General features: G+C 61.1%; 50 protein-coding genes and 1 tRNA gene (1 of these 51 only partly in view). 22 read left to right on the top strand and 29 right to left on the bottom strand.

The window, feature by feature from the left end; genetic code table 11:
* Positions 1-1,172 precede the first annotated feature (1,172 nt).
* From HCZ23_RS04485 to HCZ23_RS04460, 6 genes are all read right to left on the bottom strand, one after another.
* On the bottom strand, positions 1,173-2,009 hold the full coding sequence (locus tag HCZ23_RS04485; RefSeq protein ID WP_167600513.1) for a hypothetical protein: 837 nt from the start codon (positions 2,007-2,009) through the stop codon (positions 1,173-1,175).
* Between the two features lie 415 nt (positions 2,010-2,424).
* Positions 2,425-2,820, bottom strand: coding sequence for a hypothetical protein (locus HCZ23_RS04480; protein ID WP_254869925.1), 396 nt, complete (start codon positions 2,818-2,820; stop codon positions 2,425-2,427).
* 313 nt (positions 2,821-3,133) lie between these two features.
* Positions 3,134-5,773 carry a polymorphic toxin type 4 domain-containing protein gene (locus tag HCZ23_RS04475; RefSeq protein WP_167600512.1) on the bottom strand — a complete coding sequence of 880 codons (2,640 nt, stop codon included), beginning with the start codon at positions 5,771-5,773 and terminating at the stop codon, positions 3,134-3,136.
* Positions 5,727-8,591 carry a hypothetical protein gene (locus tag HCZ23_RS04470; RefSeq protein ID WP_167600511.1) on the bottom strand — a complete coding sequence of 955 codons (2,865 nt, stop codon included), beginning with the start codon at positions 8,589-8,591 and terminating at the stop codon, positions 5,727-5,729. The genes HCZ23_RS04475 and HCZ23_RS04470 overlap by 47 nt, the downstream gene beginning before the upstream one ends.
* The gene (locus HCZ23_RS04465; RefSeq protein ID WP_167600510.1) at positions 8,588-9,466 is read right to left on the bottom strand and encodes a toprim domain-containing protein; all 879 of its coding nucleotides are present in this window, start codon (positions 9,464-9,466) and stop codon (positions 8,588-8,590) included. The genes HCZ23_RS04470 and HCZ23_RS04465 overlap by 4 nt, the downstream gene beginning before the upstream one ends.
* Positions 9,467-9,843: 377 nt before the next feature.
* Positions 9,844-10,206, bottom strand: coding sequence for a hypothetical protein (locus tag HCZ23_RS04460; protein ID WP_254869924.1), 363 nt, complete (start codon positions 10,204-10,206; stop codon positions 9,844-9,846).
* Here HCZ23_RS04460 and HCZ23_RS18285 point away from each other — a divergent pair.
* Together HCZ23_RS18285 and HCZ23_RS18280 are read left to right on the top strand one after the other, a co-directional pair.
* Positions 10,124-10,516 carry a hypothetical protein gene (locus tag HCZ23_RS18285; RefSeq protein ID WP_368487304.1) on the top strand — a complete coding sequence of 131 codons (393 nt, stop codon included), beginning with the start codon at positions 10,124-10,126 and terminating at the stop codon, positions 10,514-10,516. The two genes, HCZ23_RS04460 and HCZ23_RS18285, sit on opposite strands and share 83 nt — an antisense overlap.
* Before the next feature lie 5 nt (positions 10,517-10,521).
* Positions 10,522-10,746, top strand: coding sequence for a hypothetical protein (locus HCZ23_RS18280; RefSeq protein WP_167600507.1), 225 nt, complete (start codon positions 10,522-10,524; stop codon positions 10,744-10,746).
* Positions 10,747-10,758: 12 nt separating this feature from the next.
* On the opposite strand, the gene HCZ23_RS04445 is transcribed toward HCZ23_RS18280, so the two are convergent.
* The 7 genes from HCZ23_RS04445 to choX form a co-directional block, all read right to left on the bottom strand.
* Positions 10,759-11,607, bottom strand: coding sequence for an ABC transporter permease (locus tag HCZ23_RS04445; RefSeq protein WP_167600506.1), 849 nt, complete (start codon positions 11,605-11,607; stop codon positions 10,759-10,761).
* Between the two features lie 5 nt (positions 11,608-11,612).
* The gene (locus HCZ23_RS04440) at positions 11,613-12,899 is read right to left on the bottom strand and encodes an ABC transporter permease (protein ID WP_167600505.1); all 1,287 of its coding nucleotides are present in this window, start codon (positions 12,897-12,899) and stop codon (positions 11,613-11,615) included.
* An 87-nt stretch (positions 12,900-12,986) separates the two neighbouring features.
* Positions 12,987-14,084 (bottom strand): extracellular solute-binding protein, encoded by a 1,098-nt coding sequence (locus HCZ23_RS04435; protein WP_167600504.1) that lies wholly within the window; start codon positions 14,082-14,084, stop codon positions 12,987-12,989.
* 67 nt (positions 14,085-14,151) lie between these two features.
* The gene (locus HCZ23_RS04430; RefSeq protein WP_167600503.1) at positions 14,152-15,249 is read right to left on the bottom strand and encodes an ABC transporter ATP-binding protein; all 1,098 of its coding nucleotides are present in this window, start codon (positions 15,247-15,249) and stop codon (positions 14,152-14,154) included.
* A gap of 313 nt (positions 15,250-15,562) precedes the next feature.
* Positions 15,563-16,585: a choline ABC transporter ATP-binding protein gene (gene choV / locus HCZ23_RS04425; RefSeq protein ID WP_167600502.1), complete on the bottom strand. Its 1,023-nt coding sequence runs from the start codon at positions 16,583-16,585 to the stop codon at positions 15,563-15,565.
* Complete coding sequence (choW, locus tag HCZ23_RS04420; protein ID WP_167600501.1) at positions 16,582-17,415, bottom strand: choline ABC transporter permease subunit; 834 nt, start codon at positions 17,413-17,415, stop codon at positions 16,582-16,584. The genes choV and choW overlap by 4 nt, the downstream gene beginning before the upstream one ends.
* Before the next feature lie 83 nt (positions 17,416-17,498).
* On the bottom strand, positions 17,499-18,428 hold the full coding sequence (gene choX / locus HCZ23_RS04415; RefSeq protein WP_167600500.1) for a choline ABC transporter substrate-binding protein: 930 nt from the start codon (positions 18,426-18,428) through the stop codon (positions 17,499-17,501).
* An 82-nt stretch (positions 18,429-18,510) separates the two neighbouring features.
* Here choX and betI point away from each other — a divergent pair, with 82 nt between their 5' ends.
* From betI to dusA, 6 genes are all read left to right on the top strand, one after another.
* Positions 18,511-19,098, top strand: coding sequence for a transcriptional regulator BetI (betI, locus tag HCZ23_RS04410; RefSeq protein WP_167600499.1), 588 nt, complete (start codon positions 18,511-18,513; stop codon positions 19,096-19,098).
* A 23-nt stretch (positions 19,099-19,121) separates the two neighbouring features.
* Complete coding sequence (gene betC, locus HCZ23_RS04405) at positions 19,122-20,636, top strand: choline-sulfatase (protein WP_167600498.1); 1,515 nt, start codon at positions 19,122-19,124, stop codon at positions 20,634-20,636.
* 23 nt (positions 20,637-20,659) lie between these two features.
* Positions 20,660-22,135, top strand: a complete 1,476-nt coding sequence (gene betB / locus HCZ23_RS04400) for a betaine-aldehyde dehydrogenase (RefSeq protein ID WP_167600497.1) — start codon at positions 20,660-20,662, stop codon at positions 22,133-22,135.
* 12 nt (positions 22,136-22,147) lie between these two features.
* Positions 22,148-23,797, top strand: a complete 1,650-nt coding sequence (gene betA, locus HCZ23_RS04395) for a choline dehydrogenase (RefSeq protein ID WP_167600496.1) — start codon at positions 22,148-22,150, stop codon at positions 23,795-23,797.
* Positions 23,798-23,944: 147 nt separating this feature from the next.
* Positions 23,945-24,469, top strand: a complete 525-nt coding sequence (locus tag HCZ23_RS04390) for a flavin reductase (RefSeq protein ID WP_167600495.1) — start codon at positions 23,945-23,947, stop codon at positions 24,467-24,469.
* 98 nt (positions 24,470-24,567) lie between these two features.
* The gene (gene dusA, locus HCZ23_RS04385; RefSeq protein ID WP_167600494.1) at positions 24,568-25,554 is read left to right on the top strand and encodes a tRNA dihydrouridine(20/20a) synthase DusA; all 987 of its coding nucleotides are present in this window, start codon (positions 24,568-24,570) and stop codon (positions 25,552-25,554) included.
* A 61-nt stretch (positions 25,555-25,615) separates the two neighbouring features.
* On the opposite strand, the gene HCZ23_RS04380 is transcribed toward dusA, so the two are convergent.
* From HCZ23_RS04380 to HCZ23_RS04370, 3 genes are all read right to left on the bottom strand, one after another.
* Positions 25,616-26,017 carry a DsrE family protein gene (locus tag HCZ23_RS04380; RefSeq protein ID WP_368487293.1) on the bottom strand — a complete coding sequence of 134 codons (402 nt, stop codon included), beginning with the start codon at positions 26,015-26,017 and terminating at the stop codon, positions 25,616-25,618.
* A gap of 144 nt (positions 26,018-26,161) precedes the next feature.
* A complete protein-coding gene (locus tag HCZ23_RS04375; RefSeq protein ID WP_167600493.1) occupies positions 26,162-30,172 on the bottom strand; it encodes an efflux RND transporter permease subunit in 4,011 nt (1,336 codons plus the stop codon).
* Complete coding sequence (locus tag HCZ23_RS04370) at positions 30,169-31,323, bottom strand: efflux RND transporter periplasmic adaptor subunit (RefSeq protein WP_167600492.1); 1,155 nt, start codon at positions 31,321-31,323, stop codon at positions 30,169-30,171. The genes HCZ23_RS04375 and HCZ23_RS04370 overlap by 4 nt, the downstream gene beginning before the upstream one ends.
* Here HCZ23_RS04370 and HCZ23_RS04365 point away from each other — a divergent pair.
* The 4 genes from HCZ23_RS04365 to der all read left to right on the top strand — a co-directional run bounded on the left by HCZ23_RS04365 (position 31,307) and on the right by der (position 35,386).
* On the top strand, positions 31,307-31,660 hold the full coding sequence (locus HCZ23_RS04365; protein WP_167600491.1) for a hypothetical protein: 354 nt from the start codon (positions 31,307-31,309) through the stop codon (positions 31,658-31,660). The genes HCZ23_RS04370 and HCZ23_RS04365 overlap by 17 nt on opposite strands.
* A gap of 75 nt (positions 31,661-31,735) precedes the next feature.
* Positions 31,736-32,389, top strand: coding sequence for a hypothetical protein (locus HCZ23_RS04360; protein ID WP_167600490.1), 654 nt, complete (start codon positions 31,736-31,738; stop codon positions 32,387-32,389).
* Between the two features lie 56 nt (positions 32,390-32,445).
* Positions 32,446-33,777, top strand: coding sequence for a PQQ-like beta-propeller repeat protein (locus tag HCZ23_RS04355; RefSeq protein ID WP_167600489.1), 1,332 nt, complete (start codon positions 32,446-32,448; stop codon positions 33,775-33,777).
* Between the two features lie 91 nt (positions 33,778-33,868).
* Positions 33,869-35,386 (top strand): ribosome biogenesis GTPase Der, encoded by a 1,518-nt coding sequence (der, locus tag HCZ23_RS04350; RefSeq protein WP_167600488.1) that lies wholly within the window; start codon positions 33,869-33,871, stop codon positions 35,384-35,386.
* A 90-nt stretch (positions 35,387-35,476) separates the two neighbouring features.
* Here the strand turns inward: der and HCZ23_RS04345 are convergent, their stop codons facing one another.
* The 3 genes from HCZ23_RS04345 to HCZ23_RS04335 all read right to left on the bottom strand — a co-directional run bounded on the left by HCZ23_RS04345 (position 35,477) and on the right by HCZ23_RS04335 (position 38,023).
* Positions 35,477-35,836, bottom strand: coding sequence for a hypothetical protein (locus HCZ23_RS04345; protein WP_167600487.1), 360 nt, complete (start codon positions 35,834-35,836; stop codon positions 35,477-35,479).
* A 66-nt stretch (positions 35,837-35,902) separates the two neighbouring features.
* On the bottom strand, positions 35,903-36,733 hold the full coding sequence (xth, locus tag HCZ23_RS04340; protein ID WP_167600486.1) for an exodeoxyribonuclease III: 831 nt from the start codon (positions 36,731-36,733) through the stop codon (positions 35,903-35,905).
* 93 nt (positions 36,734-36,826) lie between these two features.
* Entirely contained in the window at positions 36,827-38,023 is a 1,197-nt protein-coding gene (locus HCZ23_RS04335; RefSeq protein WP_167600485.1) for an NAD(P)/FAD-dependent oxidoreductase, read from the bottom strand.
* A 206-nt stretch (positions 38,024-38,229) separates the two neighbouring features.
* Between HCZ23_RS04335 and HCZ23_RS04330 the strand changes: the two genes are divergently transcribed.
* Positions 38,230-39,309, top strand: a complete 1,080-nt coding sequence (locus HCZ23_RS04330) for a Hint domain-containing protein (protein WP_167600484.1) — start codon at positions 38,230-38,232, stop codon at positions 39,307-39,309.
* Between the two features lie 63 nt (positions 39,310-39,372).
* Here the strand turns inward: HCZ23_RS04330 and HCZ23_RS04325 are convergent, their stop codons facing one another.
* A complete protein-coding gene (locus HCZ23_RS04325) occupies positions 39,373-39,717 on the bottom strand; it encodes a hypothetical protein (protein ID WP_167600483.1) in 345 nt (114 codons plus the stop codon).
* A gap of 215 nt (positions 39,718-39,932) precedes the next feature.
* Positions 39,933-40,265, bottom strand: a complete 333-nt coding sequence (locus tag HCZ23_RS04320; RefSeq protein WP_167600482.1) for an iron-sulfur cluster assembly accessory protein — start codon at positions 40,263-40,265, stop codon at positions 39,933-39,935.
* 155 nt (positions 40,266-40,420) lie between these two features.
* Between HCZ23_RS04320 and HCZ23_RS04315 the strand changes: the two genes are divergently transcribed.
* The 9 genes from HCZ23_RS04315 (at position 40,421) to HCZ23_RS04275 (ending at position 51,379) form a co-directional block, all read left to right on the top strand.
* The gene (locus HCZ23_RS04315) at positions 40,421-41,593 is read left to right on the top strand and encodes a deoxyguanosinetriphosphate triphosphohydrolase (protein WP_167600481.1); all 1,173 of its coding nucleotides are present in this window, start codon (positions 40,421-40,423) and stop codon (positions 41,591-41,593) included.
* Positions 41,594-41,639: 46 nt separating this feature from the next.
* A complete protein-coding gene (locus tag HCZ23_RS04310) occupies positions 41,640-43,580 on the top strand; it encodes a sodium:proton antiporter (RefSeq protein WP_167600480.1) in 1,941 nt (646 codons plus the stop codon).
* A 73-nt stretch (positions 43,581-43,653) separates the two neighbouring features.
* Positions 43,654-45,372 carry an arginine--tRNA ligase gene (gene argS, locus HCZ23_RS04305; RefSeq protein WP_167600479.1) on the top strand — a complete coding sequence of 573 codons (1,719 nt, stop codon included), beginning with the start codon at positions 43,654-43,656 and terminating at the stop codon, positions 45,370-45,372.
* 141 nt (positions 45,373-45,513) lie between these two features.
* Positions 45,514-46,761 carry an SPOR domain-containing protein gene (locus tag HCZ23_RS04300; protein WP_167600478.1) on the top strand — a complete coding sequence of 416 codons (1,248 nt, stop codon included), beginning with the start codon at positions 45,514-45,516 and terminating at the stop codon, positions 46,759-46,761.
* A 4-nt stretch (positions 46,762-46,765) separates the two neighbouring features.
* Complete coding sequence (locus HCZ23_RS04295) at positions 46,766-47,755, top strand: glycoside hydrolase family 3 protein (RefSeq protein WP_167600477.1); 990 nt, start codon at positions 46,766-46,768, stop codon at positions 47,753-47,755.
* A 22-nt stretch (positions 47,756-47,777) separates the two neighbouring features.
* Positions 47,778-48,569 carry a ScpA family protein gene (locus HCZ23_RS04290; protein WP_167600476.1) on the top strand — a complete coding sequence of 264 codons (792 nt, stop codon included), beginning with the start codon at positions 47,778-47,780 and terminating at the stop codon, positions 48,567-48,569.
* Position 48,570: 1 nt separating this feature from the next.
* The gene (gene scpB, locus HCZ23_RS04285; RefSeq protein WP_167600475.1) at positions 48,571-49,215 is read left to right on the top strand and encodes an SMC-Scp complex subunit ScpB; all 645 of its coding nucleotides are present in this window, start codon (positions 48,571-48,573) and stop codon (positions 49,213-49,215) included.
* A gap of 127 nt (positions 49,216-49,342) precedes the next feature.
* Positions 49,343-49,600: a hypothetical protein gene (locus HCZ23_RS04280; RefSeq protein WP_167600474.1), complete on the top strand. Its 258-nt coding sequence runs from the start codon at positions 49,343-49,345 to the stop codon at positions 49,598-49,600.
* Positions 49,601-49,951: 351 nt separating this feature from the next.
* Positions 49,952-51,379, top strand: a complete 1,428-nt coding sequence (locus HCZ23_RS04275; protein WP_167600473.1) for a GGDEF domain-containing protein — start codon at positions 49,952-49,954, stop codon at positions 51,377-51,379.
* A 25-nt stretch (positions 51,380-51,404) separates the two neighbouring features.
* Here HCZ23_RS04275 and HCZ23_RS04270 read toward each other — a convergent pair whose 3' ends face one another.
* The 8 genes from HCZ23_RS04270 to HCZ23_RS04235 all read right to left on the bottom strand — a co-directional run.
* A complete protein-coding gene (locus HCZ23_RS04270) occupies positions 51,405-52,487 on the bottom strand; it encodes a 2'-deoxycytidine 5'-triphosphate deaminase (protein WP_167600472.1) in 1,083 nt (360 codons plus the stop codon).
* Between the two features lie 114 nt (positions 52,488-52,601).
* Positions 52,602-52,678, bottom strand: a tRNA-Pro gene (locus tag HCZ23_RS04265).
* 108 nt (positions 52,679-52,786) lie between these two features.
* Positions 52,787-54,094, bottom strand: a complete 1,308-nt coding sequence (locus tag HCZ23_RS18045) for a MerR family transcriptional regulator (RefSeq protein ID WP_254869922.1) — start codon at positions 54,092-54,094, stop codon at positions 52,787-52,789.
* A gap of 27 nt (positions 54,095-54,121) precedes the next feature.
* The gene (gene ihfA / locus HCZ23_RS04255; RefSeq protein ID WP_167600471.1) at positions 54,122-54,421 is read right to left on the bottom strand and encodes an integration host factor subunit alpha; all 300 of its coding nucleotides are present in this window, start codon (positions 54,419-54,421) and stop codon (positions 54,122-54,124) included.
* Between the two features lie 139 nt (positions 54,422-54,560).
* Positions 54,561-55,535 (bottom strand): beta-ketoacyl-ACP synthase III, encoded by a 975-nt coding sequence (locus HCZ23_RS04250; protein ID WP_167600470.1) that lies wholly within the window; start codon positions 55,533-55,535, stop codon positions 54,561-54,563.
* A gap of 22 nt (positions 55,536-55,557) precedes the next feature.
* Positions 55,558-56,664, bottom strand: coding sequence for a phosphate acyltransferase PlsX (gene plsX / locus HCZ23_RS04245; RefSeq protein ID WP_167600469.1), 1,107 nt, complete (start codon positions 56,662-56,664; stop codon positions 55,558-55,560).
* 56 nt (positions 56,665-56,720) lie between these two features.
* Positions 56,721-56,927 carry a 50S ribosomal protein L32 gene (gene rpmF / locus HCZ23_RS04240; protein WP_066599808.1) on the bottom strand — a complete coding sequence of 69 codons (207 nt, stop codon included), beginning with the start codon at positions 56,925-56,927 and terminating at the stop codon, positions 56,721-56,723.
* A gap of 332 nt (positions 56,928-57,259) precedes the next feature.
* A protein-coding gene (locus HCZ23_RS04235; RefSeq protein WP_167600468.1) for a YceD family protein crosses the window boundary here: on the bottom strand, positions 57,260-57,671 show its 3' portion. The gene runs 152 nt beyond the window's last position; the window shows 412 of its 564 coding nt (coding positions 153-564); its start codon lies off the right edge, out of view — the gene reads right to left on this strand; it ends in the stop codon at positions 57,260-57,262.

Below are 57,671 nucleotides of genomic sequence, written 5' to 3'. Positions count from 1 at the left end.
CGTGTTTGGGATAGGTCTATTGCGCGCCGAGTCCATTAACAAAAAGTTAATCGCAAAGTAGAGACGGTTTAGTGCGCGATTTCTCGCTCTTTGTCAGGCTTCATTCGGCGGAAAAACAACCATTTACAGGAGCTTCCGCTGGCATGGGACTGAGAGCTATTCGGGGAAATGACGTTTAGTCTGAGGCGCGATACAGGGCTGTCAATGCAATGTCGCGGATATTGATCGGCGTTGGTTCAGTGCCAAGGCATTTAATTGGGGGGAGGCCTTCAAAATCACTCTGAGTCACTGAGCTAACCGCATCAGCACCTTGCAGCATCTTAAACATACATCCTCCACAGATAACTTCTGCGTAAGGCTTCGTTTAAATTGGTTACCAGTTGATTAACAAAACGCTTGGGAACCCGAATTGCATGTGGATTATCTTGTGGAAATCATTTGTGGAAAAGAACCCGATCTAGAGCCGTGGAGCAGCTCCTTTGATCGGAAGCCGACTTTTCAGTCAAACGATCTTCACCAACTTCCATTCGAATTGCCAAGACAAGCCTTAAAGCGGCTCGGCGCATATTGAGAGATTGCGTCTCGTCCCGGCTAAGGACCAAAGCATCTGCATAGACGCTCTTCAAATTTGGATGCTCCGAGATCGTCATTCGTTTCCCTCCCAAAAGTACCTGTTGTAAATGAACACAGCTAAACCAGTACCAATTAACAGCGTGAAATATGTCGCGATGCTAGCGAAGGGCTGAACAGCTATCAGTCTGTCGACCAAAAAGGAGGAACCGACCAGCCCGCATATCAAAACGAGTATAAGAAAAACTTTTTGCCTGATCATTGTCTTTCTTTCCCCGCTTCCTCTCAGCATGAACAGATGTTGGTTAACAAGTCGTTACTCAACCTAAAGGAGACACGTTTTCCTCGCCGAAAAACTTCGACGCGGATGCAATCGAAGTTTTTTCAGTTTTCTAAATCTTAGAGCTTTAGGATTGGTAAGTTGATAAGTTTAGTGGGCACTGCTTGAGCCACATTCAGCTTTAGCGCGAGTTGGTTAATAAAAGGTGACTGCGTTGCAAATCATAGAAACGACATCGGCCCAAAGCTGCCGCTCCTCGAGCTTGCTATTTTTGCGGCGCAGCTTGGCGAAGTCGCGCTTTGGGTCTTTGATCAATCCACCATTATATTCGACGGCCCAAACGGCCCCTTGAGCTTTCCAGCGTTTCAGGTGGGCGAGAAGTTGGCGAGGGATGGGGGCAGGGGTTCTGCGCTTCTTTGTCGACCGCTCCGACGCGCTCATGCGATACATGATGCCCATGATCTAGATCGAACCAACCCCCTATGGTGTTCTTCTCAAAGCCCATTCTGATGATCGCGTCTTTCCGCGTACCGGTATAGAGGCCGATGAGAATGAACCGTGCGATGTGTTTGGCCTTGTGGCCTCGATACGCCGTCCAAATCAGACGTGCGGCCTCATCTCGCGTCAGCCATCGTTCCTTCGCTTCTGGCTTCTCAGGCAGAGTGACAAGCGGCGCGCTCGTGAGGAATCCTTCACTTTGGCAATAGTTCAGCGCGGCCTGTAACGTCCCGAGTTCCCTTCGCACGGTGCCTGCAGAAACTGGCGCCCACTCGATGGGCTCGCCTTCTGCATCGCGTTTAATGACCTTCTTCCGAAACTTCGCATAGCGCCTGCAAGTCTCGCCCTTGACGTGCGAAACTTTGAGTTCAGCCCAGAATGGTATGAGCGCATCAAGCGCATATCCGATCCGTTCTGGCGCGGCGACGGTTGGCGCATATTCTTCGGCGTAGATTGTCAGAACCTCACCGCAGGTTATGTTTCCCGGCTCATTGGCAGAACCTTTCCGGCCTTTGGTGGCGATATACGCAGCGAGGGCTTTTTCAGCTTGCTCGCGGCTTGTGTGGCCCGTGCTGCGGTCTGGTTGCGCGGTGTCTCGGATGTACCAGTGCGGTCGGTGCTTGAATTTGTGGAGCCTGGCTCCTTTGGCTGGTCTCGGCATTTTTTCGCCAAATCAGGAAGTCGCTCGCTTTCGAGCAATACGGCCCGTCCCATGCGGACGATGAAGCCGTGAGTTTCTGCGACGGAGCGCAGGGATGCTTTCGGAACGCCAAGCGTTTTGGCGGCGTCTTGAATGGAGCAAAGCGGAGGAAGCGCCTCTAAGCGTTCATCTGTGTGTGTGTCTACCCATGGCTGAACTCATCATTTGTCTTCACAGGTTCACATGGCGGTGTGTCTATGGTGGCCGCGATGATAACAATGCTGGCGATCATTGGGTGTCCTCCTTGCTTGCTTGAGTTTTGGTTTGAAATCTTCGACAGTCTCAGGAAAACAGCGCGGGCATGGGAATCCGAATATCGGAGAGCCGTCATAGCCTTCGCCGTGGCAGACGGGGCAATTAGGGTTTGCTTTGCTGTTCATGCTGCGATCCTTCGGCTTGCGGTTTGGCCCCATTGGTCGGCCATTGCCGAGGCGAGGCCGGGATAGAATTTAGAGCGGATTTTCCAGCGGTCGGGACTGGGGCGCGCCTTGTGAACACTGTCGCGGGCTGTTGTTCTGTCTAGTGTGCCGGTGGGGGTGAGATGCGGCAGGTTGTGCAGCCAAAAACAGGTTCGCTTGCGCTCATTATCCGGCCCGCTTTCATCTGTCCCGAATTGCCAAGGCTGGACCGTCTGTGAGGGCGGTTTGTAATTCTCGATGCGCTCCTTCGCGTGGCGCTGCATCACCGGGTTCTCGATGGCTCGGCAAGGGATGTGTTTAGCATTCCAGACGGCGGAGAAAAGTGCCGTGCCATCATCGAGCTCGCGCCACATATCATCCAGACTACGGCCCTTCGGTGCGCGTGTAAGCCAGCGCACGCCGGAGTTGCAAAGCCGGGTAGACGCATTGAAAACGGAGTTCGAATACTCATGGTCGAGGCCCCCGTAAAATGGTCGTATCCTCATGTTTGAGGATAGATTCCCATCGTTCCAACTCTTTGCTTACAGCATTGAAATCAATGGAATTATCGTCGGATTTTTGAGGGTCGAGAAAGTTTGCAGCAATTCCCCCTGTGTGCGCCATTTTCCTCATTTCCCCAAAGCCATTCGGACCGCTCCGGTATTTGCGGACGTTTCCTTGCCCTCTCTAGAGATACCCCTCTGAGACCACCGCACGGGGCAGACGTGTTCCTGCGCGGATGGCGCCAATGACGTCGCCGGGGTCGGGGCAGGTGATGTTCACGAGAAACGCCGCCTCACGTGTGCCATTGGGGGTCACGATCCAGAACCGATATTCCGCGCTGTGCAGGAATTCCGCGCCGCTTGGCGTGGTGAACCCGGCGGGCGTGGTCCGGCCCCAGGCCTCGGCCGTGGCCACAAGTTCCAAACGCCCGCCGGCGGCACGGGCGCGTGTGGCCAGCCCGCGAATGGTGTCCTCAATGCCAAGGTTCTGAAGCTGAAGATTGACCGATCTGAGCCCGATCATCATGCCCGCAGCGGCCTCGTCGCCAAAGCCCGGCCCCCAGAGATGCAACCATTGCCAGCGCCCGCCCAAACGGGTGGGGGTGCCCCTAAGGGTTGCGGCAAGCTGGCGGATCGGGCCCAGCATGTTCGTGCCCCGGATCAGATTGTTGAAATTCGGAGCGCGCGTTTGACCGGGCAACAAGCGCCCGGCTCTGCGGCGCAACCGACCGGGCAGGATTTCTCCGGAGATCCGAAAGGCACTGCGTCCATCCGGAGTCCGTCCTGCAATGATTTTGCGAATGCCGCCCGTTCCGGCGATGGCGCGATCGAAGTCGCTCAGAAACCCGGCGGTGCGGGGCGACATGATCGGGGCGTTGCCATAGGAGGCCGCTGCCGCATCGATATATCTCTGGCCGCTGCCGGGCGGGTTGGGGACATGCGCGGGCGCAGGGCCGGTGAAGCCGCGTCTTGAGCCGCTGCCAGTCCCGCGTTGCGTGCGACCGCGTCCTGTTCCCGCTCCTGTGCCACGCGTTGTCCCGCGCGTCGTGCGTTGTGACGCGCTCGGGGCTGCGGTCGATTGTCTGGCGGTCGGTTGTGTGGCGGACGGCGAGGTGGTTTGCGTCGGTGTCGCTTGTGTCGCTGTGGTCTGTTCGGGCGTCGCCGATGCGCCGCGGCGTGGTCGCGGGGGGGCGGCCCGTCCGGTGCCGCGCTCGCTGGCCTGACGTGCGGCATTGGTGGTGCCGCGTGCCTCCGCGGTGACCGCTTGACCGGTCCGCGTGACGGCAGGTGGAGGGGGCGGCACGGGCGTGGCGTTTGCGGCGCGGGCCACCGCGGGAGGCAAATCGCCCCGTGGAATGCGGCGCAGTGCCCGGCTCAATAGACTGCCACGGACCGCGCTGATGGCGCGGGGCAGCGCATAGGGGATCAGCAGCGACAGCGCGCCGATGGCCGCTCGTGCCTTGAGGCTTTCGGGATGCGCCGCGACGTTCAGCGCGGTGTCCAGCGCCGCGAAACGGTTGATCGTGGCGCGTTGCTGGTTCTGTTGATCCGCGACGATGAGATCGACTGCCACGCCCCCAATGTCCACCGCAAAAGCCGTCGCCCGGATCGCCGTGGCCGCCACGATCGAGGAGGTTCCCATCGACATGAAGGCCAGGGCAACAGAGGCGACGATGGTCACCGCCAGGATCGTGTCGGAGATGGTCCAGCCCTCGAGATCGTCGATGATCTCGTCACAGATGAACTGCAAAGGCGCATCCGCACCGCGATAGCGCAGAAGGCCGCCGGAGGTCTGGGCATTGGGAAACAGCGACCATTTCGCCGCCTCGAGCAAGGGCCGCAGGGTTTGCCAGTCCCGCGCCCGAAACGCCGCGCGAAACTCTCTTTGCCCCTCCGCGAGATAGAGATCGATGCGTTCGGCCAGACCACGCAGCTCGTGGTTGCGGGCCGTCGGGGAGGATCTGAGCGTGAGATAGAGCTGGCGTGGGGTCATGAACCGCCCGGCGAGCAGGGTGATGGCGTGACCGTCGTAGGTTTCGGTGCTGGGCGGGCGTCGCATGTCCTGCGTCAGCGTGGCGAGGCGCAGATCTTCGTCGGTGGTGACGACATAGACATAGGCCTCCTTGGCGAATTGGACCTGCGGATTGCGCCCGCTGTCCCAGCCCCGCCAACGATCCGGCAGTTGCACCGCCCAGCCGCTTTCGGGTTCGGGGACGCCCGCGTCGCGCATCTCCGAAACGGTGCTGGGCGGCGGCGCTTCGGGAACGCCGGCGGGCAGGGTGTTGCGCACCTCGGGGCCGGGGGGCGTGGCGGACAGCCGGGACAGGTCTTCTTCGAGATAGGGGTAGGGCGCGTCGCTACAGGCGACCGTATAGGCCGCGAGGCTGCGCGCGAGGCTGGTGAGCGGCGGCGTCCGGCCAGAGGGATCGAAATCATTGACCGGGCCATGCAGAAAGCTCTCTGAGAGGCGACCGCGCACGTCCTCCATCATCGCGTCCGACCGCTCGCCGATCTCTTTGGCGGTATGGGTCAGCACGTCGCGCAGAAACTCGATGTCGCGTCGGTATTGCCGGCGGGCCTGCATGGTTTCCATATTGTAGACACGGGCGAGATGCGCCCAGGCCCGAAGGCGCTGATCGTCTTCCAGGCCGGAACTGCCGTAGGGGTTTGTGGAGACACGATCCACGGTTTCCACCGCCCATCGCGCCGCGCGCAACCGGGCAAAGATCGCTTCTGCTTCGCGCTCGGCCCCCATGACAGTCCTTTCGCGCCCCCGCTCAGTCGTCGTCGAGCGGATCGGGCGCGACGGGGCCGGTGGGTCCATCCGGCCCGTCCGGCGTGAGGCCGTCGAGCGCGGCGAGGCCCGCGAAACCGGGATCGGCGGCCACAACCGTGAGCTTGTCGATGTCCGGGTCCCCCAAGTGTCCCGCGTCCAGCCGGTCGGAGAGACGATCCGCCTCAAGCGTTTCGGCCCGCACGGCGGCATTGGCCGAGAGCACATCGATCACGCGGTGCAGGCCTTTGAAGGGCTCAAGCGTGGTGGCATCATCCACCTCGCGGGTCAGCATCAGGTTGTTGGTGTCAAGGACGATCCGCCGGGTGTGCTGGCGGCGCAGTAAAAGCTCGAAATAGCGGGCACGCAACACAGCGCGCTGGGTCTCGTCGAGATCGGCCCAGGCGACGTCCACGGCCATATCCTTGAGCGCGCGGTAAACATCGGCAAAGTTTTCCCGCGCCTCGGCGATGGCCTCAAGGGTGAAAAACGCGGCAGCGCCCGCGTCGTCCAGCGGCGGCTCCGACCATTTGATCGCTTTGAGTTCCGGGTCCTCGAGCATCTGACGGCTGCGCAGGAGAATCTCGAACTGATCGCCGAGATTGAAGGCCGCCACATTGGTGGCGATCAGTTTGAGCCCAAGAAACACCAAGGCCCGGTTCTCGCGCAGCGGCAACACACGGACATCTGTCCAAACCCCGTCCTCGTCCAGTCCCTGCACGTTCAGGACCCTGCCGCCGTCATCGCCTGCCGCGACCGTAAACCGATACTGTGCGGGTCCGGTCAGGCTGTCGGAAACGGCGGCGCGCAGGCCGACGGCGGGGTCGAGACCGGCGCGCGCAATCTCGATGTCAAAGCGCAGATAAGGTGCTTGCATCATCTGCAACATCCGGGTGATCGAGGCCCACCGCGTCGAGTGTCGCAGGTAGAACACCGCGTAATTCCCGGCAAATCCAATGGGTCCGGCGGGATTGACCAGATCGGAAAGCGGCGCGGTGTCGCGACTGCGATCGGTGACGGCGGGGGCGAAATAGCCCTCGACCGACTGCGGCCCGCTGCCGGTGGCGACGAATTCCCAACGGATCGGCACGCGGGTGCGGGCATAGCGCAGCGCGCGTTGATCGGGGTCTTCCGACGACCAGATCGCGCGGCAGTAATGCAGGATATTGTCGTAGATATGGCCGCGCAGGCGTCGCACGCTGCGGCGGTATTGCGCGCGGTCGGCGGCCCGGGCGCGTTCACGTTCGACCTCGCGCTCATAGGCCTCCTGTTGCTGGCGGTGGATGTCGGGGATCTGGCCGGGCAAACCGCTATAATCCGGCACGCCGGGGCCGGGGGTGCTGCCGTCGCCGGAGAGGCTGCCCATCAGCGCGGCGATGCGCGGGTCAACGCCCGCCTCGCTGTCACCTTCGTCCTCATAACGACGCACGGCATCGAGATCGGAACGAAAGCTTTCATCCAGCAAGGCGCGCGAAATGATCCAGTCGTAGCGCCGCACCCAGGGGCCGGTGATCTCGCTGGGCGAAGGGATCGCTTCGGCGACATAGATCACCTGATTGACCTCGGATAGATAGGTGCGGATCTCGTATTGGCGCTGCAGGCGGCTGTAGATGTAGGTCACCGCGATTTCGTCGTTGGGGTTCGAGATTTCAGAGACTTGCGAGAATTCCGAGGTCTCTTCGACCTCCGTGGAGACGATGATTTTCGTGTCCTTGCGAATTTTGCTCGCGGTCTTTTCCATGGTTTCGTTGAGCTGGCTTTTGGTGTCGCGTGATGACGATGCGTTTTCGCCGCCCGCACCCGCGGTCACCGAGGCGCTGCCAAAGCCGAAACTGGCGCTCGCCGTGGCCTCGACATGCCAATTGAAGCTTTCGGAGGCCTCCTGCACCACTTCGGAGCTGTCTTTCGTGGCGGCCGAGCTTTCGGTCGCGGTTTCGATGCTGGAACTGATCTCGGCTTGACGTGTGGCCTTGGTGCGGCGCACCGCCTTGACCGAGATTTTCTCGGTCTGTTTCGGGCCCAGGGGCAGGGTGCGGACGATTTCGCCCGGCTGTGTGCCAAGAGGTGTCCAGCCTTGCCGGTAAACGGTTTGCAGGCCGAAATTCACCGTGGCGGGCATGAAAGGTTCAAAGGCGAAGGTTTCGGGCAGGGCCTCGCCGAACTCTTCTTCGCCCGCATCGGGGTCCGCGTCGTCCTCCGAGGGCAGAAAATCGGCGAGCGCGGGCAGGATGTCGGGCTGCGCAGCCTGCCAGAAGGGCGCCGTGTTGACGCGTCGGATGTCGGTGTAGCGATAGGTGCCATCGGGGCGGCGCAGCGCGCGCAGGGCGGCGACCAGCCAATCGGAGACCAAAGACTGCGCGGCCATCAGAAAGCCGGCGGGGCGCGGCGTCATGGTGTAGATCGCGAAGAGATCGGGGGCGAGGCCCAAAGAGAACCCCTCGCGGGCTTCCTGAAACACCTGCCGGTTGCGCTGTTCGCGTTCGTGATCCTCCCGCCACCATTCGACCTCGCCCATGTAGTCAAAGCTCTCGCGCGTGATGACGCTGCCGACCTCGTGCCAGACCCAATCGGCGACAACGGCCTGCACATCCGTGTCAAAGCGCGACACAAAGGCGTCGAAGGCCATCCATGTGGCGACACTCACGTCGCTGCCATCAAGCTCGGTGGCGCCCGCCGGTCCCGCCCCGCGGTGACGCAGATAGGCGGGCGGCAGAAGAAAGCGATAGGAGGAAAAGTCGTGAAACACCGCTTCGCGGATGCGCGTCACCTGATTGGCGAGATAGCCGGAGGGGGCGTTGCGCTCGGCAAGGTGCGCCAGCTGCGTGTCGAGGCGATGGTCCAGATCGTCGCTGCCGGTCTGAAAAATCATGTCTCCGCCTCCGGGCTCTTGGGGGCAAGTGCGGCGCGTGTCAGGGCCGGTTGTGGCGGTTGTGCATCCGGATCGAGGCGCAGCTGTCCGGGGGCTTTCGGCGCAGTGACCCGCAGGATTTGCCCATCGGCCAGACGCATGTTCGGGCGCCAGGGCGTGGCCCCCTTGATCAAGGCCAGAAGGTCCTTGTCACTGCCGTCGAAATCATAGGCGTCGCCCTTGCGCGGACCGCCCCGCCAGAAGATCAGTGACATCTGGTCGGGAGGGTAGCCCATGGCGATGAAGCGGCGCGCGACCTTGTCCATCAGGCTTGCGCCCGCGCCGTCATTGTCGGGCCAGAGGATCAGCCGCCCGGCCCGCATCACCGGATCGAGCGCACGCTCGGAGGGCACATCGAAGGTGCCGCTGATGATGCCGACCGCCGCAATGCCCCGGGCGCGGAGCGCCTCGGCGGCGGGGTAGCCCTCGACCAGGATCAACTCGCTCTGGCCGGTGATATTGACGGCATCCAGTCCCTCAAGCGGCATCAGGTGTTTTGGCACGGCGTTATAGGCGATGCGCTGGCCTTCGGGGGTGATCGCGGAAAGCTCCTTGAAATGCCGACGCGTGGCTTTGTCGTAGAAAACCTGCCGCATGGTGGTAAAGATGCGCCCGTCGAGCAGCCGGATTTTGCGGCTCTCCTCGCGCAAAAGATAGGTTTCGCTGTCGCCGACGCGTTTGTCTTCGGTCAGCTCATCTGCGGCGGGGATGCGGGTGACTTCGTCGCTGCGCCACCAGGGGTCCTGCTGGGTCGTGCGGCCCTGAACCAGGCCACTGGCCAGCCGCGCTGTGACGAGATGCGCCCCCGCATAGCCCAGCCCGCTTTTGTGCCGCATGCGCAGGGGACTTTTGTCTTCGGGCTGGGGTTGAAGCCGGGCGATGGAGGTGACGATCTGCTTGAGGCGCAGGGCCTCAAGGTCACGCAGGTTTTCTCTCGGCGGGGCTTTTCGCGGCGGTGTCACGGCGGCTACAGGCGCCGCGGCGGCTGCATGGGGTGTGGGCTCGGGGTCTCGGGTCGTGTCAGGCGCGATGGCCCGCATAAGGCGGCGAAACACAGGGTGCAAATCACATCCTCCAAATCATTAACGATCACAAAACAAATAGACTTGAGGCTTTTGGACTGTGGGGAGGGTACCACGGTTTGTCGTCTGGGCAAAAAGCTTTCGGTCCTCATGAGCGAAGGTCCGCGGGTCAGACGCGTCAGGTATCAGCATCAGGCAGTGGGCCCGAGATGTGCGGCCAAGAGCGCCAGCCCCTGTTTCAACCTGCGCCGGTCGGGTGGGGCGCCGAGGCAGAGACGCGCACCTTCGGGGATCGGATGACCCTCGCCATGCGGGGCCGCGAATTGGCGCAGGGGCGCGACGATGACCCCCACCTCGAACAGCGTGGAGACCAATGTGCTGCTGCGCTGCCCCGGCGGCAGATGCACCAGAGCATGCATGCTCTGCGGCGCGGTGCTGGATCTCATCGCGATTTCCGAGGCCACGCGCGCGGTGGGGGCGGCCTTGGTGGTGGAGGTGACGCAATCCTTGGGCGCGATGCCGCTCGATCTCGCGCGGGTGCAGCCGGATTTCATGATCGCATCGGGCTATAAATGGCTGTTGTTTCCCTACGGGCTAAGCCAGTTTTACGCCGCCCCCAATGGCATGACGCGCGGCCTCTGGAGGAAAGCTGGCTCATCCGGACAGGCGCGGAGGTGTTCGAAACACTGTCTGATTATGCCGAGGCCTATCAACTCGGCGCGCGGCGGTTCGATATGGGGCAAAAGAGCATGCCGGCGCTTCTGCCCGGCGCTTTGGTGGCGCTGCGGCAGATCGGGGATTGGGGGGGTGAAAACATCGCGCCGCAGCTTCAGGCGATCAATGATCGGCTGGCCACATCCCTGATCGAGATGGGGCTACCCCCCGTGCCGAAATCCCAGCGCAGCCCGCATATTCTGGGTGTGGCCGCCGGGGGCGCTTTGCCCGAGGGCCTGATTCCGGCGCTGGCGGAGCGGCAGGTCTACGTCAGCCGTCGCGGCAATGCGCTTCGGATCGCGCCGCATCTGCATGTAACGGAGGCCGATGAAGCGCGGCTTTTGTCGGCTTTGTCGGCGTGCTTGGGGCGGGGGGCGTAACCTCCCGACCGCTTAGCTTGTGATCCCGCGCAGCCGTTCGGAGCGACGGCGGAGCAGCTCGACGGTGGTCAAAAGCGCAATGGAGATCACCACGAGGATGGTCGCCACGGCGAGGATCGTCGGGCTGATCTGTTCGCGCAGACCGATGAACATCTGCCAGGGCAGGGTCTTTTGACTGGCCGAGCCGACAAACAAGATGACGATCACCTCATCGAAAGAGGTGATAAAGGCAAAAAGCGCGCCGGAGATCACGCCGGGGAGGATCAGAGGCATCTGGACCCGGAAAAACGTCGTGACCGGATCGGCTCCCATATTGGCGGCGGCGCGGGTCAGCGAATTGTCAAACCCCACGAGCGTGGCGGTCACCGTGATGATCACGAAGGGGATGCCGAGCGCGGCATGGGCCAGAACGACGCCTGCATAGGTGCCCTGCAAGCCGATGCGGCTGAAAAAGAAATACATGCCGGCGGCGGAGATGATCAGCGGCACAATCATGGGCGAGATCAACAGCGCCATGATCGCCCGGCGAAACGGCACATGCGGTTGGCTCAACCCGATGGCGGCCAAGGTGCCGAGGCTCACGGAGAGGATCGTCGCCAGAGGCGCGATCTTGAGCGAGTTCCAAAGCGCCAGCTGCCAATCGCTGTTGCTGAAGAAATCGCGGTAGTGCTTGAGCGAATAGCCCTCGGGATCGAGGCGCAGCATCTCCGGCGTGAAGGTGAAGAAATCCTGCGCGTTAAAACTGAGCGGGATGACGACGACGATCGGCGCGATCAGGAAGAAAAAGATCAGCCCGCAGATCACCCGGAAACTGTAGTGCCAGATGCGCTGACCGGTGGTGGCGTAGGATGGCAAGCTCATGTCAATTACCCCAGCTTCACGTTGTCGATGCCGACAAATTTGTCATAGGCCCAGTAGAACACGAGAACGACCGCGAGGAGGATGCCGCCAAGCGCGGCCGCCAGCCCCCAGTTGAGCGAGGTCGAAATGTGAAAGGCGATGCGGTTCGAGATGAAGGTTCCGGTGGTGCCACCGACCAAAGCGGGCGTGATGTAATAGCCGATGGCGAGGATGAAGACGAGGATCGAGCCTGCGCCAATGCCCGGCACGGTCTGCGGGAAATAGACCCGCCAAAACGCCGTCCAATCGGTGGCGCCAAGGCTTTTGGCGGCGCGCAGATAGGAGGGGTTGATGGACTGCATCACGGAATACATCGGCAGGATCATGAAGGGCAAAAGGATATGCGTCATCGCAATGATCGTGCCCAATTGGTTGTTGATCATCACCAGCCGCGCGTCATCGGACACAAGTCCGATCCAGACCAGGATGTCGTTGATCACGCCTTGCTGTTGCAGCAGGATTTTCCACGCCGACGTGCGCACCAAAAGCGATGTCCAGAAAGGCAAAAGGACAAGGATCATCAAGAGGTTGGAGGTTCGCATCGGCAGGTTGGCCAAAAGCCAGGCGACCGGATAGCCCAAGGCGATACAGCTCAAGGTGATCGCCAGCGACATCATCAGCGTGCGACCGAAGAGTTTGAGGTAGATGCGTTCGTTTTCGGGTCGCATTTCGGGGCCGTCGGCGCCGAGTTGCATGTCCACGGCGGCGAGATAATAGCCGGAGGTCGTCGCGGGCGAATAGGTCTGGATCGTGCGCCAGACGTCGATGTCGCCCCAGTCCTCGTCGATGTCGAGGAATTTCTCCATAAACGGCCCGTCGGTTTCCAGATCCCAGCGTTTGACCTGACGCCCGGATTTGCGGAACAGCGAGGACATGCCCGGGTTTTCGTAATTGAGGCGCGAGCCGAGTTTGGTGTGGGTCTTTTCCTCGGCGGCGATCTGGATATCGGCGGCCAGCGCCGCGAAGACGGCCTCATCGGGCGGGGTGTCGCCACTGGCGTCCCAATCGGCGAGCGCGACCACCGTGCGCGGCAGGGTCTCAGAAACGATACCATTCTCGACCGAGCGGTAGAGCATATCCGCCACGGGCAAAATAAAGGTCACTATGATGAAAATCAGAAGCGGCGCAATCAGCATCAGCGCCCGCAATTTCTGGCGGCGCAGCGCGCGTGCAAGGCTGCGGTGCAGGGGCGTGCCGTCTGCGGCCAGAACTGGACCGGTTTGGGGGCTGTCGTCTGTGGTCGTGTCGCTCATGATCCGTCCATCGAGGTGTGTGAAGCGCAAAGGGGCAGGGCGCCCCTTTGCTTTTTCATTTTGTATTCAAGCGTTTCGCTCAGATACTTATTGCGCCAGCCAGGCCTGGAACTTGGCTTCGGCATCGTCCTGATTGTCGGCCCACCAGTCGAGGTTGTTCACGAGGAAGCGCTGAGCGTTCTCCGGGTTGGTCGGCATATGCGGCGCCATCTCGATACCAAGCTCGGCGTGTTTGCCAACGAGCGGCTGGGACGATGCACGCGCCGGACCGTAGGAGATGTACTTCGCCTGATCCGCCAGACGCTGCGTGTCGGTGGCGTATTTCACGAATTCCTTCACCGCCGCTTCGCGCTCTTCCGTCAGACCGGCCGGGATCACCCAACCGTCGAAGTCGAACACCTGGTAGTCCCAAAGCATCGCCACCGGCTGATCCTGTTCTTCGATTACGGAGAAGAGGCGGCCATTATAGGTGGAGCCGATCACGACCTCGCCATCGGCCAGAAGCTGCGGGGTTTCCGCACCTGCGGACCACCAGACGACCTCGTCCTTGATGGTGTCGAGCTTGGCCAGCGCGCGTTCCACGCCGCCGTCCTCGTCGAGCACGTCATAGAGAGCGTCCTTTTCCACGCCGTCACAGAGCAAAGCCCATTCGAGGTTCTTCTTCGGGCTTTTTTGCAGCGCACGTTTGCCGGGGAAGGTTTCCAGATCGAAGACGGCGCAGAGATCTTCGGGTTTCTTGTCGCCCCAGGCTTCGACATCGGTGCGATAGCCGAAGGTGGTGGAGAAGACGATCTGCGGGATGAAACATTCGCTGATCAAAGAGGGGCCGAAATCGTCGGTCGGCGAGGAGCCGTCGTCGCCCGGTGCCAGCACCTCATCGACATCGACCTCGATTGCGAGGCCTTCGTCACAGAGACGCACGGCGTCCGGGCCTTCGACGTCGACGAGATCCCAGGTCACATTGCCCGCCTCATCCATGGCACGCAGTTTCGCCACGGCCTCGCCGGAGCTTTCGTCCCAGATCGCGTTGAAGTCGGGCTTCATCTCGGCATAGGGCTCGGTATAGGCCTTTTGCTGGCTGGATTGATAGGCGCCGCCCCAGGACACGATGGTCATGTCTTCGGCAACGGCCGGCAGGGTGAGTGCAGTCGCGGACAAGGCGGCGGCAAGGGTCGTAAGTTTCATGTAACTCTCCAAGTTGGTGGTTTTGTTTTATGAACCCCGCCTATCTGACGGGTGTTTATGGCCACGCTCAGGCGTCCAGCGCGCGGCAATCTTCGGGCATCCAGCCGATGTTGACCGTTTCACCGGGTTTCAAACGGATTTGATCCGGCGCGTTGCGGCATTTCATGATGAAATCGTCCCGCCCCGCGACCCGCAGACGGGTGCGGAACACATCGCCCATGTAGATGAATTCCAGAACCTCGGCTTTGAGCAGATGCGCGCCCTCTTGGAACCGTTCGGAGCGGTATTCGACACGCTCGGGGCGGATCGACACTTTGGTGCGGTCGCCCACCTGTTTGACGTTCACAGGCTTGCAATCGATCAACCCGCCATCGTCGAGCTGGACCAGGGCCGTGTCGCTGTTCAGCTCTTTCACCGTGCCTTCCAAGGAATTGTTCTCACCGATGAATTGCGCAACAAAGCTGTTCTTCGGCTCTTCATAAAGCGTGTCCGGCGGATCGAGTTGCTGGATGCGGCCATCGTTGAAGACGGCAACCCGGTCGGACATGGTGAGCGCCTCGGTCTGATCGTGGGTGACGTAGACCGTGGTGATGCCCAGATTGTGCGCCAGCCGGGTGATCTCGAACTGCATATGTTCGCGCAGTTGCTTGTCGAGCGCGCCCAGCGGTTCGTCCATCAAAACGAGTTCCGGCTCGAACACCAGCGCGCGGGCCAGAGCGATCCGCTGTTGCTGACCGCCGGACAATTGCGCCGGGCGGCGACTGGCGAAATCGCCCATCTGCACCATATCGAGCGCGCGTTTGACCTTGGCCTCGCGGTCGGATTTTCCAAGCTTGCGCACTTCGAGCGGGAAGGCGAGGTTTTCGGCCACCGTCATATGCGGGAAAAGCGCGTAGTTTTGAAACACCATGCCGATGCCGCGTTTGTGCGGCGGGATGTTGTTGATGCCCTGACCGTCCAAAAGGATGTCGCCATGGGTGGCGGTCTCGAACCCCGCGAGCATCATGAGGCAGGTGGTTTTGCCGGAGCCAGACGGCCCGAGCATGGTCAGAAATTCACCTTTTCCAATTGAGAGATTGAGGTCTTTGACAACAAGTGTCTGACCGTCATAACTTTTTTGCACCTTGTCGAACACGACAAAGGCGTCTGAGCCTTGATCAAGCACAGTGTTTACGTCCCTGTTTTTCTGGCCTCTGCATCTTTGCGACGTCTGGGCCGTCCCCGTTGTTTGGTAAGAAAAGCAGCCTTCGCGAGAATGTCCACCGCACTCTCTTAAGTTTCAGGCCACCCTTCCGGGGTTGATTGATTTTTGATCATACTTGCGTGTTTTGACGCCGCTGTCCAAAGAAAATTTTGATCATCCTTTCCGAAAGTTGCGAAAAACCTCTTGGAAACGTAGCGAAAATGTTTGCCGCAAGCGGTGCCGCGGATGCGGGTCGTTGCCCCTCGCGGTTTTGATCCCCGCGAGGGGCGAAGGTTCAGTTCGATTTTTTCGCCAGTTCCCGGAGCAGCGAGGCGCGCGAGGTCTGGCCGATCAACGCCCCGTCTTGCGTCACGCCGAGAGGTGTGTCGAGTTCTGCCAGACGGGCCATGAGGTCGATCACGGGCACAGAGGCTTCGACGGTGTCGAGATGATCGCCCTTGGCCTCTTCCATCACATCGCCCGCCGTCAACACGCCCAAAGGGTTCATATGGTTGACGAATTCCTCGACGTAATCGTCGGCGGGGTTCTCGAAGATGTCCTTGGGCGTGCCGCATTGTACGATGCGCCCGCCTTTCATGATCGCGATCCGGTCGCCCAGTTTGAACGCTTCATCCAAGTCGTGGCTCACGAAAATGATCGTGCGTTTGAGTTTGCGTTGCAGCTCGAGCAATTCGTCCTGCAAGTGGTTGCGGATCAGCGGATCGAGCGCGGAAAACGGCTCGTCCATCAACAGGATCGGCGCATCGGCGGCAAAGGCGCGAGCAAGGCCCACACGTTGCTGCATGCCGCCCGAAAGCTCCGACACCTTGTTCTCGGCCCAGTCGGTCAGGTTCACGAGGCTCAGTTGCGCATCGACCTTTTTCGCGCGCACATCCGGCGGCACATGGGCCAGCTCAAGGCCAAGCCCGACGTTCTCGCGCACCGTGCGCCAGGGTAGGAGGCCGAATTGCTGGAACACCATGGCGACCCGGCTTTGGCGCAGATCGCGCAGGCCCTTGGCGTCGGCATGGGTCACGCTGACCATCTCGCTGCCGTCGCTGATCTTCACCTCGCCGCGCACCACCGGGTTGAGCCCGTTGACCGCCCGCAGAAGCGTCGATTTGCCCGACCCCGAGAGGCCCATGAGGACGAGGATTTCGCCCTCTTGGACTTCGAGCGAACAGTTGTGCACGCCCAGAACCTGTCCGGTCTGTTCCTGAACCTCAGAGCGGTCCTTGGCCTCGTCCATGAGCGGCAGGGCGGTCTCAGGTTTGTCTCCGAAGACGATGGAAACATTGTCAAAAATTACTGCGGTCATTTGCGTTCAATCCTCAGGACACGGTCCAGCATGATGGCCAGCACGACGATGACAAAGCCACTTTCAAAGCCCAAAGCGGTGTTCACCTGGTTGAGCGCCCGCACCACCGGCACGCCGAGGCCATCGGCCCCCACAAGAGCGGCGACCACGACCATGGAGAGCGACAGCATGATGGTCTGGTTCAGACCGGCCATGATCTGCGGGAGCGCAAAGGGCAGCTCGACCTTCCACAGGAGTTGCCGCGAGGTGCCGCCAAAGGCTTGGACGGCTTCGAGCAACGCGGGCGGGGTGGAGCTGATCCCGAGATGCGTCAGACGGATCGGCGCGGGCAACACGAAGACCACGGTGGCCAGAAGGCCCGGCACCATGCCGATGCCGAAAAACACGATGGCGGGGATCAGGTAGACAAAGGTCGGCAGCGTCTGCATCAGATCGAGGATCGGGCGCAGCACGCGGTAAAATCCGGGACGTCGCGCGGCATAAATGCCGATGGGCACGCCAATGGCCATACAGACGACACAGGAGGCGACGACGAGGGTGAGGCTTTCGGTGGCCTCTTCCCAATAGTCCTGATTGAGGATGAAGAGAAACCCGAGGCCGACGAGCAGACAGGCTTTCCAATTGCGTTGCAGCGCCCAGGTGCCCGCCACGAAAACGGCGATGACCACCAGCGGCGGCGGGGTTTGCAGCACCCAAAGGACGGCCTCGATCATCCATTCGAGCGCAGCAGCGAGGGCGTCGAAGAACCAGCCTCCGTGGTGTTGCATCCAGTCGAAAAAGTCGGCGGCGACCTCTCCGACCGGGATTTTAGTGTCAGTGATCCAGCTCATTGCGTTTCCGATCTTCTGGGAGTCTTGGCGGTAGGTCTCAAAACGAAAAGGCCCGAGGGTGCGCGCCCCCGGGCCGTGTTTGATCAGAGGCCGAAAGCCGCTTTGACAGCGGGAAGACCCGGCTCGCCCGCCGTGGTGGTCACGCCGTCGAGCCAAGGATCGAGGATCTCGGGGTGGGCGGTGACATAGGCTTTGACCGCATCGTCGGCGTCTTCGCCGTCGTTGAGGATCGCGCCCATGATTTCGCTTTCCATCGAAACGGTGAAGTCGAGGTTGGTCAGAAGCTTGCCGACATTGGGGCATTCCTCGGAAAAGCCCGTACGGGTCAGCGTGTTGACGACACCCACGCCGCCAAAGAATTCTTCGCCGCCGGTGAGGTATTTCAGATCGAAGTTGACATTCATCGGGTGCGGTGCCCAGCCGAGGAAGACCACGTCTTCGCCCTTGTCATAGGCGCGGCGCACCTGGCTCAGCATGCCTTGTTCGGAGCTTTCCTTGACCTTGAACTCGCCCAAGCCATGGGTGTTCGCTTCGGTCAGGCCGATCAGGTAGTCGTTGCCTTCGTTGCCCGGCTCGATGCCGTAGATGGTCTCGTCCAGCTCGTCGGCGAATTTTGCGATGTCGGCGAAATCCTTCAGGCCTTTCTCATAGGTGTAGGCGGGCACGGCGAGGGTGTAGACGGTGCCTTGCAGGTTTTCGTGGGCGATGACGATGGAGCCGTCATCGAGGTAGGGCTGAACGGCGCCGGCCTGTGCGGGCATCCAGTTGCCGAGGAAAATGTCGGTGTCGCCGCCGGAGAGCGAGGCGAAGGTCACCGGCACGGAGAGCACGGAGACGTCCACGTCATAGCCCAGCGGTTCGAGGATCTGCTTGGCGATGGAGGTGGTGGTGGTGATGTCGGTCCAGCCCACATCCGAAAACGACACAGCGTCGCAGGGTGTTTCGGCAGTGGCCGCAAGTGCGCTGAATTGGGTGGCTGCAAGAATGGTCGCGAGAGCGGTTGTTCTGAGCATTCGAGATGGTCCCTGTTTTATTTTGATTGATGAGTTAATCAAAACGTGTTGAGTCTGGTTTGACAACCGGAAGAGGACAGAAATGCCAAAAGTAGGAATGGAACCGATCCGCACGACGGCCCTGATCGAGGCGGTGATCTCGGAGATCGGACAGACCGGCTCCATGGAGGTCACCGTCAGCCAGATCGCCAAGCGGGCCGGGATGTCGAGTGCGCTGGCGCATCACTATTTTGGTAGCAAAACCAATATGTTCATCGCCGCAATGCGTCATATTTTGACGAAATACAGCGAAGAGATTCGGCAAGATCTCAAGGGCAAAACTGATCCCAAAGAGCGCATCGAGACGATCATTCGTAGCAGTTTTTCCGACATGAATATGCAGCCGGATACGGTTGGCGCATGGCTTAATTTTTACGTTTATGCCCAAAGATCAGGCGAAGTTTCGCGCCTTCTCAGAGTCTATCACCGCCGTCTTCGCTCGAATCTCCTCGCCGAATTGCGGCAGGTGATTCCCGCTCAGGCCCCGATGGTGGCCGAAGGCATCGCGGCGCTGATCGACGGCGCCTACATCCGTTTCGTGCTCTGCGACGAACGCGACCGACCGGAGCACCCGGAAGCCATCGTGCTCGATTATCTCAACCTGCACCTGCCGAAAGAGCAGGGCATCTGAAGCAAGTCCGACGGGAACCTCACATGACTGCACAATCCCCCAATATCCTCATTATTATGGTCGACCAGTTGAACGGCACGTTGTTTCCCGACGGGCCGGCCGAGTGGCTCCATGCCCCCAATCTCAAACGTCTGGCCGCGCGCTCGACGCGGTTTGCCCACAGCTACACCGGCTCGCCTTTGTGCGCACCGGGGCGGGCGAGCTTCATGTCCGGCCAATTGCCCTCGCGCACGCGTGTGTATGACAATGCCGCCGAGTTTGCCTCCGACATCCCAACCTACGCGCACCACCTGCGCCGCGCGGGCTATCAAACCTGCCTCTCGGGCAAGATGCATTTCGTCGGCCCGGATCAGCTCCACGGGTTCGAGGAACGTCTGACCACCGACATCTATCCCGCCGATTTCGGCTGGACGCCGGATTATCGCAAACCCGGCGAGCGCATCGACTGGTGGTATCACAACATGGGGTCGGTGACCGGCGCGGGTGTGGCCGAGATTTCCAACCAGATGGAATATGACGACGAGGTGGCCTATCACGCCACGCGCAAACTTCAGGACCTGTCGCGCGGCAAGGATGACCGCCCGTGGTGCCTGACGGTGAGTTTCACCCATCCGCATGATCCCTATGTGACGCGGCAGAAATACTGGGACCTTTACGAGGATTGCGAGCATCTTTCGCCCGAGGTTCCGGCGATGGACTATGAGGACCACGATCCGCATTCGAAACGCATCTTCGACGCCAACGACTGGCGCAATTTCGACATCACGGACCAGGACATCCGCAAATCGCGTCGGGCGTATTTTTCCAACATCTCCTATCTCGATGACAAGATCGGCGGCATCCTCGACGCGCTGGAGGCCACACGGCAGGAGGCGGTGATCCTCTTTGTCTCCGACCATGGCGATATGCTGGGCGAGCGGGGGCTGTGGTTCAAGATGACCTTCTTTGAGGGCTCCGCACGGGTGCCTTTGATGATCGCCTCTCCCGATCTTGCCCCCGGCCTGATCGAGACGCCGGTCTCGACCATCGACGTCACGCCGACGCTGTGCGACATCGCGGGTGTGTCGATGGAAGACGTCATGCCCTGGACCGATGGCGAGAGCCTCATCCCGCTGGCCAAGGGCGAGGCGCGCACGGCCCCCGTCGCCATGGAATATGCCGCCGAAGCCTCTTACGCGCCACTCGTCGCTTTGCGGGACGGGGATTACAAATTTACCCGCTGTGCTTTGGATCCCGAGCAATTGTTCGATGTCGCGCATGACCCGCATGAGCTGACGAACCTCGCGGCGGACCCGGCGTATACCGACACGCTCGCGCGGTTTCAGGCCATGGCCGACGCGCGCTGGGATCTCGACCTCTTCGATGCGCAGGTCCGCGAAAGTCAGGCGCGGCGCTGGATCGTCTATGAGGCGCTGCGCAACGGCGATTATTTTCCTTGGGATTATCAGCCGCTGCAAAAGGCCTCCGAGCGTTACATGCGCAACCACATGGATTTGAACACCGTCGAAGACATCGCGCGTTTCCCGCGTGGCGAATGACTTTGGCTGAAAGGACCAGACCGATGACACCCTCCCCAGACCACCCGCCCGTTCAACAGCCTAAAGCCAGCCACTTTATCAATGGCCGCTATGTCGAAGACAGTGACGGGGCCGCTCTCAATTCCACTTATCCGGCCACGGGCGAGGTGATTGCCAAGCTTTATTCCGCAACGCCCTCCATCGTGGATCAGGCCCTCGCCGCCGCCGATGCCGCGCGTGCCGGGTGGGCCGCGATGACCGGCTCCGAGCGGGGCCGCATCCTGCGCCGTGCCGCCGAGATCATCCGCGCGCGCAATCATGAGCTGTCGGTGATGGAGACCTATGACACCGGCAAGCCTTTGCAGGAGACCTTGATTGCAGACGCCGCCTCGGGGGCCGATTGCCTCGAATATTTCGGGTCGATCGCGGCGGGGCTGACCGGCGAGCACATCCAGTTGGGCGCGGATTTCGCCTATACGATCCGCGAACCTCTGGGCGTCTGCGTGGGCTTGGGCGCGTGGAACTACCCGACCCAGATCGCCTGTTGGAAGGCCGCGCCTGCGCTGGCTTGCGGCAACACGATGGTGTTCAAGCCCTCGGAGACGACGCCGCTGGGCGCGCTGAAACTGGCCGAAATCCTGTCAGAAGCCGGGCTGCCCGACGGCGTGTTCAACGTGGTGCAGGGTTACGGCGATGTGGGTGCTGCGCTGGTCGAGGACAAGCGCGTGGCAAAAGTCTCTCTCACCGGTTCCGTGCCGACAGGACGCAAGGTCTACGCGGCGGCGGCGGCGGGGATGAAACACGTCACCATGGAATTGGGCGGCAAATCGCCCCTGATCATTTTCGACGACGCCAGCTTGGATGACGCCATCTCTGCCGCGATCAACGGCAATTTCTACTCCTCCGGCCAGATTTGTTCCAACGGCACGCGGGTCTTTGTGCAGAAAGGCATCCTGCCGCATTTCCTCGCGCGTCTCAAAACCCGCACCGAACGCGCCGTGATCGGCGACCCGATGGATGAGGCGACGAATTTTGGCCCGATGGTGTCGCAAGGCCAGCTCGACATCACGCTCAGATATATCGAGAAGGGGGTTGAGGAGGGCGCGACGCTGATCACCGGCGGCAAGGCGCATGAGAGGGGCGGGCTTTACATCGAACCCACCGTCTTCTCCGACGTTACAGACGACATGGCCATCGCCCGCGAAGAGATTTTCGGCCCGGTGATGTCCGTTCTGCCGTTTGACACCGAAGAGGAGGTCATGGCGCGGGCCAATGACACCGAGTTCGGGCTGGCCGCCGGTGTGTTCACCTCGGATCTGACCCGCGCGCATCGGGTGGTCAAAGGCTTTGAGGCGGGCACCTGTTGGATCAACGCCTATAACCTGACGCCCATTGAGATGCCCTTTGGCGGCGTCAAAGCCTCCGGCGTGGGGCGCGAAAACGCCCATGCCGCCATCGAGCATTATTCCGAAGTGAAATCCGTCTATGTCGGCCTTTCTCCGGTCGAAGCCGCCTTCTGAGAGGAGCACGTTATGGAAGCAGATTTCGTCATCATCGGCGCGGGCAGCGCAGGCTCGGCCATGACCTATCGTCTGTCTGAGAGCGGGGCCTCGGTTCTGGTCATCGAACATGGCGGCACGGATGCGGGGCCACTCATTCAGATGCCGGCCGCGCTGTCCTATCCGATGAATATGAAGCGCTACGATTGGGGCTATCAATCCGAGCCCGAGCCGCATCTCGATGGCCGTCGCCTCGCCACGCCGCGCGGCAAGGTGATCGGGGGATCGTCCTCGATCAACGGCATGGTCTATGTGCGCGGCCATGCGCGCGATTTCGACACCTGGGCGGAGATGGGCGCAGATGGCTGGGCCTATAAAAATGTGCTGCCGTACTACAAACGCATGGAGACCTGGCACGACGGCGGCCATGGCGGCGATCCAAGCTGGCGCGGGACCGATGGGCCTTTGCATGTCACCCGAGGTCCCCGCGACAACCCGCTGTTTCAGGCCTTCGTCGATGCGGGCGCGCAAGCGGGCTATGAGGTCACCGGCGACTATAACGGCGAGAAACAAGAGGGCTTTGGCCCGATGGAGCAAACCGTCTGGAAAGGCCGCCGCTGGTCCGCCGCCAACGCCTATCTGAAACCGGCGCTGAAACGCGAGAATTGCGATCTGGTCCACGGGCTTGTGGACCGCATCGAGATCGAAGAAGGCCGTGCCACCGGTGTGCGTCTGGTCGATGGTCGGGTGATCAAAGCCCGGCGCGAGGTGGTGCTCTCGGCGGGCTCGATCAATTCGCCGAAAATCCTGTTGCAATCGGGGGTCGGCCCGGCCGACGAACTGGCCGCACTGGGCATCGAGGTCAAAGCCGACCGCCGTGGCGTGGGTAAGAACCTGCAAGATCACCTTGAGCTTTATCTGCAAATGGCGGCCTCGCAACCGATCACGCTCTACAAACACTGGAACCTGATCTCCAAGGCCCTGATCGGCGCGCAATGGCTGTTCACGAAACAGGGGCTGGGGGCGTCGAACCAGTTCGAGAGCGCGGCCTTTATTCGCTCGAAGGCCGGCGTGGAATATCCTGATATTCAATATCATTTCCTGCCCATCGCCGTGCGCTATGACGGGCAGGCCGCCGCCGAAGGTCACGGGTTCCAAGCCCATGTCGGCCCGATGCGCTCACCCTCACGAGGGGAAGTCACTCTGCGCTCGAAAGACCCGCGTGAGGCGCCAAAAATCCTGTTCAATTACATGTCTCAGGAGAAGGATTGGGAGGATTTCCGCAGCTGTATCCGCCTGACGCGTGAGATTTTCGGCCAGGATGCGTTTAAGCCCTACGTCAAACACGAAATCCAACCGGGGGCCGGGGTCCAAAGCGACGAGGAGCTGAACGGTTTCATCAAAGAGCACGTCGAAAGCGCCTATCACCCCTGCGGCACCTGTCGCATGGGGCGCGCGGACGATCCGATGGCCGTCGTGGACCCGGAAAACCGCGTGATCGGGGTCGAAGGGCTGCGGCTTGCCGACAGTTCGATCTTTCCGCAGATCCCCAACGGCAACCTCAATGCGCCCTCGATCATGTCGGGCGAAAAGGCGTCGGATCACATTCTGGGCAAAACCCCGCTGCCGGCCTCGAACGCCGAGCCCTGGATCAACCCGCGGTGGGAGACGGCGCAACGATAGGCCTCTTTTGAGCAGGCCTCTGTTGAACAGGAGCCTGCTTGACACTCCGCCTCTATGCTGGTTGAGCCAGTTTCAGCGCCCTTCGGGCGGCGTTAGGACTGGTCGCACCCGTCACGACGACATATATGGGGGCAAAAGGAGTTGGGCATGGCGGACGCGAAGAGTTCAAAACCAGACGTGACGGCGCTCTCGCATGTCTCGCGCGAGGCGTTTCGCGATGGTATGGCGCATCTGGCGGGGGCGGTGAACATCGTGACCACCGACGGGCCTGCGGGCCGCGCGGGCTTTACCGCGACCGCCGTCTGTTCCGTGACCGACACGCCGCCGACGCTTTTGGTCTGTGTGAATCTGTCCAGCTCGGTTGCCCCGGCTTTTCTGCAAAACACCGCCCTCTGCGTGAACACCGTGGGGCCCGATCTGGCCGAATTGGCGATGGCTTTTGGCGGCAAACTCCCGGTGGACGAACGCTTTGTCGAGCAGGACTGGAGCGCGGATGTCACGGGCGCGCCGTGCCTCAAAGGGGCGGCTGTTTCATTCGACTGCCATGTGACGGCCCGCCAAGAGATCGGCACCCATGCGGTGCTGTTCTGCGAGGTGCTGAGTGTTGTGCGCGCCGACAGCCCGAGCGCCTCCGTCTATTACGCCCGCAAATTCCACGCGCTCGACAGCTGACTGCGCGCCCAAACGCTGTGAAGCCAAAGAGGCTTGGCATCTGAGGGGGGCAATGTTATCCGACGCGCTGCCCCCGCGATCTGTCTGAAAGCCCTGAAATGAGCCGTTTGACCCCAACCCTAGAGCACTCTGCGCGCCTCTCCGTCGCCCCGATGATGGATTGGACGGACCGTCATTGCCGCTATCTGCATCGGCTGATGTCGCATCATGCGCTGTTGTACACGGAGATGGTGACGGCGCCCGCTTTGGTGCGCGGCGGCGCGGTGCATTTGCTCGAGTACAATCCGGAAGAACACCCCGTGGCGCTGCAACTCGGCGGGTCTGACCTGGCGGAGTTGAAAGCGGCGACGGCGCTCTGCGTCGAGAGGGGCTATGACGAGGTGAACCTCAATGTCGGCTGCCCCTCGGATCGGGTGCAATCGGGGGCCTTTGGGGCCGTGCTGATGAAGTCGCCGGATCTCGTGGCGGACTGTGTGAGCGCCATGCAAGAGGGTGCGGGCGACGTGCCGGTGACGGTGAAATGCCGGATCGGGGTGGATGATCAGGACCCCGCTGAGGTCTTGCCCGCCTTCTTGGACAAGATGCGCGGCGCGGGTGTGACGCGGATCATGGTGCATGCCCGCAAGGCCTGGCTTGACGGGCTTAGCCCGAAGGAAAACCGCGACATCCCGCCGTTGGATTACGCCCTCGTGCATGAGATGAAACGCACCTTCCCGGAGCTGCATCTGTCGATCAACGGCGGTGTGCAAAGCCTTGAAACGGTTGAGGAAGAATTGAATGTCATGGATGGCGTGATGGTCGGTCGCGCGGCCTATCATCAGCCCTATGACATTCTGGGTCACGCCGATCAAAAGGTGTTCGGTGACGCCCGCCAAGCTCTGAGCCGCGCCGACGTGGTCTTTGCCATGGAAGACTACATCGGGCGCCACATCGCATCGGGCGGCAAGCTGGCGCAGGTCACCAAACATATGCTCGGGCTCTTTGCCGGCCAACCCGGCGCGCGGCGCTGGAAACGGGTGCTTTCCGAGGGGGCGCATAAAGAGGGTGCAGGGTTTGAGTTGGTGCGCGAGGCTTTGCCGGAGTGAGTGCAGAAAAAGAGCGGCGAAATGGCCGCTCTTTAGGGTCATAAGGTCTAATGTGGAATATTCACCAAGAGAGCGTCTTGACCGTCGGATCAAACAGCCAGCTTTCTACCACGGGATATGTGCCCATTTCGACGCCGTCGATATAGTCGTCTTTGGTCAGGCCTGCCGCTTGTGAACAAGCGGAACACATGATCACGGTGCCGCCATCAGCCATAAAATTCGTCAGCATGTCCTGAATTGACGTGCCGCTTTCGGCCATCAGTCCGGGGACGTTGCTCGGACGTTTCTTGTCGGCCAGATAGACCCCGCGCACATTGAGCCAGATCGCTGTCGGGTGCCCGTTCTTAAGCGATTTCTCATGGGCAAACATGATGGCTTTTGCTGCAGCCCATGTGTCGTCGGTGGTCAGGTTGATGAACAGACCGGGTTTTTCCTCCTGCGCGTTTACCGTGAGTGGTGTCACGAGGAGTGAGAGCGCAAACATAAGTTTTATAAGGAAGTTTCGCATAATTTTCCTCCCATATATGCAATGGGAGGATGCTGTCATGTGGGCGTCAGGCAGACAAGTGGGAGAGGCGTGGTTGAGTGTCGCAGGCGTGGCGCGCGCTCACTCCGCGGCCTCAGTCCCGCCTTTGCCTTTTCGCATATGTCCCGTCTCCGGGTGTTCTGGCTCCACTTCGATCACGCTTTCTGGCGTTGCCGGGGGCTGTTCGATCGGGCGCTGTTTCGGCGCGGTTTGGGACACGCGGGTGGCCTCAAACGTGTCGGGCGCGGCCCAGCCTTGCGCGCCTGTGCTCCAAACGAATTCCGGGTTTTTGGCCCGTTTGGCCTCGCGGCGCAGGCGGTAGTCTTCGGCTGAGCGGCTTTGGCGCCCCATCTGGGTCATCAGTCGCATCCACACATGGTGCAGGATGTCCCAGAACCAGACCCGAAGAGCCAGCATCGCAGGCGTGAAAACCAGCGTAAGGACGGTGGCGATGCCGAGGCCAAAGACCACGGCGGTGGCCAAGTTGGTCCAGAACTGCGCGGTGGGCGAGTTGATCGTGTAGCCGCCATTGATGAAGTCGAGCGACAGGCCGAACATCATCGGCGTCAGGCCCGCCATGGTGGTGATCGTGGTCAGAAGCACTGGTCGGATGCGGTCTTCGGCGGTGCGCACGATGGCCTCGATCCGGGGCATGTAGCGGGCATATTCCTGATAGGTATCAATGAGAACGATGTTGTTGTTCACCACGATCCCCGCAAGTGCCACGACGCCCGTGCCGGTCATGATCATGCCGAATGTCATATCCATCACCAAAAGCCCGATCAGCACACCCGCCGTGGACATCACCACGGCTATGAGCACCAGCACCGAGTTGTAGAAGCTGTTGAACTGAGCGAGTAGGATGATGAACATCAGCGCGAGAGCAGCGCCAAAGGCCTTGAGGAGGAAAGCGCCGGTTTCCTTTTGCTCTTCGTCGTCGCCGGTCCACTCCCAAGCCACACCTTGGGGCAGGGGATTTTCACCTTCCAACCATTCGGTCAGGGTCTCGATCCGTTCGGTGGGCGTGATCGGTTTCTCCGAGACAGTGATCGCCTCACCGTCAGCAAATGCGCTGTCCTTTAGAAGTTGATCGAAATCCTGCTGGGCATAGTCGCCCTCGACGAAGAAATACTCCGGTTTAGCATCCCATTTCAGAAGTCCAAACAGCAGAGAAACCTTGTTTCGGACAATGAAATTATAGGGGGCGTCGTCGTCGATCTGATCCTGTGACAGCTTATAGCCAAGACCGATTTGATGCGGCTGGTCGGATCGTTCCGTTTCTTCGTTCTCTGCGGCTTCGTCTTCCGTTTGCTCTTGTTCTGAGCGTGCGAGTTCGAGAAGCGACATGTCCTCAGGCACATCCACCGCCGCTTTCACATCGTAATAGCGTTGTTGATCGACGCGGCTGATCGAGGCGAGTTTTGCCACAGGTTCGCGGGTGATGAAATTCGACAGCGGCACCAGCCCGTCCATGGTGCGCACTTTCAACGTGTCCAGGGTCGAGAGCACGCGGTACTCCTCGGGCAGGCGGACGCGGATGTCGATTTCCTCGTCTGAGCTGTCGACGCGCATGGTGTCGAGGGTGATGCCTCGGGTGACAAGCTGGATCATCCCGCCGACAGTGGCCACATCCGCGCCAAAGCGCCCGGCCTTCTCGACGTCCACGTCGATCTGCCAGTCGATGCCGGGGAGCGGCCTTGTGTCTTCGATGTCGGCGAGCGCTTCGGTCGCCTCGAATTTGGTGCGCACGATCTCGGTTGCCTCTTCCAAAAGGGCGAAATCGTCGGATTTGAGCCGCAGATGCACAGGTTTCGCCGAGGCAGGCCCCATCGCGAGATTCATCGTTTCGGTCTGAATACCGGGCAGTTTGGCCAGTTTCGCCTCGATCTGATCGAGCACGTAATTGCCGTCATATTCGGGGCGCACATGGGTGTCCTCGAAGAACAGAAAACCGTCCTTGGTCTCCGTCGGGCGATCTTCCCAAGGGATCAGCTCGACCTGAATTTGCCCGATGGTGTCACGCGGCGCGGAACCGCCGCCGGTGTTAGAATTGAGGCCGCCGTCACCCGCAAAGACGAAAGCATTGTCGACGCCGGGTTGCGCAAGCACGATGTCCTCGGCCTGCCGCACCAGCGCGTCTTTTTCCATGAGCGACAGGTTGCCGCGCGCTTTGACGTAGATGATCGCCTGTTCCGGCTCCGTGGCGGCGAAGAATTCGATGCCTTTGTTGTTCTTGCCGTAATAGCCAAAGACGGAGACGACGGCGAAGATCACCGCCAGAATGGTCACGACCGGCATCACCGGGTTGCCCGCGATGAAATGGGTGAAATGGCCGAAGGGCGAGCGTTTGTAACCTGCGTCGACCTTTTTGCGTTTGCGCTCGATCCGGGCGGCAGAGAGCGTGATGCCGGTGAAGGCGGAGCCTGCGAGGAACAGAAGGGCACCGAGGGCCACGGGCCAAAAGCCATCCGGGTCTGAAAGAAGATAGCTCGGGTTCATCAGCTGCATCAGCCCGAGGAAGACCATATAGGCGGAGGGGACGACCAAGACGGCGCGGAGCCAATAGGGCGTGGTGGCGCGCAGGCCGCTTGAGGCATGTTCAAAAGCGCGCGCGATGCGGCCCGAGACACCGCCCATGACCGGAAGGTAGATCAGCGCCACGATGAGGGAGGCGGAGAGCACGAAAATGATCGTGACCGGCAGCATCCCCATGAATTCGCCCGCCACACCGGGCCAGAACAGCATCGGCAGAAAGGCGCAAAGCGTGGTGGCGGTCGACGACACGATGGGCCAGAACATGCGTTTCGCGGCCTCGACAAAGGCGGCCATGGGGCCGGTGCCTTCTTCCATCTTGCGGTCGGCATATTCTACGACGACGATGGCCCCGTCGACCAGCATGCCGACGGCGAGGATCAACCCGAACATGACGATGTTCGAGATGGTGATGTCCATCAGTCCCAAAAGGATGAAGCACAACAGAAACGAGGTCGGGATCGCGAAACCGACCAACAAGGACGAGCGAATGCCCAAAGAGGCCAGGACCACGATCATCACAAGCGCAATGGCGGTCAGCACCGAGCCTTCGAGCTGGCTCACCATCGAAGACACCTGCCGCGACTGATCGTTCGAGGTGCCGACCACGATGGCCTGCCGGAGCGGTTCGGGCCAGGTGGCAAATTCGGCCTCGACCTCTTGTTTCACCGTCTCCACCGTGTCGATGATCGGGAAGCCTTTGCGTTTCACGACCTGAAGCGCCACGGTGTTTTCGCCGTTGAACCGCGCTGTGCCGGTCCGATCCTCGAAGGTCAGGCGGATGTCGGCGAGATCGCCCAGCGTCACCACGCGGTCGCCGTTCACCTTCACCGGAAGCTCCATGACATCGCGCTGATCGTTGAAAGAGGCGGGGATTTTGACGGAGAATGTGCCTTGATCCGTCTCGACCTCACCGGCGGCGACCAATTGGTTGTTGCTGGTCACCACATTGATCAGCTCGGCGGCGGTGACATTGTAGCTTTCCAACCGCAGCGGGTCGATTTCGACCTCCAGCATCTCGTCACGGTGGCCGGTGAGCTGCGCCTCCAAGACGGGCTCCAGGCCTTCGAGACGGTCCTGCATCTGTTTGGCGTATTGCACCAGAGTGCGCTCGGGCACCGGGCCGGTGAGGTTGACGATCAGGATCGGGAATTCTGAAAAATTGACCTCGGCGATGGTGTAACTATCGGCGCCTTCCGGGAATTCCGCCTCGACGCGGCCCATGCGGTCCCGCACATCGGCGATGATTTTGGTCTTGTCCCAGCCGAACTCGAACTCCAACCAGATGCCCGCATAATTCTCCGAGGCGGTCGCCGACATGGTGTCGAGCCCGTCGAGATCGGAGAGCTCCGTCTCCATCGGTTTGACCAAGAGCTTCTCGGAATCCTCCGCGGAAATGCCGGGGAAGGGCACGGAGACATAAAGCCCGGGGATTTCAATGTCCGGCTCGCCTTCTTTCGGCAGGCTGACATAGGCATAAGCGCCCGCGATCAAGGTCAGCGCCACAAAGGCGAGGATCATCCGGGCGCGCTCGCCCGCCCAATCGACGAGGCCGGTCATTGGCTGATCTCCCCGGAGGTCTCACCGGAGGTTTCTGCGTCAGGTGTCTCTGTTTCATCGCCAAAATGCGGATCGACCAGCACACCCGCGCGGACAAATTCCTGCCCGACGGTGATGATGTCGGCACGCTCGGGCAAACCCGCGACCCAGATGCCTTCACGCGTGTCGCGCAGCACGGTGATGGGCGCGAATTCGACACGGTTCTCAGGCCCGACAAGTCGCAGGCCAATGCGACCCTCGTCATCCAAAGTGAGCGCAGATTGCGCCACGAGATGCGCCTCAACGCCCGCAGCGGCGATGGCGATCTCAACCGTCTGGCCGTCGCGAATGGCAAAATCGGGATTCGGCACTTCGATCTCGACGCGGAAGGTGCGGGTGGCCGGATCGGCGGAGCGCGACAGAAAGGTCACCTGACCCGTCACCGTATCGCCGGTGAGCAGCCGCGCGCCCGCCATGGCGCCCAGCTCGATCTTGGTCACATCGCTCTCGGAGGCGTAGCCCACCAGTTTGATCGGATCGAGTTGGATCACGGTCGCGCAGGGGCTGCCCGCGGACAGGAATGTCCCAAGCTCCGCCGTGTCGCTTTCCAACAGCCCCGCAAAGGGCGCTTTGATCGAGATGTTTTCAATATCGCGTTCCACCTGCGCGACAGCGGCGCGGGCGCTCTCAACACCGGCCTCCGCCGAAAGGATCTGCGTCTCTGAGGCATAGCCGCCGGACGCCAGTTTGCGCGCATTGGCCAGCGCCACCTCGGCCTCGGACAGTGCCGCGCGTGCTTGTGCCAGGCTCGAATCACGCGTCCCCCGGTCGATCTGGCACAGCTCCTGACCCGCCGTGATCGTCACGCCTTTGCGCAGCGGCGCGTTGATCACGCGGCCTGTGGTTTCCGCCGTGACATCGACGCTGCGCGCGGCTTCGGTTTCGCCGCGCAACACGACGCCGGTCTCAAGCGACTGCGCGGTCGAGTGCTCTGCGACCACGGAGACGGCGGTGTCGCCCGCAGTGGCTTTCTCTGCGGGCGGCGCGAAGTCTTCGCTGATTTCTGCCGTTTCTGTCTCTGCGGGTGCGCCGGTCAGGCGGTCGCGTTCAAAGATGAACAGGTACAGGCCCACGGTCACGAGCAGGGCGATGAGGATGGAAACGATACGCATGGTGGTCTGTTCCTGTACTTCAGTCTTGCGGCGGTCTTTTGATCTGGTCTCTCATCATACGGTCGGGCCGAGACGATGGATCAAGCTTATCACGCTTTCAAGAGTTAATGGCTTTAACATTGCGGCCAAGATGGGGAAGCTCCGCGACATTCACAAGATCGTGTCGCGCTTTTTTCTCTGCATTTCGTGGATTTTTACTGCGGCAGAGGGACGCTGGGGCGTATTTGCAGAGTGGGGGTTGGCCGCCATCTCTGTTTTCGCACAGCGCACTGTCCACACCGTGAGCGGCACGCAGATGAAAGGCCGGGTCTTGGCAATCTGGCGAAGATCGGGGTAAGAGGGGGCACGAGTTTAAAAAGCGAGATGACTCTCAGATGCGGTAAAGCGCATGGGGTCAGGGCAGGGGGCAGACGTGAGCCAAAGCGATACCTTTATCGAGGAAGTGACCGAAGAGGTCCGCCGCGACAAATTCTATGGCTTTCTGAAGACATACGGCTGGATTGGAATCGTCGCCGTGCTGGCCCTCGTTGGGGGCGCGGCTTTCAACGAATATTCCAAGGCCCAGGCGCGCGCGCAGGCCGAGGCCACGGGCGACGCGTTGACCGCAGCTCTCGGCCAAGAGACCGACGCGGCCCGCGCCGAAGCTTTGGGGCAGGTCACCGCCGAGGGCGACGCTCGCGTGATCGCGGCCATGCTGCGCGCAGGAGAATTGCATGCGGCAGGCGACGCCAAGGCGGCGCTTACCGTGCTGGCGCCTCTGATGGCCGACGATATGCTGGCGCCGGTGTACCGCGATCTGGCCGTGCTGAAATCCGCCATGATCGGCGCGGGGGAAATCGCGCCAGAAGACCGCGTGACGCAACTGGCCGCCATCGCCAGCCCCGGCGCGCCTTACCGGTTGTTGGCCGAGGAACAAATCGCCGCCGCCCAAGTTGAAATGGGCGAGGTTCAGGCCGCGATCGAGGGCTATCGGGCCATCTCGCAGGATGCTGAGGCAAGTAATGCCTTGCGTCGGCGCGCGGCACAGATGATTGTGGCCCTCGGGGCCGATCCTGCGGCTGAATAAGTGTAGTCTGCATGCAAGAGATGCGTCGGGATCGTGTTAAGAAAGGGAGTGCGGGTATGATCGGTCGATCTGGCAAAGCGGGGCTGTTCGTAGCGATGCTGGCGCTCACCGCCTGTGGTGCGGGGCGTGAAGAGATTCTCTCTGGTCCGCGTGTCGATCTGCGCGATGGCTCACCGCTGGCCAATGCCGACACAGGCCCGGTGCAGAACCGCAGCGTGGCGATTTCTTTGGGTCAACAAGTGTCGCGCGCTGCCTGGACCATGACCGGCGCCGGGCGGATGCACGCCTCAGGCCATAACGCTTTTACCTCCGGCACGCCGACACTCGCCTGGACCTCAGACATCGGTCAGGGCAAGACCCGCAAAACCCGCCTGACGGTTGATCCGGTCGCCGCCCAAGGCATCGTCGTGGCGATGGATGCCGAAGCGCGTCTGACCGCCGTCTCCGCCAGCACAGGCGGCACGGTCTGGTCCGTCGATCTGACCCCTGCGGGCGAAAAAGCCGGCAAGGTCTTTGGCGGCGCTTTGGCGATCTCCGGCAACGTGATCTATGCCACCACCGGTTACGGCGATCTCGTGGCGCTCGATCTGAAATCTGGCGGCGAGATCTGGCGCCAACGCCTCGATTCCGTGGGTGCGGCGGGTCTGACGGGCTATGACGGTCTGGCCTATGTCACCGCTGGCAACGGCACAGCCTGGGCGGTTCAGACCTCTGACGGGCGTGTCAAATGGCAGATCACCGGCCCCGAATCCGTGACCTCGCGCGTGGGTGCCGTCTCGCCCGCCGTTTCCGACAAATTCGCGATCCTGCCCTTTGCCTCGGGCGATCTTTACGGCGTGTTCCGGCAAGGCGGCATCCGCTACTGGACCGCCTCTCTGGCCGGTCAGCGCAAGGGCGTGGTCTATGCCAACGTCTCAGACATCACCTCGGACCCGGTGGTGGTGGGCAATACCTTTTACGTCGGCAATCAGGCCGGGCGCTATGCGGCGTTCAACCTCGAGACCGGCACGCGGCTCTGGACGGCGGATGAGGGCGCCTATAGCCCGGCCTCTATCGTCGGCGGCTCTGTCTTCATCGTCACGGATCGCAACGAGCTGGTGCGGCTTTCGGCCTCAACGGGCGCGCGCATCTGGGGCGTGCAACTGCCGTATTTCACCACCGACAAGGTGCGCAAACGCAAGACTGTCTTTGCCCATTACGGCCCGGTCGCTGCGGGTGGCAAAATGTGGGTCGCCTCTGACGATGGCGTGTTGCGCGGCTTTGATCCGGCCTCTGGCGCGCTGGTGTCCACGGTGACGCTCCCGAAAGGGGCCGCGTCCGATCCGATCGTCGTCGGCGGTGTGATGTATCTTCTGCTCGAAGACGGCTCTCTGGCCGCTCTGCACTAAAGCGTTTTTCGAGACGCGTATGAAATCTCTTTGACGAGCGGCCCCGAACAGGTGTATCGGGGCCGCTTGACACTTGTTTTGGAGCCCGTCCATGTCCTTTTCGCTTGCCCTTGTCGGTCGTCCCAATGTGGGCAAATCGACCCTGTTCAACCGCCTCGTCGGGCGGCGGCTGGCTTTGGTCGATGACCAGCCGGGCGTGACGCGCGACCTGCGGGAGGGCGAGGCGAAGCTTGGCGATCTTCGGTTCACCGTGATCGACACGGCGGGGTTGGAAGAAGCCACCGACGAGAGCCTTCAGGGGCGGATGCGCAAGCTCACCGAACGTGCGGTCGATATGGCGGACGTATGTTTGTTCATGGTGGACGGGCGCGCAGGCGTTCTGCCCGCCGATGAGGTCTTTGCCGAGATCCTGCGCAAACGCGCCAAACATGTGATCTTGGCGGTGAACAAGGCCGAGGGGCAGGCGGGCGAGAGCGGGTTTCTTGAGGCCTATGGTTTGGGCATTGGCGAGCCTTTGCGGCTCTCGGCTGAACATGGCGAGGGCATGCCGGATTTGTACGACGCGCTCAAACCGCTGGCGGAAGAGTTCGACATTCGCTCGGCTGAAGAGCAACCCGAGGTCGATGTCGAGCTGACCGAGGAAGAGCAGGAGCTGGGCGAGGGCGAAGACATCGGCGGCGCATCGCGCGATTTCACGCTGGACAAACCGCTGCAAATCGCCGTCGTGGGCCGCCCGAATGCCGGAAAATCCACGCTGATCAACAAGCTCTTGGGCGAAGATCGTCTTTTGACCGGCCCCGAGGCCGGGATCACCCGCGACTCGATCTCCGTGACCATGACGTGGAACGGCACGCCGGTGCGCGTGTTCGACACGGCGGGGATGCGAAAAAAGGCCAAGGTGCAGGAAAAGCTTGAAAAGCTCTCCGTCGCCGATGGTCTGCGCGCGGTGAAATTCGCTGAGGTCGTGGTCGTCCTGCTTGATGTTTCGATCCCCTTCGAGCAACAGGACCTGCGCATTGCCGATCTCGCGGAGCGCGAGGGCCGTGCCGTGGTGATCGCGGTCAACAAATGGGACGAGGAAAAGGACAAATCCAACAAAGCGAAAGAGCTGCGTGAAGAGTTCGCGCGTCTCCTGCCGCAGCTCCGCGGTGCGCAACTGGTGACCGTGTCGGCGATGACCGGCAAGAACCTCGATAAACTGCAAGAAGCCATCCTGAACGCGCATGCGATCTGGAACCGCCGCGTGTCGACCTCGCGTCTCAATTCCTGGCTCGGCGCCATGACCACGGCCCACCCGCCGCCTGCGCCAGGCGGTCGTCGGATCAAGCTGCGGTACATGACCCAGGTGAAAGCCCGCCCGCCGCAATTCGTGGTGATGTGTTCGCATCCCGACGAGTTGAACGACAGCTATAAACGCTATCTGATCAACGGCTTGCGCGAAGATTTTGATATGCCGGGGACGCCGATCCGGCTGTTCTTCCGCTCTCAGGCGGACAAGAACCCCTATAAGAACAAGACGAAATCGACGCCCTCGCGGCTGCGCAAACACTTGGGCAAAGACCGCGCGGATGCGCCGAAGGTGAAGAAACAGCGGCCTCCGAAGCGGTGAGGCTGCTTATCACCGCATTGAAAAAGGCACCCGAAGGTTATCCTTCGGGTGCCTTTTCTGGTCTTGCGCCTTTTTCGGCCCGAGCGGTCGTCAGCGCTTACACTTAAGCCACATGCTGATGATCGGAAGTTTCGTGCCGTCCGGCTGCGTCGAGAAACCGGGTTCGCCCTCGGCTTTGATGGAAATGCCGTTAAATTCCTGATCGACGCAGATGTTTCCTATGCGGCGGATAACTTCGGGCTCTGACACAAGTTTCGGATTGTAAGTGACATGGAACGTCGAGAGACGCCCGTTATTTTCCATCGGGAACAGCAGCTCAATCCCCTGTTGATCCGCTGGTTCAAGAAGCACGTCCTTGATTTTCTGACGGCGGTCCGCAGCCGCTTGCGGGTCAACGGAACAGGCAGACAATGTGGCGATCATGGCCATGCCGATAAAAAAGTGCTTCATAAAGCGCCCCCTTTGAAATCAAATTTTTGGCTATTCAAAATTCGCTGGGGCTATGGTTAACGTAGTTCAGAGGTCGAGATCAACCCAGATCGGAACGTGATCGGACGGCTTGTCTTTGGCGCGGGTGTAAGCGTCGATCTGACAGTCGGTCAAAAGATCGGCGGCCTGCGGCGACAAAAGGAAATGGTCGATGCGGATGCCGTCGTTTTTCTGAAACGCGCCTGCTTGATAATCCCAGAACGTATAGGTGTCCGGCGCGCCATTGCGCACACGGAGCGCATCCGTCAGGCCGAGGTTCATGAGTTTGCGGAACTTGGCGCGGCTCTCAGGGCGGAACAGCGCGTCCTCTTTCCAGGCCTCCGGGCGTTTCGCATCCTCAGGCTGCGGGATCAGGTTGTAATCGCCCGCCATGAGGAAGGGCTGTTCTTCGGCCAGCAACTCTTGCGCGCGGGCCGTCAGCCGGTCGAACCATTTGAGTTTGAAGTCATATTTCGAACCGGGCACAGGCGCGCCATCGCCGTCCAGATCAACCGGATTGCCATTCGGGAGGTAGAGCCCACAGATGCGGATCGCGCCCTTGTCGCCGACCACCGTGGCCTCGATGTAACGCGCCTCTTCATCGTCGGCCCCGTCGCGGCCCGCGCCTTCGGCGCCGGTGAGGCCGCGAGTGACATCTTCGAGCGGCAGTTTCGACAGGAGAGCAACGCCGTTGAACGACTTTTGGCCATGGGTTTCAACGTTGTAGCCCATGTCTTCGAAAATCTCGCGGGGGAAGTTTTCGTCCACGGATTTGATCTCTTGAAGGATCGCCACATCCGGCTCGGCCTCTTTCAGCCAGTCTTGCAGGGCATTCACCCGCGCCTTGATGCCGTTGATGTTGAAGCTGGCGATTTTCATGACGGCTCTCCTTGGTTTGCCTCTTTTTAGGGGGCGAGTGGGGCGAGGGAAAGGGGATGTTGGCAGAAGGCCGACAAAGCTTTGATGTGGGCGTCAGACTTTGGCCGCAATCGCCCGGCCCGCCGCCGCGGCCGAGGCCCAGGCCCATTGGAAATTATAGCCCCCGAGCCAGCCGGTGACATCGACCACTTCGCCGATGAAATAAAGGCCCGGCACAGATTTGACCTCCATGGTTTTTGACGACAGCTCATTGGTGTCGACGCCGCCCAAGGTGACTTCGGCGGTGCGGTAGCCTTCGGAGCCGGTGGGTTTCAAAGTCAGCCCATGGAGCTGATCGGCGAGTGCGCGCAGCGCCTTGTCGGAGTGATCGGCGAGGTTTCCCTTTAGCTGAAATTTCTCCGCCAGTGCCGTCGCGAGTTTGGTGGGGAAGAGCGTCGCAAGGGCGGTTTGCATCTGGCGTCGGCCATTTTGTGCGCGCTCGGATTTCAGCGCTTCAAAGGCATCTTGTCCGGGCAAAAGATCGACGGTGATCGCGTCACCTTCGCGCCAGTAATTCGACACTTGCAGCACCGAAGGCCCGGAAAGACCGCGATGGGTGAACAAAAGCGCCTCGTCAAAAGAGGTGCCATTCGCCGTCACGCGGGCGTCCAAAGCCGTGCCCGCGAGCGGTGCGATCCAGTCGAGCTCATGCGGGGCAAACGTCAGGGGCACGAGGCCGGGGCGGGTGTCGAGAAGCGTGAGGCTGAACTGCTCGGCGATCTGATAACCTATGCCGGTGGCGCCCATTTTCGGGATCGACTTGCCGCCGGAGGCGACGACGAGGGTGCGGCATTGAACCGGGGCACCATTCAGGGTGACGATGAAATGAGTTCCGTCGTGGCGGATGTCGCCCACCTCTGTGGACAGGCGGATCTCTGCGCCTCGTGCCTCGGCCAACAGCATGTCGATGATCGCGGCGGATTTGCCGTCACAGAACAGTTGGCCCAGCCCTTTCTCAGGATTTTTCTCATGCCAGGTGATGCCATGTGTGGCCAGAAGGTCGATGAAATCCCATTGCGTGTAACGCGCCAGAGCCGATTTCATGAAATGTGGATTGGCGGAGAGGTAGTTTTGCGCCTCGGCGTAGAGATTGGTGAAATTGCACCGCCCTCCGCCGGAAATGCGGACCTTGTCGGCGGGGCGTTTGGCGTGATCGACGACCAACACGGAGCCGCCTCGCTCGGTGGCGAATTTCGCGCAAAACAGCCCGGCAGCGCCCGCGCCCAAGATGATCGTGTCAAACTGTTCCATGGCCCGGTTTGAGCAGGGTGGCGTAGGTATTGCAAGCCTGAGTCTTGCTGTATCGCGGCACAGACCGCGCGACATGTCTTTTCGGTTTCCTGCACAGTCGGGGCGGCTTTAGGCCCAATTTAACTTTGTTGTGGTTTCTAAGAGGGCGAGGATCGCGTGTGGGTCGCGCGAAACAAGATCGTCTTGGCGGAAGGGGCGCGTGTGTTATGACTGTGGTTGCGGTCTGGGATTTACAGAATGTGTCCGTGACGGGGACGCCCTTTGCGTCAAATGCCACGGCCGATAGTCACGATGTCGGGACGTTTCTGACCATCAACGGCCCGCCCATTGTGGTCGATGTCTCCGATGATGATGGGTATTTTGAGGACGCGGACGGGTCGCAAACCGCCTCTGAGATGACCCTGGGCGGAGTGACCTATGCGGCCGGTTCAGAGGCCGAGAACGAATATTCCTATGTTTTGCGGCCGGTTGGCGGCGCGACAGACGGCTCCGATGATATTATCGTCTATGCCTTTGAGGTCGAAGGCGATGTCATGGGCATCGCCGCGACGGATCGGCTTGTGCCTGGTGTCACCTATGAAATCATGGCCGAGGACAGTAACGATCCGTCTGTTGCCTATAGTGCGCTCTATGTCTGTTTCGCGGCGGGGCAACGCATTGCCACGCCAGAGGGCGCATGCCGGGTGGAGGCGCTGCGTGCCGGTGATCCGGTGTGGACACAGAATGGGGCGCAGCCGCTGATATGGGCGGGCCAGTCCCATGTTCCTGCCATGGGGGCACAGGCCGCGATTCAGTTCGGCCCCAAGGCCTGTCGGGCCCTTGGGTTTGCCTCGAAAGGCATTCGGGTCAGCCCGCAACACCGTATGATCTGGCCGAGTTCGGATAGGCTGGCGGAAAGTCGACTTGTGCCTGCGCGAGCCTTCCTTGGCTGGCAAGATGTGACCCGCTGTCCGAAGCAGAGACAGCACTATGTGCATCTTATGCTGGACCATCACGCGTTGCTGGAGGTGGAAGGCGTCTGGAGTGAAAGTTTCAACCCGGGGCCGCAGGCGCTTCGCGCGCTCGCGCCCGCGGACCGCCTGCTTTTGATGGCCCGCTATCCGTCGGTCACCACCTCTCGTGTCTTTAAAGATGTCTGTCCGGTTGAAAAGGTCGGGTCTTTTCGACGGCGTCTCGGGCTTGCGCCGCTTGCTGGTGGTTATGACCTTGAGCCGCTTTCTGGCGGCCATGACAGAGTGCGCCGGTCGGAGAATGTGCTGCGTGTTGCTCTCGGCGCGCGGCAATAGAAAGAAAAGGCCCCCGAAACGGGAGCCTTTCTCTCGACTGTGGGAGGGACAGTCTATCGTATCTTAGTTGTCGTTCACTTCGGCACTCGCAGCAGGCGTGGTGGTGTCGCCGGTGTAGAGCACGGTCAGCACATCTTTCAGGGCAGGTGTGCGAAAGTCGATGCGCACGTCGGTGTTCGCGCCCGCTTTCACCGGCGCGGAGCCGAGCACTTTGCCTTCGACACCGTCACGGGCGTCGTAAGCGTAGATCACACCGGCGCTGTCGGCGCGCACCAACTCAAGGGTCACGCCGGAGTTCGTGTTTTGGGCGTAACCGGGTTTGATGTAATTGGTGCCTGCGAAGGCGGCGGAGCCTGCGAGGGTGACAACAGCAGCGGCGAGAACGGTTTTAACGGAATGTTTGGTCATGAGTATCGGTCCTTTTGCGTGAGAGAGCGACAGGAATGCTCTCTTCTTGCCACCTCATATGGTGCTTTCGGGCGGGACGGGTAGTCCGTGAAACTTCACAAGGCTGTGTGCATGAAATAACATCACGAAGTGTTTATCTGTGCGAATATAGGTGCAGACGTCAAAAAGGAGGCCAAAAGGCCTCCGTCTTTTGGATGTTTGAGAGAGCGGGCCTCTTACATCGAAAAGGACACGCCGCAGCCGCAGGCCGAGGTCGCGTTCGGATTGTCGATCACGAACCGTGCGCCGATCAACTCTTCGGTGAAATCGATCGTCGCGTTTTCGAGAAATGGCAGGGACACAGGGTCGATCACCACCGTGCCGCCATCGCCTGCCAGAACCACGTCGTCTTCGGCAGGCGCGTCCAGCGTGATGTCATATTGAAACCCCGAACAGCCGCCGCCCTCGACCGCCACACGCAGCGCCTTGTCCTCGCCGGTCGCGGCGTTGATTTCCGCCAGACGCGCATATGCGCGAGAGGTCACTTTCGGGGGCAGGGTGAGGGCCATGATGTCGATCCCGGGGGTTCAGACTGAAAAAACAGTCCTTTATTGCGAAAAAGCGACGTCATCTGTTTGTCGCGGGTCTCTGAGCACAATATAGTTGTGGAAAACTCAGGCGACAAGGTGGGGTGCTGTCAGCCCCGCTGTGGAAAAGAGAACAGATGTTAAAACCCTACGCAAGCCAGCCCAATGAGACGCGGGGCCGTCTCTATCCCGAGGAACTGTCGACATTCCGCTCGCCCTTTCAACGCGACCGCGACCGGATCATCCACTCCTCGGCCTTTCGCCGGCTGAAACACAAGACGCAGGTCTTCGTCGAACACGAGGGCGATTACTACCGGACGCGGTTGACCCATTCGATCGAGGTGGCGCAGGTGGCGCGCACCATGGCGGGGGCTTTGGGGCTGAACGAAGGTCTGGCGGAGGCCATCGCTCTGGCGCATGATCTGGGCCATTCGCCTTTCGGGCACACCGGGGAGGATGCGCTTGAGCTGTTGATGGAGCCTTACGGGGGCTTCGATCACAACGCGCAGGCGCTTCGGATCGTGACCAAACTGGAAAAGCATTACGCGACCTTCGATGGGCTGAACCTGACCTGGGAGAGCCTTGAGGGCATCGCCAAACACAACGGGCCCATCGTGGGCCCCAACGCCGACAAAAAGAAACACCCCGACGATGCGCCGTTGCCCTATGCGCTCAAGGAGGTGAACGATCTCTTCGATCTGGAACTGCACACCTTTGCCTCCGCCGAGGCGCAGGTGGCGGCGATTGCCGATGATGTGGCCTACAACCACCACGACCTGCACGACGGGCTGCGCGCCGGGCTGTTCACCGCCGAGGACCTGATGGAACTGCCTCTGACGGGACCGGCCTACGAAGAAGTTGACCGGCTGTACCCCGGACTTGAGCGCAACCGGCGCGATCACGAGGCTCTGCGGCGGATTTTCGGCTATATGGTCGAGGATGTGCTGACCATCGCCACCAACCGGTTGGAGGCCGCCAAACCCGAAACGGCGCAGGACATTCGCGATATGGACCGGACGATCATTCGCTTCTCAAAGCCGTTCTTCCAAAACCTCAAAGCGATTAAATCCTTTTTGTTCAAACGGATGTATCGCGCCCCTTCGGTGGTCAAGGAACGCAAGCGCGTCACCCAAATGGTCAACACGCTCTTCCCGCTGTTCACGGAAAAACCCGAGCTTTTGCCCGCCGAATGGCGCCACGAGGTCGAGGCGGCGCAGTCGGAAACCGAGCTGGCGCGGATCGTGCTTGATTATGTCGCGGGCATGACCGACCGTTTCGCCATTCAGGAATTTGAACGACTTTGCGCCTGATGCGTTAGGGTGAGTTGAGTATTTAAAGCACAAAGGAAACGGCGACATGGCCACAGAACAACTGACGGGTCTGGGACCGGTCGAGGCCTTTGCCCTTGTGGGTGTGCTGGGTGTTGGCTCGCAGTGGCTCGCGTGGCGGCTGAAACTGCCTGCGATTGTGCTGATGCTGGCGGCGGGGCTTTTGGTCGGGCCAGCACTGGGCGTGCTTGAGCCGCAGCGTGACATCGGCGAGCTGGTACAGCCTTTGATTTCACTTGCGGTTGCGGTGATCCTGTTCGAAGGCGGGCTGACACTCGATCTCCACAAACTGGGCGACGCACGCAAAGGCGTGACGCGGCTGGTGCTGATCGGGGCGCCTTTGGGGTGGTTCCTGTCGTCGGCGGCGCTGCATTGGGGCGCGGGGCTTGGCTGGGAGGCTTCGGCGGTCTTTGGCGGCATCATGGTGGTGACCGGGCCAACGGTGATCGCGCCACTTCTGCGTCAGGCCAAATTGCAAAAACGCCCCGCGAACCTGTTGCAATGGGAGGCCATCGTCAACGACCCTGTGGGGGCGCTCGCGGCCGTTCTGGCGTTCGAATTCGTGCTTGTGGGCCGCGAGGCGGAGAGCTTTCCCGATGCGGTGATGCAATTGGCGCTCGGCATTGCCATCGCCATGGCCGTGGGCATCGCCTCAGGCGCCGCGATTTCCTACACGTTCCGCCGCGCGTTTGTGCCGGAATATATGAAGGTGCCGGTGCTCTTCGCGACGCTTTTGGCGACCTTTGCTTTCCCGAACATGATGTTGCACGAAAGCGGGCTTTTGGCGGTCACCGTCATGGGGTTGATCATCGCCAATGCCGATCTGCCGTCCTTCGAAGAGCTGCGGCGCTTCAAGGAACATGCCACGATCCTCTTGGTCTCCGGTGTCTTCATTCTCTTGGCGTCGTCGATGGATTTCGCCTCTTTGGGGCAACTCACCTGGCGCGCCGGTCTGTTCGTGGCCTTGGTGATCTTTGTGGCGCGGCCTTTGACGGTGTTGATTTCGCTCATCGGCACGGGGCTGCCACGCAATGAGAAACTGTTGATCGCATTGACCGGCCCGCGCGGCGTGGTTTTGGTGGCCGTTGCCGGTCTCTTTGGTGAACGTCTGGCCGCCAATGGGGTCACGGATGGTGCCGTTGTCGGGCCTTTGGCCTTTGTGCTGGTGCTGGTCACGGTGGTGTTGCACGGCTTCACGCTGGCGCCAATGGCGCGCGCGCTGGGGCTGGCGGCGACAGGCAAGCCCGGGGTGTTGATCCTTGGCGGCTCGCGGTTCACCACGGCGCTGGCTGAGGCGTTGAAGCGCGAAGAGGTGCCGGTCCTGATCGCCGATCCCAACCACGCGCGTCTGGTGCGCCCGCGGGCGGCGGGTCTGCCGGTGTTTTACGGCGATATTCTGGGTGAGGCGGCGGAGGACAGCCTTGAGGTGCTGTCCTTTGAGACACTGATCGCGGCGACGGAGAATGACGCCTATAACACGCTCGTGGCCACCGATTTCGGATCGGAATTCGGGCGGGATCAGGTCTGGCAACTGGCCCGTGTCAAAGGCGAGCGTGCACGCCATGCATTGCCCACGCAACTGGGAGGGCGACCTTTTGGCGGCGGCAAGACTTACGGCGAGCTGGACGATCTGATGCGGCAGGGCTGGAAACTGTCGGTCACGCCGCTCTCTGAGGACTACGGGTTCGATCAGTGGAAAGAGGACCGGCCCAATGCGATGCTTTTGGGGCGGATGGGCACCGATGGCGTGTTCAAACGTTTCCTGCCCGAAGATGCCGAGCTTCTGTTCCCGGGCCGCGCCGAGGCAGCGATCAAGGACCTGCCCGAGGACCAGCGTGAAAGTGCGCGTGAGGCCTTGAAGCGGCGGCGCACAGAGTTGCGGGTCAACACGGCGCGCGGGCGGATGTCGCCGGGGGTGAAGCTTGTCTCGCTTGTGCCGCCGGAGGCGGAAAGCGCAAAGGCCGGCTAACCCCGCCCATTGAAGCCGTTGACGTGGCGCGCCCGCGTGGTAAACCCGCGCTGGACTTATAAAGAGAGAGACCATGAACCTGTTCGCCGATATCCGTGCCCTTGTGATCGACAGCCTTGAGGCTCTGACCAAAGAGGGCGTTTTGCCCGAAGGTCTGGAGTTTGCCAATGTGGCCGTCGAGCCGCCGCGCGATCCGCTGCATGGAGATATGGCGACCAATGCCGCGATGGTTTTGGCGAAACCGGCCAAAATGAAGCCGCGCGACATTGCCGACAAATTGTCGGAGAAACTCTCGGCTGACGCGCGGATTACGTCCGTCGATGTGGCAGGGCCGGGGTTCATCAACCTGCGTCTCGATGAAAGCGTCTGGTCCGGTCTCGTGGAAACCGTGCTCTCCAGCGAGGGCTATGGCCGCTCGACCATGGGGGCCAAGGCCAAGATCAACGTCGAATATGTCTCCGCCAACCCGACCGGTCCGATGCATGTGGGGCACACGCGCGGCGCTGTGTTTGGCGATGCTTTGGCGTCTCTGTTGGATTTCGCGGGCTATGACGTGACGCGCGAATATTACATCAACGACGGCGGTGCGCAGGTCGATGTGCTGGCGCGCTCCGTGTTTGAACGCTACCGCGAGGCCAATGGTCTCAGCCCCGAGATTGCCGAGGGGCTGTACCCGGGCGATTACCTTGTGCCCGTGGGCGAGGCTCTGAAAGAGAAATATGGCGACAGCCTTTTGGATCAGCCCGAAGAGGTCTGGCTGGCCGATGTCCGCGTCTTTGCGACCGATGCGATGATGGCGATGATCCGCGAGGATCTGGCGCTTTTGGGCGTCGAGATGGACAAGTTCTTCTCGGAAAAATCGCTCTACAACACCGGCCTGATCGAAGCGGCGATTCAAGAGCTGAAAGACAAGGGCCTGATCTATCGCGGCACGCTTGAGCCGCCGAAGGGCAAGCTGCCCGAGGACTGGGAGCCGCGTGAGCAGACGCTGTTCAAATCCACCGAACATGGCGACGACGTCGACCGTCCGATCCAGAAATCCGACGGCGCATGGACCTATTTCGCCCCTGACATCGCCTATCACTACGATAAGGTGAAGCGCGGCTATGACGGCATCATCGACGTTTTCGGCGCCGACCATGGCGGCTATGTCAAACGGATGAAGGCGGCTGTCTCGGCGCTGTCCGATGGCAAGGTCGATTGCGACATCAAGCTCATTCAGTTGGTCAAGCTGTTCAAGAACGGCGAGCCGTTCAAAATGTCGAAACGGGCAGGGACGTTTGTGACCCTGCGCGATGTGGTCGAACAGGCGGGCAAGGATGTGACCCGCTTCATCATGCTCACCCGCAAAAACGACGCGCCGCTGGATTTCGATTTCGCGCGTGTGCTGGAACAGTCGAAAGACAACCCGGTGTTCTACGTGCAATACGCCCATGCGCGGGTCTCATCCGTGCTGCGCAAGGCAGAGGAGCAGGGGATCACGCTCTCCAACAGCCCCCGCTTCGACGACCCAGCCGAAATTGCCGTGGCGCGCAAGATCGCGGATTTCCCGCGTCAGGTGGAGATCGCCGCCAAAGGCCACGAGCCGCACCGGATTGCGTTCTACCTCTACGAACTGGCCTCCGACTTCCATGCGCTTTGGAACAAGGGCAACGACAATGAGGCGCTGCGCTTCTTGCAGGAGGATGCAGACGTGTCCGCGGCAAAAATTGCACTTCCGCGTGCCGTGGCCGTTGTGATTTCTGCCGGACTTGCTATCCTTGGCGTAACCCCGGCGAAAGAAATGCGTTGATCTTCAAGAGCTTCGCGCCAAACTGACCGGGACCCCCGGGAGGGGCCGCATCTGAAACGAGGGCAAAAGATCCTCACGCGGCCTCTCAAGAGCAGACGATAACCCGCAGAAAACAAGCGGGAAAAGAACGAGGCGAAGACTATGCAGGACGTTTATAACGGCCCCGGTTCCCCCTATGCGCAGGCGCAGGATCGCGGCTTCACTTCTCGTGAAAATCCCCGTGACTATCATTGGCAAAGACCCGAGCCGCAAGTCTCGCGGCAGGGCCATTATGGCGGTCACAGCCACCCCGGGCTGGCCGGCGCGCCGGATGCGGATCGGTTGTTTTCCAACGAGAATGTGCACTTTCCGCCACAGTCGGACCGCGCCGCGTCGCAAGATTACAGCCATATGGCACAGGGGTTCCAAGACCCGCGCGCCAGCTACGAGGCGGGACCCGCCTATGTCTACGACGCGCTCGGAACCCCCGACGGCGCAGCGGAGACGGAGGCTGCGGCCCGTCCGCATCTTGGTCCCGCGCAGATCGGCGGCGCACTCGTCTCTCTGGCGCTGATCCTGGGCCTCGGTATTTGGGGCTATAAGCTGATGGTGCGCGATGTGACCGGCGTGCCGGTTATCCGCGCGCTCGAAGGCTCGGCGCGGCTTTTGCCCGATGATCCGGGCGGCCAACTTGCGATGCATCAGGGCCTCGCGGTCAATTCCGTCACCGCCGATGGCTCTGCGGCGGCCCCTGCGGATCGCTATGTTCTGGCGCCTGCCACGGCCAGCCTGACAGATGAAGATCAACCGATGTCGGAGGTTCAGCCGGTGTTGTCGTCCTACGAGCCGTCGAATGATGCTTTCGCGTTGGAGGCCGCTCCTGAGGCGCTTGAGCAAGTCGCGGTGAACGAAGACCCGCTTGAGCTTCAAAGTGTCGAGGATCTGGCCGCCTCTGTCGAGGATATGGCGGAAGACATGGCCACAACCGATGTGATGATCTCGCCAATCCCGAAACCGCGTCCGGTGCGACTGGCCTCTCTGGCGCAATCCGCGACCACCTCCACGACACGCACGGATGCCGCGAGCCTCGATGGGGTTGCGGGCGATATTCTGGCTGCGATCGGTGGCGTGAATGAGATGACGCCCTCTGAGGTGCCCGCGGGATCGCGTCTGGTGCAATTCGGCGCGTTTCAGTCCGAAGACATCGCGCGCAGCGAATGGACCCGTCTCTCGGGCCGGTTCGAAGAGCTGATGGAGGGCAAAACCCGCGTGATCGAACAGGCGGAAAGCGGCGGTAAATCTTTTTACCGCCTGCGCGCCTATGGCTTTGCCGATGCGTCTGACGCCAACCGCTTCTGTGCCGCTTTGACCGCGATGAACGCGGCCTGTGTGCCGACCGTTCAGCGCTAAGGCGATGGGACTGGATCGAGGGCAGGGCGCTTACATTTTCGGGTGCGAAACTCTGACGCTGTCTCCCTCGGAGGCGGCGTTTTTCCGTGAGGCGCAGCCCTGGGGCTTTATCCTTTTCGCCCGCAATGTCGACACACCCGATCAACTGCGCGCACTGACCTCTGATCTGCGGGAGGCCGTTGGCTGGCATGCGCCGGTGCTGATCGACCAAGAGGGCGGCCGGGTGCAGCGGATGCGCGCGCCGCATTGGCGTGAATTCCTGCCGCCTTTGGATCAGGTCCTGACAGCAAAGGACCCCGACCGCGCTCTGTGGCTCAGGGGGCGGTTATTGGCCGAGGATTTGTTCCGCGCGGGCATCGACGTGAACTGTGTGCCCGGCCTCGATGTGGCCCGCGATGAGACCCATCCTTTCCTGAAAAACCGCTGTTTCTCCGAGGATCACGGCATGGTGGCTCGCATGGGCCGCGCCTTGGTCGAAGGCATGGCCGCAGGCGGCGTGTCGCCAGTGATGAAACATCTGCCCGGCCACGGGCGCGGCACGGTGGACAGCCATAAGGGCCTGCCACGCGTCACCGCTTCGCGCGCGGACCTGGCCGAGGATTTCGCCCCCTTCGAGGCGCTGAGCGATCTGTCGATGGGGATGAGCGCGCATATCATCCTCGATGCCATCGACCCTGAACGACCCGCCACGCAAAGCCCGAAAGCGATCCGGGTGATCCGCGACGAGATCGGCTTTGACGGGCTTTTGATGACCGACGACATTTCCATGGGCGCGCTTGCGGGCACCGTGTTGGAACGCGGCGAAACGGCGCTTGCGGCAGGCTGCGACATGGTTCTGCATTGCAATGGCGATCTCACGGAGATGCAGGAGATCGCACGGCTGGGAGAGATGTCGGAGGCGGCACAGGCCCGCGCAGACCGCGCCATTGCCCGCCGCCCGGCCTACACGCCCATTGACATCAATGCGCTGGCGGAAGAGTTTTCCAGAACGTAATTTCGCAACCCGAAGGCATCCGATGGCCGACAACGACCAATTCGATCTCAGCGATATTCTCAGCGTCGAGGACCGTCTCGCCGCTGAGGCTTTGATCGTGGATGTCGACGGTTTCGAGGGCCCTTTGGATTTGCTCCTGCAATTGTCGCGCACGCAGAAGGTCGATTTGATGAAAATCTCGATCCTGCATTTGGCGCAGCAATATCTGATCTTCGTCGAGAAGGCCAAGGAGCTTAGGATCGAACTGGCCGCCGACTATCTGGTGATGGCGGCTTGGCTGGCGTTCCTGAAATCGCGGCTTTTGTTGCCGCCCGATCCGACGGACGAGGGCCCCTCGGGCGAAGAACTGGCCGCGCATCTTGCCTTTCAGTTGCAGCGTTTGGAGGCGATGCGGGACGCGGCCGCCAAACTCATGGCGCGCGACCAGAAGGGCCGCGATTTTTTCGTGCGCGGCATCCCCGAAGAGGTCCAGCGCCTGCGCAATGTGACCTATACGGCGACGCTTTTGGACCTGATGCAGGCCTACGCACGGGTGCGGACGAAAGACGAATTTCGCCCCTTCGTGATGGACCGCGAGGCGATCCTGTCGATGGAACAGGCGCTGGAACGGATGCGGGGGCTCATTCCTTTCGCGGTGGACTGGGCGGATCTGTCGTCCTACCTGCCTGAGGGGTGGGAATTGGACCCCAAAAAACGGCGCTCGGCCACAGCGGCGACATTCGCGGCCTCTTTGGAGCTGGCGAAACAGGGCCAGATCGAATTGCGTCAGGGCGGCACCTTCGCGCCCATTCAGATCAAAGCGAGACGGAGATAACATGTCGGACGATCAGGCAGAGGTTGCACAAGAGGAAAGCCTGTTCGAGGCGCCGCCTTTGGCGGAGCAGGAGCGCATGGTCGAAGCGGTGCTTTTCGCCTCCGCCGATCCCGTGAGCCTCACCGATCTTGCCGCCCGGATGCCGCATGGCTGTGAACCGAAAGCGGCCTTGGAGCAATTGCAGAAACGCTACGAGGGGCGCGGCGTGCGGGTGGTGCGTGTGGGCGACAATTGGGCTTTGCGCACCGCGCCGGACCTTGGTTTTCTGATGCAAAAAGAAACGGTTGAGACGCGCAAGCTCAGCCGTGCGGCGATCGAGACGCTGGCGATCATCTCCTATCACCAACCCTGCACCCGCGCCGAGATCGAGGAAATCCGCGGCGTCTCCGTGTCGCGTGGCACCTTGGATCAGCTCATGGAGCTGGAATGGATCCGGTTCGGGCGCCGCCGCATGAGCCCCGGACGGCCCGTGACCTATGTGGTGACCGCGCAATTCCTCGACCACTTCGGGCTTGAGAGCGCGCGCGATCTGCCGGGGGTCAAGGAGCTGCGGGCCGCCGGTCTTTTGGAAAGCCGTCCGATGCCGGGGCTGGATGAGCGCGATGAAGAGGACGATCAGGACGATCTGTTTGAAGATGAATCCTGATCCTCACAGGAATTTGTGCCGCAGGTTTTCATCTTTGTGACGTGGAAAGGGCGCATTTCATTTTTATGTGGTATACACGTTAGGAAATGGCGCTCTGCGCACCACTCGAGCCAAAAGGCGATGCGACATGAATTTGGACAGACTGATCAATATGGTCATCAACCGCGTGATCCGCACCCTCGTGAACAAGGGGGTGAATGCCGGGATCGATGCAGGGTCTTCGGCACTGGCCAAGCGACGCAAACCCGGTGATGAGGCGGTGCTGACCGAAGAGGAGCAACGCCAGCAAACGAAAGATCAGGCCCGGATGGCCGCGCAGGGCAAGAAAGCCGCGAAAAATGCACGCCAATTCGCCCGTATGGGACGCCGCATTGGCAAGTTCTAACCGCCTTCCTTGATCTCAAACGCGACAAAGGTGAAGCTCGCCGGGCTCCTCGATACAGATGTGTCCGAGGCTTGGATGAGAAAACCAAAGCTCATGTTTTGAGAGCGATGGGCTTTTTTTGTTAAACTTTGCTCAATTCTTCAGTTTATTTTAATCGTTTCCCCCAACACTCCTTGAAAAATATGCCATAGAAGGCCGAATTGTCTATAAAACTACTGCGGCTGCGTTTGTTTTTCCGTTTGAAGGACAGGTGTATCCGCGTTGCGCCTGCCAAGGACGACATTGCCACGTTTTGAAAGGACGAGGAGGTCGGATCATGAGACGCCTGGAAGAGACCAAAGGAGAGAAACCGTGACAGCGCTGTCCGCCAGCATGGGGCACCGCGTGACGGCGTATCGGCCAGCGCTTTTTCTGTTGTATGTCCAATCCGTGTTGGCCCTCTCGGCTCTGTCGATTGCTCTTCTCATTGCTCTGAGCGAATTTTCCGGTCATGTTCCGATGGTGTTTCTCTCCAAAGGCAACGGACCACATCCACTCAGCATCCTTTCAATCTGCATCTTCAGCTTTGCCATTCTCCGGCGCAGCCCCTTTAAGGTGCAGACCTGGTGGCGGCGCGGGCTTTTCGCTCTGGTCCTGATGATCTGTGTCACCCGTTTGGCGGAAATTTTCCTCCTGAAATCCGCACCACTCTCGGGTCTCGCGATGACATTTTATCGCGATGCACCGTCGGTCGGGATCTCTATGGGCGCCAATACGGCGCTCTCTTTGGGGCTGTTCAGCCTCGGCGCCCTTATGCGGGGACGCGCCTCGACGGTGGCTTTCGTGGTGACGGTTCTGGGCCTTGTCCCTGTCAGCCATGCGATGTTTTCCTATTTCTTCGATATGCCGAGCGGCTACGGCGCGATGTCGCCCCCGACACTTGTTTTGCTCAGCCTCGCTGGGCTCTCGCAGCTTTTTGTCTTTTTTCGCACCCCGCTGTTACGGCCCTTTCTGAGTGAAACGCCTTGGGGGCGTATGGCACGCCGTCAGGCGACGGCTGCGACCGTGGGTGTGTTCTTTCTCGGCGTGGTGTTTCATGGTCCTGATGACACAGGGCTGGCTGGCGCGCTTCTCTCCGCTGTGTTCTGGCTGTCTCTTGTGATCCTTTTGGCGGCGGGTCCGATCTTTGAGCGGATTGAACGCGAACGGCGCGGCCTGTCACGCGAAATGCACAGGCAGGCGCGCCGGGACCCTCTGACCGGACTGTTGAACCGCCGCGCCGTGCGGGCCTATATCGACCAACACACGGTTGCCGACGGGCGCATGGAGACGGTCGGGGTGCTCTTGGCTGATATTGACCATTTCAAACGGGTGAACGATACGGTCGGCCATATGACCGGCGATGCTGTGCTCAGTGAGCTTGGTAAGAAACTGCAAAGCAAGTTGCGCCCCTCTGATCTTGTGGCGCGCTGGGGCGGTGAGGAGTTTCTCATCTTGCTGCCGGGCGCCAATCTTGAGCAAACCATGAATATGGCGCAGGTGCTGCGAGCGGCTGTCGCCTCTCATATCAGCTGGGAAAAGGATGGCCAGAGGGAGCCTGTGACCCTGTCGATCGGCGTGGCGATCTATACCGCCGATGGGACAGAAAGCCTTGAACAAGCGATCCAAAAGGCCGATACGGCGCTTTATGCCGCCAAGTCTCAGGGCCGCAACCGGGTGTTGTGTCACAACGCGCCCGGAAGTGGGGCACAGTCGAAAACGATTGCGGACTATCGACCGAAAGCCGCGGCGTTGCATTAAACACGGCTTTCTAAGAAGCTACGGATCAGCTGCGGAAATGTTTCGACAGCTTCAGGCCCTGACCCTGATAATTCGAGGCCAGATCAGCGCCATAAAGCCGATCCGGTCGGCTTTGCATCCGCTCATAGACCAGCCGCCCGACGATCTGACCGTGCTCAAGGACAAAGGGCGCCTCGTGACAGCGCACTTCCAAAACACCACGCGCACCCGCGCCGCCCGCATCGACATTGCCAAAGCCGGGATCGAAAAAGCCCGCGTAATGCACCCGGAATTCGCCCACCATGGCAAGGTAGGGCGCCATTTCGGCGGCGTAATCCGGCGGGATATGCACAGCTTCGCGGCTCACCAGAATGTAGAAGGCGCCGGGGTCGAGGATGATCTGACCGGTCTTGGAATAGATCGGCTCCCAATACTCCGCGGGGTCGTAATGCCCGATGTTGTCGAGATCAATCACGCCGGTGTGCGGCTTGGCCCGGTAGCCAACGAGATCGCTCTCTGCGGGTTCGAGATCGACAGAGAACCCAAGCCCCTGATCGATCACGGCGGGGCCGTCCACCAGCGGGCTGTCTTGATGAAGCGCGGTGAGTTCTTCGTCGCTCAGCTGCGCCTGACCGGCGCGAAACCGCACCTGATTGAGCCGCATCCCCGGACGCACCAGCACCGAAAAGGAGCGGGGGCAAATCTCGGCATAAAGCGGGCCGTCATACCCCGGTGCGATACGGTCGAATTCCACGCCTTCGTCGGTGATCAAGCGGGTCAACAAATCCAGCCGCCCGGTCGAGCTTTTGGCGTTGGCGACGGCCTGAATCCCCTCCGGCAGCGACAGGCTTTCCATCAAAGGCACGACATAGACGCAGCCTTTTTCGAGCACGGCCCCCTCGGACAGATCGATCTGATGCATTTCGAATTCTTCGAGGCGCTCTTTGACGCTCCGGCCAGCCCCCGCAAGAAACGAGGCGCGCACCCGCCAGGCGCGGGTGCCCAGACGAAGGTCCAAAGAGGCGGGTTGGACTTGTGCGTCGATCACCTCCGGGGCGGCGGTAATCTCGCCGCGCGTCAGCATCTCGCGAATGGCATGATCCGCCAATACACCCAGCTCTACACCCATTTTCGTCCCTCCACCCCTCTTTCAGGCTTGTTCTACCGGTTTCCGGTTTGGCCCCCGGCATAACGCAAAACCGCCCGCAAGCCCAGAGGGTTGCGAGCGGTTTTGAGTGTATATTGGTCGGGCTAGCAGGACTCGAACCTGCGACCTTCCGTCCCCCAGACGGACGCGCTACCAGGCTGCGCTATAGCCCGACGTGGAGACCTAAATAGTGATTTCCGTGCTGGGGGCAAGGGCTATTTTCGCAAATTCTGCGATGAACTTGGAAATCCCCGATCCAGTGTCATCCACACGTAGAACCGTCAACTGGCCAAGCGATCCCGCAGAGTTTCGACCCGGGCGACCAGGGCCTGAAGCTCCTGCGCGGTCAGGGCGGTGAGATGCCTGCGGTTGAGCTGACCGAGAACGCCCGCGGTCGGGGTAAGCTGCGGATCGTCATCATCGAGGTCCGCGGGCAGGTCGAGCCCGACGCCGAGCGGTGTCGGTCGGAATTCGGTTGCAACGAAGGGTGCCTCCGGCTCGGAGGGGTGATCGGCCGGAAGATCGGCCGGAAGATCGGCCGGAAGATCGGGGAGCGTGATGTCCTCCGCGACCTCTTCGGGTGCCACATCGAACGCGGGCTCCGGCACATCGACAAAGGGCGCGTCCGGGGTGTCGACGGCGGGCGGCATCTCGGCCTCAAACGGCGGAAATTCCGTCGCAAATTGGTCGTCTTCGGCGGCAATCGGCGGCAGCACCTCTGTGGCCTCACCGGACGTCCCATCCATCGCAGGGGGCGACATGTCGAAATCGAAGGCGGCCTGACCCGGCAAGGCGTCTTGCGGCGGTTCCGGCGCTGCAGGCTCCGGCGTGGCGTTCATATCGAAAAGGGCTTCCGCAACGGGATCAGAGTCCGAGGTCAGAACCGGCTCGGGCTGATCCGGTGTCTCAGGCTCCGCAGCGGCATAGCTGTCGGCAAAATCAGAGGGCGGAGCCTCCGGGACATTCAACGCCACCTCTGGCAGTTCGACACTGTCCTCTTGAACATGCGCAGGCGGTTCAAAGCCATGGGGGGCGAAACTCTCTGTCGTGGGGCTCGTGTCTTCGGCGAGGTCTTCGACAGGCTCGGGCGCGGGCTCAGAGTTCTCCGTCGGTTCCGGCAGAGGCGCCGCTTCGGGGCGCGCAAAAGGCACAACGGTTTCCGGCGGAGCTGTGGTCTCTGCCCCAAAACCGATCGGATCGTCGTCTTGCGGCACCATTTCGGCCATCGGCGCGGGCGGGACGGGGGCGGAAGGAATCGGCGCGGAGGGAATCGGTGTGTTGGGCGGTGTCGGCGCCGTGATCGGAGCAACGCCCTCGATGATCGGCGACAGCGAGGCGACATATTTAACGCCATGTTCGCGCAGAAGTTTCTGCACGCCGCGAATGGTCATACCGTCATCGTGCAACAGCTTTTTGATGCCGCCCAAAAGCGCCATATCGGCGGGGCGATAATACCGCCGCCCGCCGGCGCGTTTGACCGGTTTGACCTGGGTAAAGCGGCTCTCCCAAAAGCGCAGCACATGGGCTGGCGTGTCGAGCCAATCGGCAACCTCGCTGATGGTGCGGAAGGCGTCCGGTGATTTATCCATGTGTCATCAAAGCCTTAGCTGTTGTTCTTACGCTTTGTTGCCGTCGGCAACCCGATCTTTCATGAGATGCGACGGGCGGAAGGTCAGCACGCGGCGCGCCGGGATCGGGGCCTCGTCGCCGGTCTTCGGGTTGCGGCCCACGCGTTCGGATTTGGCGCGCACGGAGAAAGTCCCGAAGGAGGAGATTTTGACGGTTTCGCCCTCGACGAGCGCGTCGGAAATATGGGCGAGCACGCTTTCGACCAGCGTGGCGGATTCATTTCGGCTCAGGCCCACCTCGCGAAACACGGCTTCGCTCAGGTCCATACGTGTCAAAGTCTTGCTCATATCTCTCCCCCTGTTTCTATAGGTTGGAGCGACAGTGGCAGTTTGCCAAGCTTGCGTCAATATCAATGACTTGGGCCGAGGTCTTGAGGCGCGCGAACCTGTCTCCTAGGTCAGGTAAACCTAACCTGAGAGACCTGTTTCACCAGCGGATGACCACCGCACCCCAGGCCAGACCGCCCCCGATCGCCTCGGCGACGCAAAGATCGCCCTTTTTGATCTGACCGCGTGCGACGCCCACGGACATGGCCAAGGGAATGGAGGCGGCGGAGGTGTTGCCGTGATCCTGCACGGTGACGACAACCTGATCCATCGCATGACCGAGTTTCTTCGCGGTGCCCTCGATGATGCGGATATTGGCCTGATGCGGCACGATCCAGTCGATGTCGTCGGAGCTGAGCCCGGCTTTTTCAATCGCGGTTTCGGCGGTGGAGGCGAGTTTCTGCACGGCCTGACGGAAGAGCGCATTGCCCTGCATCCGCAGTTTGCCCGCAGTCCCGGTGGTGGAGACGCCGCCATCGACATAGAGCATGTCTTTATATTGGCCGTCGGAATTCAGATCGACCGCGAGAATGCCGCGATCTTCGGGCGTACCGGCACCCTCTTGGGCTTCGAGCACCAGAGCACCGGCGCCATCGCCAAAGAGCACGCAGGTGGCGCGGTCTTCCCAATCCATGATGCGGCTAAAGGTCTCCGCGCCGATCACCAGCACCTTTTTCGCCTGACCGGAAACGATCTGGGCGTTGGCATTGGAGAGCGCGTAGATGAACCCGGCGCAGACGGCCTGAACGTCGAAGGCAAAGCCGCAGCTCATGCCCAGTTCGTTCTGGATCATCGTGGCGACCGAGGGAAAGGTGAGATCGGGCGTCGAGGTGGCGACGATCACCGCGTCGATCTCGGAGGTGTCAATCCCGGCATCTTCCAACGCGGCGCGCGCGGCGGCGGCGCCGAGCATCGAGGTGGTTTCGCCCTCGGCTGCGAAATGACGGCGTTCGATGCCGGAGCGCGTCCGAATCCATTCGTCTGTCGTGTCGAGGGTTTGTTCGAACTCTGCGTTTTCGACCACGCGTGCGGGGAGGTAGTGACCCACGCCGGTGACGACTGCCCGGATTGTCATGGCGGCTAAGCCTTTTTGTTATTTATGACGTTGGGTCATTTTGCGCCGAGGCGTCGGCGGATGCAACCCGTGCGGCCAAACGTTCGGTGAACCCGGTAGAGGCCAGTTCATAGGCCAGTTTGATGGCGGCGGAGACGCCGGTCGCGTCCGCCGAGCCATGCGATTTGACCACGGTGCCCTTGAGGCCCAGGAACACGCCGCCGTTGACGCGGCGCGGGTCGATTCGTTTTTGCAGACGTTTCAGGGAGGTCAGCGCCAAAAGTGCGGCGATGCGCGACAAAGGCGTGGCTTTAAAGGCCTCTTTCAGAAAATCGCCCACAAGTTTCGCGGTGCCTTCGCCGGTTTTCAGCGCGATATTGCCGGTGAAGCCATCGGTGACGATCACATCGACCCGGTCACCGGGGATGTCGCCACCTTCGACGAAGCCTTTGAAATCATAGCCGCCGATCTGGGCCGCATTGGTGATCAGATCGTTGGCCTCTTTGAGTTCCGCGCGGCCTTTGTGCTCTTCGGTGCCGACGTTCAAAAGTCCGACACGCGGCACATCGAGGCCAAGCCCGTTGCGCGCATAAGAGGCGCCCATCATGGCGTATTGCAGCAGGTCACGGGCATCGGCGCGAATGTCGGCGCCCACGTCCAACATGACGTTGAAGCCCTGATCGTTGCGCGAGGGCCAGAGGCAGGCAATCGCAGGCCGGTTGATGCCGTCGAGCTTGCGCAGGCGGATCATCGAGGTGGCCATCAAAGCACCGGTGTTGCCGCAAGACACACAGGCCTGAGCCGCGCCGTCTTTCACCGCATCGATGGCGGAGCGCATCGAGGTGTCGGTGCGGCGCATGGCCTGGCTGGGCTTTTCGTCCATGGTGACGACGCCCGGCACATCCCTGATCTCGACACGATCCCGCAGCACGCGGCGTTTGCGCACGAGCTTTTCAAGCTCCGCGGCGGGGCCGTGGAGGATGAAGTTGAGATCGGGATTTTTGGAGGCTGAACGCGCAATACCGGCGACCACGGTCGCCGGTCCACGATCTCCGCCCATGGCGTCGACCGAAAGCGTCACTTTCACGCCCGCACGCGCCCCCAAACGGCCTTTGCGTTGGGCCTCGGTCTCCGCGGAAGCGGCGGACATCGGATCAACGGAAGGCTGAGAAGAGGTCATGCGTCAGACGTCAAACAAAGTTGCGCTTATGCTGCGTCTTCGTCGAGATCGATCTCGTCGGCCTGAGCAACGACTTCACGGTCGTCGTAATGGCCGCAAGCGCCGCAGACGTGGTGGGGGCGTTTCAGCTCGCCACAGTTCGGGCATTCCGCCGGGTTGCCAGCGACCAGGGAGTCGTGAGCGCGGCGCATGTTCCGCTTGGAGCGGGTGATTTTATTCTGAGGGACAGCCATGTCTCAACCTCGGTGTTTGTAGGGCATAAGGTCGATAAAGACCTGTGCCACAGGTGGGCGGGGCAGCTGCCCCCATTCATCTCCGGACCTCTTGCCCGGCAAAACTTTGGCGCTTCATAGGCCTTCGTGAGCAGCGTGTAAACCATGGTTTGTGCCAAGGTCTCGAAACTGCGGATCCTGTCTGCATCAGGCGCGAAAACATGCATGGAAGCGAGGCCGGGAACATACTCGGATTCCGCTATCTTGCAAGTCTTTTGTTCGCGCCTGTGTTTTCAGAGGGTTAACGCCTGATTTCCCCTCTGTTTCGGCCCGTTTGGAGGTCTTTTGCGGGCTTACGTGTCGTCTTTGCCGAGTTTGTCGCGCAGTGCTTTCAAACTGGCGAAAGGTTTGGCGTCGTCATCGCTCATCGCCTCTTTGCCAGATTCGGTAAATTGCGTGACGGCCAGCTCGGCCCCTTCGACGCGCGGATAATCCGGTGCGGCGAGCGCCAGCGCCTCTTCGGCCACGGCGGACAGCAAAAGAGAGGCGGGCAGGGGCTCTGTCGTCTCGTCCTCCGGCATCTCGACCTCTTCCTCGGACGCGTGCTCTTCCTTGAGTTCGGCCAGATAGGTGCGGGTCACTTCCGTGTCGATGCGCGTCGTCACCGGCGCCAAAGTGGCCACGCAGGGCTGCACCACCGTGGCGCCCAAGACGCCCTCAAGCCGCCAGTCGCGTTTGCCGACCGGGACCATCTTGCCCTCGAAG

Origin of the sequence: Celeribacter sp. HF31 (genome assembly GCF_011806455.1) — a bacterium.
Lineage (GTDB): Bacteria > Pseudomonadota > Alphaproteobacteria > Rhodobacterales > Rhodobacteraceae > Celeribacter.
This window is presented reverse-complemented; position numbering and strand designations above follow the sequence as displayed.

Bases quoted from the DNA above. Each gene is read 5' to 3' on its own strand.
- HCZ23_RS04485 (WP_167600513.1), bottom strand. From the start codon at position 2,009: ATGCCGAGACCAGCCAAAGGAGCCAGGCTCCACAAATTCAAGCACCGA.
- HCZ23_RS04480 (WP_254869925.1), bottom strand. From the start codon at position 2,820: ATGTGGCGCGAGCTCGATGATGGCACGGCACTTTTCTCCGCCGTCTGG.
- HCZ23_RS04475 (WP_167600512.1), bottom strand. From the start codon at position 5,773: ATGGACCCACCGGCCCCGTCGCGCCCGATCCGCTCGACGACGACTGAG.
- HCZ23_RS04470 (WP_167600511.1), bottom strand. From the start codon at position 8,591: ATGATTTTTCAGACCGGCAGCGACGATCTGGACCATCGCCTCGACACG.
- HCZ23_RS04465 (WP_167600510.1), bottom strand. From the start codon at position 9,466: ATGCGGCACAAAAGCGGGCTGGGCTATGCGGGGGCGCATCTCGTCACA.
- HCZ23_RS04460 (WP_254869924.1), bottom strand. From the start codon at position 10,206: ATGAAATCCGGCTGCACCCGCGCGAGATCGAGCGGCATCGCGCCCAAG.
- HCZ23_RS18280 (WP_167600507.1), top strand. From the start codon at position 10,522: ATGGGGCTACCCCCCGTGCCGAAATCCCAGCGCAGCCCGCATATTCTG.
- HCZ23_RS04445 (WP_167600506.1), bottom strand. From the start codon at position 11,607: ATGAGCTTGCCATCCTACGCCACCACCGGTCAGCGCATCTGGCACTAC.
- HCZ23_RS04440 (WP_167600505.1), bottom strand. From the start codon at position 12,899: ATGAGCGACACGACCACAGACGACAGCCCCCAAACCGGTCCAGTTCTG.
- HCZ23_RS04435 (WP_167600504.1), bottom strand. From the start codon at position 14,084: ATGAAACTTACGACCCTTGCCGCCGCCTTGTCCGCGACTGCACTCACC.
- choV (WP_167600502.1), bottom strand. From the start codon at position 16,585: ATGACCGCAGTAATTTTTGACAATGTTTCCATCGTCTTCGGAGACAAA.
- choW (WP_167600501.1), bottom strand. From the start codon at position 17,415: ATGAGCTGGATCACTGACACTAAAATCCCGGTCGGAGAGGTCGCCGCC.
- choX (WP_167600500.1), bottom strand. From the start codon at position 18,428: ATGCTCAGAACAACCGCTCTCGCGACCATTCTTGCAGCCACCCAATTC.
- betI (WP_167600499.1), top strand. From the start codon at position 18,511: ATGCCAAAAGTAGGAATGGAACCGATCCGCACGACGGCCCTGATCGAG.
- betC (WP_167600498.1), top strand. From the start codon at position 19,122: ATGACTGCACAATCCCCCAATATCCTCATTATTATGGTCGACCAGTTG.
- betB (WP_167600497.1), top strand. From the start codon at position 20,660: ATGACACCCTCCCCAGACCACCCGCCCGTTCAACAGCCTAAAGCCAGC.
- betA (WP_167600496.1), top strand. From the start codon at position 22,148: ATGGAAGCAGATTTCGTCATCATCGGCGCGGGCAGCGCAGGCTCGGCC.
- HCZ23_RS04390 (WP_167600495.1), top strand. From the start codon at position 23,945: ATGGCGGACGCGAAGAGTTCAAAACCAGACGTGACGGCGCTCTCGCAT.
- dusA (WP_167600494.1), top strand. From the start codon at position 24,568: ATGAGCCGTTTGACCCCAACCCTAGAGCACTCTGCGCGCCTCTCCGTC.
- HCZ23_RS04375 (WP_167600493.1), bottom strand. From the start codon at position 30,172: ATGACCGGCCTCGTCGATTGGGCGGGCGAGCGCGCCCGGATGATCCTC.
- HCZ23_RS04365 (WP_167600491.1), top strand. From the start codon at position 31,307: ATGGAAACGATACGCATGGTGGTCTGTTCCTGTACTTCAGTCTTGCGG.
- HCZ23_RS04370 (WP_167600492.1), bottom strand. From the start codon at position 31,323: ATGCGTATCGTTTCCATCCTCATCGCCCTGCTCGTGACCGTGGGCCTG.
- HCZ23_RS04355 (WP_167600489.1), top strand. From the start codon at position 32,446: ATGATCGGTCGATCTGGCAAAGCGGGGCTGTTCGTAGCGATGCTGGCG.
- der (WP_167600488.1), top strand. From the start codon at position 33,869: ATGTCCTTTTCGCTTGCCCTTGTCGGTCGTCCCAATGTGGGCAAATCG.
- HCZ23_RS04345 (WP_167600487.1), bottom strand. From the start codon at position 35,836: ATGAAGCACTTTTTTATCGGCATGGCCATGATCGCCACATTGTCTGCC.
- xth (WP_167600486.1), bottom strand. From the start codon at position 36,733: ATGAAAATCGCCAGCTTCAACATCAACGGCATCAAGGCGCGGGTGAAT.
- HCZ23_RS04335 (WP_167600485.1), bottom strand. From the start codon at position 38,023: ATGGAACAGTTTGACACGATCATCTTGGGCGCGGGCGCTGCCGGGCTG.
- HCZ23_RS04330 (WP_167600484.1), top strand. From the start codon at position 38,230: ATGACTGTGGTTGCGGTCTGGGATTTACAGAATGTGTCCGTGACGGGG.
- HCZ23_RS04325 (WP_167600483.1), bottom strand. From the start codon at position 39,717: ATGACCAAACATTCCGTTAAAACCGTTCTCGCCGCTGCTGTTGTCACC.
- HCZ23_RS04320 (WP_167600482.1), bottom strand. From the start codon at position 40,265: ATGGCCCTCACCCTGCCCCCGAAAGTGACCTCTCGCGCATATGCGCGT.
- HCZ23_RS04315 (WP_167600481.1), top strand. From the start codon at position 40,421: ATGTTAAAACCCTACGCAAGCCAGCCCAATGAGACGCGGGGCCGTCTC.
- HCZ23_RS04310 (WP_167600480.1), top strand. From the start codon at position 41,640: ATGGCCACAGAACAACTGACGGGTCTGGGACCGGTCGAGGCCTTTGCC.
- argS (WP_167600479.1), top strand. From the start codon at position 43,654: ATGAACCTGTTCGCCGATATCCGTGCCCTTGTGATCGACAGCCTTGAG.
- HCZ23_RS04300 (WP_167600478.1), top strand. From the start codon at position 45,514: ATGCAGGACGTTTATAACGGCCCCGGTTCCCCCTATGCGCAGGCGCAG.
- HCZ23_RS04295 (WP_167600477.1), top strand. From the start codon at position 46,766: ATGGGACTGGATCGAGGGCAGGGCGCTTACATTTTCGGGTGCGAAACT.
- HCZ23_RS04290 (WP_167600476.1), top strand. From the start codon at position 47,778: ATGGCCGACAACGACCAATTCGATCTCAGCGATATTCTCAGCGTCGAG.
- scpB (WP_167600475.1), top strand. From the start codon at position 48,571: ATGTCGGACGATCAGGCAGAGGTTGCACAAGAGGAAAGCCTGTTCGAG.
- HCZ23_RS04280 (WP_167600474.1), top strand. From the start codon at position 49,343: ATGAATTTGGACAGACTGATCAATATGGTCATCAACCGCGTGATCCGC.
- HCZ23_RS04270 (WP_167600472.1), bottom strand. From the start codon at position 52,487: ATGGGTGTAGAGCTGGGTGTATTGGCGGATCATGCCATTCGCGAGATG.
- HCZ23_RS18045 (WP_254869922.1), bottom strand. From the start codon at position 54,094: ATGGATAAATCACCGGACGCCTTCCGCACCATCAGCGAGGTTGCCGAT.
- ihfA (WP_167600471.1), bottom strand. From the start codon at position 54,421: ATGAGCAAGACTTTGACACGTATGGACCTGAGCGAAGCCGTGTTTCGC.
- HCZ23_RS04250 (WP_167600470.1), bottom strand. From the start codon at position 55,535: ATGACAATCCGGGCAGTCGTCACCGGCGTGGGTCACTACCTCCCCGCA.
- plsX (WP_167600469.1), bottom strand. From the start codon at position 56,664: ATGTCCGCCGCTTCCGCGGAGACCGAGGCCCAACGCAAAGGCCGTTTG.
- rpmF (WP_066599808.1), bottom strand. From the start codon at position 56,927: ATGGCTGTCCCTCAGAATAAAATCACCCGCTCCAAGCGGAACATGCGC.